Annotated in this window: 47 protein-coding genes, 1 tRNA gene and 2 pseudogenes (1 of these 50 running past the window's edge); 23 read left to right on the plus strand and 27 right to left on the minus strand. The window is 43.3% G+C overall.

Going from position 1 to position 57,671, the window contains the following annotated elements:
* A pseudogene (locus JMX83_RS01765) lies at window positions 1-100 on the plus strand (IS1 family transposase); the annotation flags it as partial.
* 424 nt (window positions 101-524) lie between these two features.
* Here the strand turns inward: JMX83_RS01765 and JMX83_RS01770 are convergent.
* Window positions 525-743, minus strand: a complete 219-nt coding sequence (locus tag JMX83_RS01770; RefSeq protein ID WP_201598546.1) for a hypothetical protein — start codon at window positions 741-743, stop codon at window positions 525-527.
* 79 nt (window positions 744-822) lie between these two features.
* On the minus strand, window positions 823-1,401 hold the full coding sequence (gene rhuM / locus JMX83_RS01775; protein ID WP_227675665.1) for a RhuM family protein: 579 nt from the start codon (window positions 1,399-1,401) through the stop codon (window positions 823-825).
* A 574-nt stretch (window positions 1,402-1,975) separates the two neighbouring features.
* On the opposite strand from rhuM, the gene JMX83_RS01780 reads away from it, so the two are divergent.
* On the plus strand, window positions 1,976-2,863 hold the full coding sequence (locus JMX83_RS01780) for a hypothetical protein (protein ID WP_201598551.1): 888 nt from the start codon (window positions 1,976-1,978) through the stop codon (window positions 2,861-2,863).
* A gap of 15 nt (window positions 2,864-2,878) precedes the next feature.
* Complete coding sequence (locus JMX83_RS01785; protein WP_201598552.1) at window positions 2,879-3,463, plus strand: YqiA/YcfP family alpha/beta fold hydrolase; 585 nt, start codon at window positions 2,879-2,881, stop codon at window positions 3,461-3,463.
* 426 nt (window positions 3,464-3,889) lie between these two features.
* On the opposite strand, the gene JMX83_RS01790 is transcribed toward JMX83_RS01785, so the two are convergent.
* A complete protein-coding gene (locus tag JMX83_RS01790) occupies window positions 3,890-4,357 on the minus strand; it encodes a hypothetical protein (protein WP_227675666.1) in 468 nt (155 codons plus the stop codon).
* A gap of 357 nt (window positions 4,358-4,714) precedes the next feature.
* Here JMX83_RS01790 and JMX83_RS01795 point away from each other — a divergent pair, with 357 nt between their 5' ends.
* Window positions 4,715-5,008 carry an Imm40 family immunity protein gene (locus JMX83_RS01795; RefSeq protein ID WP_198015413.1) on the plus strand — a complete coding sequence of 98 codons (294 nt, stop codon included), beginning with the start codon at window positions 4,715-4,717 and terminating at the stop codon, window positions 5,006-5,008.
* Window positions 5,009-5,210: 202 nt separating this feature from the next.
* Window positions 5,211-5,756 carry a hypothetical protein gene (locus JMX83_RS01800; RefSeq protein ID WP_201598553.1) on the plus strand — a complete coding sequence of 182 codons (546 nt, stop codon included), beginning with the start codon at window positions 5,211-5,213 and terminating at the stop codon, window positions 5,754-5,756.
* A 333-nt stretch (window positions 5,757-6,089) separates the two neighbouring features.
* Here JMX83_RS01800 and JMX83_RS01805 read toward each other — a convergent pair whose 3' ends face one another.
* The 10 genes and pseudogenes from JMX83_RS01805 to JMX83_RS01850 form a co-directional block, all read right to left on the minus strand.
* A complete protein-coding gene (locus tag JMX83_RS01805; protein WP_201598554.1) occupies window positions 6,090-6,314 on the minus strand; it encodes an antitoxin VbhA family protein in 225 nt (74 codons plus the stop codon).
* 492 nt (window positions 6,315-6,806) lie between these two features.
* Window positions 6,807-7,376: pseudogene (locus JMX83_RS01810) on the minus strand (IS256 family transposase); the annotation flags it as partial.
* A 293-nt stretch (window positions 7,377-7,669) separates the two neighbouring features.
* On the minus strand, window positions 7,670-8,095 hold the full coding sequence (locus JMX83_RS01815; RefSeq protein WP_201598556.1) for an Arm DNA-binding domain-containing protein: 426 nt from the start codon (window positions 8,093-8,095) through the stop codon (window positions 7,670-7,672).
* Window positions 8,096-8,245: 150 nt separating this feature from the next.
* Window positions 8,246-8,322: transfer RNA gene (locus JMX83_RS01820), tRNA-Ile, on the minus strand.
* A gap of 93 nt (window positions 8,323-8,415) precedes the next feature.
* Entirely contained in the window at window positions 8,416-9,228 is an 813-nt protein-coding gene (locus JMX83_RS01825; protein WP_201598558.1) for a pteridine reductase, read from the minus strand.
* A 26-nt stretch (window positions 9,229-9,254) separates the two neighbouring features.
* Window positions 9,255-10,433 (minus strand): tRNA nucleotidyltransferase, encoded by a 1,179-nt coding sequence (locus JMX83_RS01830; protein WP_201598560.1) that lies wholly within the window; start codon window positions 10,431-10,433, stop codon window positions 9,255-9,257.
* A gap of 170 nt (window positions 10,434-10,603) precedes the next feature.
* Window positions 10,604-12,922, minus strand: coding sequence for an NADP-dependent malic enzyme (locus tag JMX83_RS01835; protein ID WP_201598562.1), 2,319 nt, complete (start codon window positions 12,920-12,922; stop codon window positions 10,604-10,606).
* Window positions 12,923-13,275: 353 nt separating this feature from the next.
* Window positions 13,276-14,742 carry a protein adenylyltransferase SelO gene (locus JMX83_RS01840; protein ID WP_201598565.1) on the minus strand — a complete coding sequence of 489 codons (1,467 nt, stop codon included), beginning with the start codon at window positions 14,740-14,742 and terminating at the stop codon, window positions 13,276-13,278.
* A 334-nt stretch (window positions 14,743-15,076) separates the two neighbouring features.
* Window positions 15,077-16,255 (minus strand): acyl-CoA desaturase, encoded by a 1,179-nt coding sequence (locus JMX83_RS01845; protein WP_201598791.1) that lies wholly within the window; start codon window positions 16,253-16,255, stop codon window positions 15,077-15,079.
* Between the two features lie 472 nt (window positions 16,256-16,727).
* On the minus strand, window positions 16,728-17,456 hold the full coding sequence (locus JMX83_RS01850; RefSeq protein WP_201598566.1) for a glycerophosphodiester phosphodiesterase: 729 nt from the start codon (window positions 17,454-17,456) through the stop codon (window positions 16,728-16,730).
* A gap of 358 nt (window positions 17,457-17,814) precedes the next feature.
* Here JMX83_RS01850 and JMX83_RS01855 point away from each other — a divergent pair, with 358 nt between their 5' ends.
* Window positions 17,815-18,765: a hypothetical protein gene (locus tag JMX83_RS01855; RefSeq protein ID WP_201598567.1), complete on the plus strand. Its 951-nt coding sequence runs from the start codon at window positions 17,815-17,817 to the stop codon at window positions 18,763-18,765.
* 145 nt (window positions 18,766-18,910) lie between these two features.
* On the opposite strand, the gene JMX83_RS01860 is transcribed toward JMX83_RS01855, so the two are convergent.
* Complete coding sequence (locus JMX83_RS01860) at window positions 18,911-19,507, minus strand: cob(I)yrinic acid a,c-diamide adenosyltransferase (RefSeq protein ID WP_071001732.1); 597 nt, start codon at window positions 19,505-19,507, stop codon at window positions 18,911-18,913.
* Between the two features lie 191 nt (window positions 19,508-19,698).
* Here JMX83_RS01860 and cysS point away from each other — a divergent pair, with 191 nt between their 5' ends.
* The 5 genes from cysS (at window position 19,699) to pdxH (ending at window position 27,356) form a co-directional block, all read left to right on the plus strand.
* Window positions 19,699-21,159, plus strand: a complete 1,461-nt coding sequence (gene cysS / locus JMX83_RS01865) for a cysteine--tRNA ligase (RefSeq protein WP_201598568.1) — start codon at window positions 19,699-19,701, stop codon at window positions 21,157-21,159.
* A gap of 149 nt (window positions 21,160-21,308) precedes the next feature.
* Window positions 21,309-23,288 (plus strand): mechanosensitive ion channel family protein, encoded by a 1,980-nt coding sequence (locus tag JMX83_RS01870; protein ID WP_227675667.1) that lies wholly within the window; start codon window positions 21,309-21,311, stop codon window positions 23,286-23,288.
* Window positions 23,289-23,556: 268 nt separating this feature from the next.
* Window positions 23,557-25,029: an IMP dehydrogenase gene (gene guaB / locus JMX83_RS01875; protein ID WP_058024512.1), complete on the plus strand. Its 1,473-nt coding sequence runs from the start codon at window positions 23,557-23,559 to the stop codon at window positions 25,027-25,029.
* Between the two features lie 197 nt (window positions 25,030-25,226).
* Entirely contained in the window at window positions 25,227-26,594 is a 1,368-nt protein-coding gene (gene glmM, locus JMX83_RS01880; RefSeq protein ID WP_201598569.1) for a phosphoglucosamine mutase, read from the plus strand.
* A gap of 102 nt (window positions 26,595-26,696) precedes the next feature.
* The gene (gene pdxH / locus JMX83_RS01885; protein WP_201598793.1) at window positions 26,697-27,356 is read left to right on the plus strand and encodes a pyridoxamine 5'-phosphate oxidase; all 660 of its coding nucleotides are present in this window, start codon (window positions 26,697-26,699) and stop codon (window positions 27,354-27,356) included.
* Window positions 27,357-27,472: 116 nt separating this feature from the next.
* Here pdxH and JMX83_RS01890 read toward each other — a convergent pair whose 3' ends face one another.
* The 7 genes from JMX83_RS01890 to JMX83_RS01920 form a co-directional block, all read right to left on the minus strand.
* Window positions 27,473-28,789 carry an HlyD family secretion protein gene (locus tag JMX83_RS01890; protein ID WP_201598570.1) on the minus strand — a complete coding sequence of 439 codons (1,317 nt, stop codon included), beginning with the start codon at window positions 28,787-28,789 and terminating at the stop codon, window positions 27,473-27,475.
* 88 nt (window positions 28,790-28,877) lie between these two features.
* On the minus strand, window positions 28,878-30,566 hold the full coding sequence (locus JMX83_RS01895) for an efflux MFS transporter permease (protein WP_201598571.1): 1,689 nt from the start codon (window positions 30,564-30,566) through the stop codon (window positions 28,878-28,880).
* Between the two features lie 372 nt (window positions 30,567-30,938).
* The gene (locus JMX83_RS01900) at window positions 30,939-31,568 is read right to left on the minus strand and encodes a glutathione S-transferase family protein (protein WP_201598572.1); all 630 of its coding nucleotides are present in this window, start codon (window positions 31,566-31,568) and stop codon (window positions 30,939-30,941) included.
* A gap of 4 nt (window positions 31,569-31,572) precedes the next feature.
* Window positions 31,573-32,250 (minus strand): type 1 glutamine amidotransferase domain-containing protein, encoded by a 678-nt coding sequence (locus JMX83_RS01905; RefSeq protein WP_201598573.1) that lies wholly within the window; start codon window positions 32,248-32,250, stop codon window positions 31,573-31,575.
* A 251-nt stretch (window positions 32,251-32,501) separates the two neighbouring features.
* Window positions 32,502-33,551 carry an NADP-dependent oxidoreductase gene (locus JMX83_RS01910; RefSeq protein WP_201598575.1) on the minus strand — a complete coding sequence of 350 codons (1,050 nt, stop codon included), beginning with the start codon at window positions 33,549-33,551 and terminating at the stop codon, window positions 32,502-32,504.
* A gap of 169 nt (window positions 33,552-33,720) precedes the next feature.
* Window positions 33,721-34,932, minus strand: coding sequence for an iron-containing alcohol dehydrogenase (locus tag JMX83_RS01915; RefSeq protein ID WP_201598577.1), 1,212 nt, complete (start codon window positions 34,930-34,932; stop codon window positions 33,721-33,723).
* A gap of 273 nt (window positions 34,933-35,205) precedes the next feature.
* On the minus strand, window positions 35,206-35,811 hold the full coding sequence (locus JMX83_RS01920) for a TetR/AcrR family transcriptional regulator (RefSeq protein ID WP_201598579.1): 606 nt from the start codon (window positions 35,809-35,811) through the stop codon (window positions 35,206-35,208).
* A gap of 338 nt (window positions 35,812-36,149) precedes the next feature.
* Here JMX83_RS01920 and JMX83_RS01925 point away from each other — a divergent pair, with 338 nt between their 5' ends.
* Window positions 36,150-37,634, plus strand: coding sequence for an aldehyde dehydrogenase family protein (locus tag JMX83_RS01925; protein ID WP_201598581.1), 1,485 nt, complete (start codon window positions 36,150-36,152; stop codon window positions 37,632-37,634).
* A 119-nt stretch (window positions 37,635-37,753) separates the two neighbouring features.
* Here the strand turns inward: JMX83_RS01925 and JMX83_RS01930 are convergent, their stop codons facing one another.
* On the minus strand, window positions 37,754-38,002 hold the full coding sequence (locus JMX83_RS01930) for a hypothetical protein (protein WP_010201084.1): 249 nt from the start codon (window positions 38,000-38,002) through the stop codon (window positions 37,754-37,756).
* A gap of 203 nt (window positions 38,003-38,205) precedes the next feature.
* Here JMX83_RS01930 and JMX83_RS01935 point away from each other — a divergent pair, with 203 nt between their 5' ends.
* Window positions 38,206-39,585 carry a DASH family cryptochrome gene (locus JMX83_RS01935; RefSeq protein ID WP_201598584.1) on the plus strand — a complete coding sequence of 460 codons (1,380 nt, stop codon included), beginning with the start codon at window positions 38,206-38,208 and terminating at the stop codon, window positions 39,583-39,585.
* A gap of 60 nt (window positions 39,586-39,645) precedes the next feature.
* Complete coding sequence (locus JMX83_RS01940) at window positions 39,646-40,080, plus strand: DUF3429 domain-containing protein (protein ID WP_201598585.1); 435 nt, start codon at window positions 39,646-39,648, stop codon at window positions 40,078-40,080.
* An 89-nt stretch (window positions 40,081-40,169) separates the two neighbouring features.
* Here the strand turns inward: JMX83_RS01940 and JMX83_RS01945 are convergent, their stop codons facing one another.
* Together JMX83_RS01945 and JMX83_RS01950 are read right to left on the minus strand one after the other, a co-directional pair.
* Window positions 40,170-40,916, minus strand: coding sequence for a hypothetical protein (locus JMX83_RS01945; protein WP_201598587.1), 747 nt, complete (start codon window positions 40,914-40,916; stop codon window positions 40,170-40,172).
* An 88-nt stretch (window positions 40,917-41,004) separates the two neighbouring features.
* Window positions 41,005-41,751 (minus strand): hypothetical protein, encoded by a 747-nt coding sequence (locus JMX83_RS01950; protein WP_201598589.1) that lies wholly within the window; start codon window positions 41,749-41,751, stop codon window positions 41,005-41,007.
* Between the two features lie 434 nt (window positions 41,752-42,185).
* Between JMX83_RS01950 and JMX83_RS01955 the strand changes: the two genes are divergently transcribed.
* The 8 genes from JMX83_RS01955 (at window position 42,186) to mmsB (ending at window position 54,085) form a co-directional block, all read left to right on the plus strand.
* Complete coding sequence (locus JMX83_RS01955; RefSeq protein WP_406947613.1) at window positions 42,186-43,373, plus strand: MFS transporter; 1,188 nt, start codon at window positions 42,186-42,188, stop codon at window positions 43,371-43,373.
* A 310-nt stretch (window positions 43,374-43,683) separates the two neighbouring features.
* Window positions 43,684-45,354 (plus strand): fatty acid--CoA ligase, encoded by a 1,671-nt coding sequence (locus JMX83_RS01960; RefSeq protein WP_201598593.1) that lies wholly within the window; start codon window positions 43,684-43,686, stop codon window positions 45,352-45,354.
* A gap of 314 nt (window positions 45,355-45,668) precedes the next feature.
* On the plus strand, window positions 45,669-47,690 hold the full coding sequence (locus JMX83_RS01965; protein ID WP_201598602.1) for a propionate--CoA ligase: 2,022 nt from the start codon (window positions 45,669-45,671) through the stop codon (window positions 47,688-47,690).
* Between the two features lie 316 nt (window positions 47,691-48,006).
* The gene (locus tag JMX83_RS01970) at window positions 48,007-49,491 is read left to right on the plus strand and encodes a CoA-acylating methylmalonate-semialdehyde dehydrogenase (protein ID WP_201598603.1); all 1,485 of its coding nucleotides are present in this window, start codon (window positions 48,007-48,009) and stop codon (window positions 49,489-49,491) included.
* 186 nt (window positions 49,492-49,677) lie between these two features.
* Window positions 49,678-50,838, plus strand: a complete 1,161-nt coding sequence (locus tag JMX83_RS01975; protein ID WP_201598605.1) for an acyl-CoA dehydrogenase family protein — start codon at window positions 49,678-49,680, stop codon at window positions 50,836-50,838.
* A gap of 32 nt (window positions 50,839-50,870) precedes the next feature.
* Window positions 50,871-51,653, plus strand: a complete 783-nt coding sequence (locus JMX83_RS01980) for an enoyl-CoA hydratase (protein ID WP_201598607.1) — start codon at window positions 50,871-50,873, stop codon at window positions 51,651-51,653.
* A gap of 55 nt (window positions 51,654-51,708) precedes the next feature.
* Window positions 51,709-52,992 (plus strand): enoyl-CoA hydratase/isomerase family protein, encoded by a 1,284-nt coding sequence (locus JMX83_RS01985; RefSeq protein WP_201598609.1) that lies wholly within the window; start codon window positions 51,709-51,711, stop codon window positions 52,990-52,992.
* 151 nt (window positions 52,993-53,143) lie between these two features.
* Window positions 53,144-54,085, plus strand: coding sequence for a 3-hydroxyisobutyrate dehydrogenase (gene mmsB, locus JMX83_RS01990; RefSeq protein WP_227675669.1), 942 nt, complete (start codon window positions 53,144-53,146; stop codon window positions 54,083-54,085).
* A 164-nt stretch (window positions 54,086-54,249) separates the two neighbouring features.
* Here the strand turns inward: mmsB and JMX83_RS01995 are convergent, their stop codons facing one another.
* Window positions 54,250-55,008 (minus strand): IclR family transcriptional regulator, encoded by a 759-nt coding sequence (locus JMX83_RS01995; protein ID WP_201598611.1) that lies wholly within the window; start codon window positions 55,006-55,008, stop codon window positions 54,250-54,252.
* Window positions 55,009-55,601: 593 nt separating this feature from the next.
* On the opposite strand from JMX83_RS01995, the gene JMX83_RS02000 reads away from it, so the two are divergent.
* Entirely contained in the window at window positions 55,602-56,489 is an 888-nt protein-coding gene (locus JMX83_RS02000) for a hypothetical protein (RefSeq protein WP_201598613.1), read from the plus strand.
* Window positions 56,490-56,609: 120 nt separating this feature from the next.
* Here the strand turns inward: JMX83_RS02000 and JMX83_RS02005 are convergent, their stop codons facing one another.
* Together JMX83_RS02005 and pal are read right to left on the minus strand one after the other, a co-directional pair.
* Window positions 56,610-57,413 carry a 4'-phosphopantetheinyl transferase superfamily protein gene (locus JMX83_RS02005; RefSeq protein ID WP_201598617.1) on the minus strand — a complete coding sequence of 268 codons (804 nt, stop codon included), beginning with the start codon at window positions 57,411-57,413 and terminating at the stop codon, window positions 56,610-56,612.
* 185 nt (window positions 57,414-57,598) lie between these two features.
* Window positions 57,599-57,671 carry the end of a peptidoglycan-associated lipoprotein Pal gene (gene pal, locus JMX83_RS02010; RefSeq protein ID WP_201598618.1) on the minus strand. Its footprint extends 446 nt past the window's final position, so the window shows 73 of its 519 coding nt (coding positions 447-519); the start codon falls outside the window, past its right edge — the gene reads right to left on this strand; it ends in the stop codon at window positions 57,599-57,601.

Below are 57,671 nucleotides of genomic sequence, written 5' to 3' on the forward strand. Positions count from 1 at the left end.
ACGAGCCGTTAGAAGAACCTGTTGTTTCTCTAAGAAGCTCGATAATCACTTAAAAGTGTTTGATCTGGTGTTCTTTTATGTCAATTATGGCTACGTCTGATGCCAGCATACTTTTTAGAACACCACCAGCTATTTTTAATTTTTCGTGTTTAATAATATCGAAGTGTGACAAGGTTATAAATAATTCGTTACCGATTTTCTTCTTTGCAGTACTATAGTTGACATCAAATTGGTATTGAGCAAAATCTCGATATAAACTACTAATTTCTGGGGTGTTGTTGTATGTTAGCAACCAGAGTAAAATCATTTTGGCCAATTTGTAGCCATCTTAGCGCAATGCATCACAAAGTCATGTGATTAGCGTACGACTACGCTTGCCACTGGCTACTAGTGCCTTAATATCAGTTTAAGTCTTCGCCATACATTACCACTTTGTGAGCTAGTTTTTTTAACTGCCATTGCTTACAAGTTTGAGTGAGCGCACGGTAAGCAGTATTCAGAGCAAGATGTAGTTAACATGACCCTCAAAAACTTGGAGTCTCAAGGGCGTTTAGCGCGCGCTTTAGAAAATTGGATAGTTCAGAACGAGCGTTTGCATGTAACTTTTCGAGGGAGTCATCAAAAGGAACCCATAAGTCTACCTGGGCGGACTGCAGCGGCATATTTTCACCGAGGTCATCATCTAAATAAACGCTAACTAGTGCCATGCCGTTCTGGGGTTTACCTGAAAATTTAATATCCATTGCTTATATCCTTAATTATAGTCAGTCTCAAGCGTGCTGGCTTTAACGCTAAATTATGTTTTATATTGACCAAATTAGTTCACAATGACTGTAAGGCAAAATGATGCTTACGGAGCTTCTGTATGCTTATTCCATCAATTTGATTGCGATATTCTTCATAAGTCCCTAAGTCATATTCCAATACATCAACTTCGACTCCCAGCATTTCTAATTTTTTGATATCTACAAATCTTTCATACTCTCTTTCGGCATGCTGCATAGCATGGTCTTTAAGATAATCCTTATAGTCGTTAAATACTGGATAACCATTAAGTTTAAGTAAGTCATCCAAATATTCCTGCAGATCATTCATCGTTAAATCTCTTCTCATTAGAGCAGATGATTCAGCGAATAGCAAAAACTGTTCAGAAAGTAGGTACATACGATAAAGCTCATCTTTAGTAAGATAATTTTTTCCCACCTTAGCTTCTTGTTTTGAAGGAAATAATTCTTTAAAGCTGGCTAAGCCCATATTATCTTCTTTATATCCAGCACGATCCATAATCAGCTTAGATGAAGTCATTAAGGTAATTGCATGATGGAACTGAGCTATGCTGAAGAAATTGTACAAGTAAACTAAGTATAAAAATAGATATTTATCGATAAAATAAGAACCCATAACGCAGAATTTAGAGTAGACCTCTAGTTAAGGATGACTATAGATCACTTTTTGAATACTTGCTGTCAGCGTCATGGGCGAATGCTTAACGTATCCTAGCCTTATTAAAACTTCGTTTCACTCATATTTAGCGACAGCAGTTGTCGTATCCTCTAATTAAGGTCTTTTCTGTCATCCATTTTTATACTATAGTTATTGAGTCAGGGCGTTATTAATTTGAAAGAATATAGCAATATAGAGTTAACCTTCGAGGCGCAACGCTTCACCCTATAACTCTGCTATTGCTGGTAAATATCAAGAACTCTGACTGGTATTAATCATTACTCTTATTATCAATAAATCCAAGCACATATCAAATGATAGCCATTATGAAAATGATGGTAAGAGATTTTGTCTTATCAAAATGATAAAACGAGTCAGTCATTAAAAAATCATATTTTACTTAAATATATTGTTTTATAACGTGGATTCAAAAGCTGCGGACAAACGCGGCTGACTTAAATTTGGCTCAAGAATGAAAACAAAAAATTAGAAACGCTACTATCCAAAAAAAATAAAAAATAAGGAAAATTCTATGACAAATACAAAGAGTGCTTTTGAACCAAAACGTATAGATGATATGCACTGGTCAGATATATCTAAAGTCTCTAAATCAATTCAAGATAATGTACAAAGCAAGCAAAAGATCCCGCTGTTTTATCTGCATAACGAGTCTATCAATGACTATGAAGAGGATATTTACTTTGTGAACAATAGCGATGAGATATTGAGCTTTGTTGCTCCTTATGAATTGATGAAGAGAGATTCAGATAACCCTGAGATAGTCATTTCTGTCGAGCCTAGTGAGCGTGATAAAGTTTTTACCTATACTGATGTATTACCTAAGCAAGGCGTGAAAATTGATCGTCAGCATATCATCTACGATAGTGACTATCTTAATCAAATCATCGTTTATACCATGAGTCGTGCTAGCAAAGACATATGGGGTGTATGGCGCTTGAACGTGTGCGAGAAAGGCTTATTTTCATCATCTTATCCCTTGTTATGGGAGGATGGTGCTAAACCCTCATGTGTCGTGAGCGCAGAAAAACTCAATGATTTCAAAGATCGACCTATTTTACCTCGCGTATTGCCAATACGTCAGCAGTTGTATGAGAAATGGGCTAATTATTATGACGACGCTTATGCAAGCCTGATGACAACTATTACAGATGTTATTTATCGTTATGACTTTGGCATTGTGGGATGTTATTACAATGATAATTGGGATGAGTACAGTAGTGAAGCGGAGCTGATCGCCAATCTACTGATTAAGAATAGTGCTGATAGTGTAGAGGAGGTTTTGACAATAATGACTGCGGTCTATGATTCATCGTTTGGTGCTGGATATACCACGGTGCCTAAAGAGGTCGCTGAGCATATCTATGGTCTGTGGTTAAGGTATAAAGATATCGTTAAATAATGAAAGGAGAAGGTTATGATGTTTCCGATTGAAAATAATAATACTTTTTTACTGTTCTTTCATGGTCTTGATTCGAGCAATGAAACCAGTAAGTATACTTGTATTACCCGTGAGCCTAAGTACTGTCAAACCGTCAATTACAGACAGAATTTTAATGAAATTTTTGATGTTTACGACATATTAATACAAGAAAAAATGAAACAGTATCCGCGAGTGGTCTTAGCGGGACATTCGCTTGGCGGTTGGTTTGCCAATCACTTCGCGCATAAATACAATCTACGTGCGCTATTGATAGCACCTTGTATTTATCCTAGTGAGGTCTTAGCCGATCGAATACCTGAGGTGGCTAATATGAAGCTGTCATTTCCCACCTCAAATACTGAAATGATGCGAGTCATGGTTGAGATCGAGGACGAATGCTTGGATGTAGCCGTTGCTAGACGGACGTTGGTCAACCTGCCTGAGAGCTGGGAAGTGGATTACTTTGAGCGCGGTCATCATCGAATTGCTCGCAGTGAAGATATTTGGTATCACTTAGTCCATCTATGCGAAGACCCTATCATTTGGATGGATGAGGCAACGTATCATGGGGAAGATTAACCGACACTATTGATATCATTAAAAAGTATGATCAGGTAGTAATGAGGCTTATCACTCTAAAAGAGTATATAGGAGGTAACAATTAAACTCCGATATTAATAGCGTCACCTAGGAAAATTAGATTTCATATCCCCGCCCTCTACACTATATAAATAATAGCATATAGAGCTTTTCCAGTTTGTCAGAGCAAGATTGTTCCATGGTATATGCAAATATTGATGATATTTTAAAAACCATAATATTGAGGGGTTTACTACCTAATAAGTTATAGCTTCAATCAGAACTTGATCTACTTTAGCGTTAGCTATTTCTAGTATCGATTTGAATGTTGAGCATAGCTCGACTATAAAACTGACTACATCAGTGTATTTATACGGACTCTAATGCTTGCTGGCAAGCTTCAGCTAAATAAGGGTCAACCACATCTTATTTTAGTAGCCACTTCAGATATTCAGCCCCATCTGAATGGGTAGCCAAATCTGCAACAGGCTCACTTTTATGCTTGCCAAAACTTAAATGCGTGGGTACACGTGCCATCTGGTTAAATTCATATAAGCTCTTCACATCACTTATTTCATAACCCTGACTATTAGCCAAGTCAATCAAACTACCAAGCACCAGCTCAGCAAAGTAAATGTCGGCAATGGCAGCATGAGCATCTCTTGCTTGAGCACGTGCTATATCTCGTTGAAAATGATAGAGTAGGGATACTAGCTTATGACTTTTCAGCGTAGGAAGAAGAAAATTAGCCATTGCATTGATGCATATCAACTTAGGTGTATGAGTCATATCTGTATTTTTAAGAAATGTCATATCAAAATCGATATTATGACCAGTTAAGTAATCAACACTATTAGGCAGTCTAAAATCTGTATAAGGTGGTTCACCTGCCATATCCTCATTGCAAACATGTAATATCGCCATAGAGCCAAGCTAATTTCTTTTAAAGAATTGAAGCGCTTAGCTCTCGGCTCCTGCAACACAGTCACCTTGCCATCGATGATATCAACAATAGAGTAGGCGGCCTCGGTCATATGTGGCTAGATTAATCCTGTTGTTTCTGTGTCAAGTATATATGTGGTCATAATTAGTCTTCATAAATATGAGGAACTTAGCAGTCTGTTATAGATGGTTCTATTATATCAGTCTATTTTAAGTGGTCTATTAATGGGTTTGGAGAGTGAGATACTTGGTTCCTTTGGGGTATAGTCAACGCACTCAAAAAATCAGTTTAGATGAGAGGTTAAAATATTGAATAGAATCTTAGATTTATGCTCACATTTGGGCGAAAGCTTGAGGGGTAATGGTATTGAGAATTTCGCTTTCCCTATACATGAAGTGGATAGTGTTTTAGAGGTTTACAGAACTAATAGAGTACTAATTTTAGGTGGTGATATTTATATCAAAAATTCATCTGAAAATTTTGCTCCATTTTATGAAAACTGGTTTTATGAAGGCAGTAGTGTTGAAGATAGTATAATTAAAGCTCAAGACTACCTTAGAATGTTTAAAGGAAAAGATTTATATGTCTGCTTCGTAGCCTAAAGACTAACAGTTCAACAGTTCGAAGCCTGTATAGCGCACCGATCACGATTTATTAGTATTATTAAGGTTTTTCTGGTCCTTAATACTTAATGTCTATTTTCACTAAAGCATCTTACGTGTTTTGCCAAAAATACTGGCATCAGCCAAATTGCCAAATAACATGTATCTTATGTCTAAACATTCTAAACCTTAAGAGGTGTACATGATTGAAGTTTGTCCATATCATATTGGAAGATTACTTAACTTAGTTTTTTCTCAAGATTCAATCGAACATTATCGTGAAAAAGAGGAATTTGAGAGTTTGGATTTTAGTTGTGAACCAGATGCTCGCTACGCTATAAGACGATGGATAGGTCACGGTTCAAAAGATTTGCCAGAAACATCTGAGGATAGTTTTGGAATTGGCTATCACGATGGGCTATGGGATTCGAAACAGAACAAAAAACTTTTTAAAGAAGATCTTAGATATATATTAACTAAGAATCTATTAGTTTCAAGTGCTGAGTTACCAGGAATTGATTTTAATATAAAAGATACGGTAGATAATTATGACGAATGGAGTGCACAACAAATAAAAAACTGGGAAGATCGACACCATAATTTTTTAATGTTGCTTTGGGACGAATGGTTTGATGAACCATTTGAACCAGCCAACTTAGAATTATATCGTGAGAGAGTCGATAGTGGATTTGTTTCATATCCATTTGCACCAAATTCATGGGGAAGTCCTGAATACAAAGAAAATTAACTCTATTCTCAAAAAACCCTTTAAGTACACTGAGAAGTATCCTTCTACTACCGCAATAATTCAAAACCTTGCTACCATTAGCCTATAGCCAGATGTTCGAGTCCTCACTAGGGTACCGAACCAGTGAAAGCACCTGATTGGTTAGCCATAGGTATACTCAATAAAATTCAGAGGAGCAATAGACGCTCTAAAAACAGAGTACGTTCCTGTGTCATTTAGTGTTTTTAACTCTTTTACGCCTGCAGGCTCCGGCTGTAAATCCTCGATTGCAAATTTTTATTAGTAGAGTAAAGACATAACTAATTGAGGCTAAAAGGGTATGTATCTAAACCATCAAGGCTTAGATAGATTCGCTATTTTAGAGTAGTGAGCATGTAAAAGTTGGTTCACTTCCTCAGTAGTAGCAATTCGACCTTCGACGAAATCGTCAAAAAGGTACTGAGTGTCAGGGTTTGCGTGAAGATTATCTACAGCATGACTACCACGAATCCACGCACTAATACGCCGCCGCTCTTCTATTTCCGCTTGACTCACAAGGATAGGGCGATCATCAGACATTTTTCTTTCCATTTCATAAGTTGAGGCAGTTGTCGCAATTTTTGCGATAACTGCATTTTAGAAAATGATGTAACTGTCGCAAAATTTGCGATAGTTGCCCATTAACTATTTCTCACTGTTTTTTGGGCTCTCGATTTCTGCGTCATTTAGTGTGATAGCGTGCAAATGGTACTTAAACGTTGGATATACATAGAAAGCTCACAAGATTTTAAAAGTCATTGAATAGAATAAAATATAGCCGTGATCAAATTCCTACCAGACTGAGATTTTCCTAAACTTTGCGTAAATATTAGTGCCGTAGGTAAAGGTTTTCGATGACTTCTACACGGTAAATATATGGCAGCAGTTACCAAATATACTAAAATCTAGAAGAGTAATACACGCTCTGAACCGTCCTGGGATTATCGAAAACTTAACGAATGAATATTAATATTTTTAGTTATTTCGTACCCTACATAAGAGAGCCCATCCCAGATTCTGTGTAACTGCCCTTTAGATTAAATGCTTACTAATACGGTCATCAAACATAATCATAAAACGATTAAGAGCAGCCGTCCAGTTACGAATCGGCATCGACCACCTTTTGGATGCCTGCTGGATTGCTAAGTACATCACTTTGAATGCGGCCTGATCAGACGGAAACACCTTACGCTTATTCTCCGCCGTTCGAATCACGCTGTTTAAAGATTCGATAGCATTGGTGGTATAAATCGCTTTTCTGATGTCTATAGAATACTCGAAGAACATCGTTAAGCCCTCCCAGTTATTGCGCCAAGACTTAACCACGTGCGGATACTTATCACCCCAAATCTCATCAAAGTGCTCAAGATTGGCCTCTGCCATCTCAAGCGTATCAGCGCCATAGATAGCCTTTAAATCAGCCGCTATGGTCTTCTGATCCGTCCATGGCACAAATTTCATGGAATAACGCACCATGTGTACGATACACAGCTGAACCTGAGCGTTGGGGTAAGCCGTATTGATAGCATCAGGAAAACCTTTTAAACCATCGACACAGGCAATGAGGATACCTTGTACTCCACGGTTTTGTATTTGCATCAGTGATAGATGAATACTGTCTTGACGCGCTGAACGATATTTTTAGCTATAGCGTACCGTGGCAGGGTAGTCAGTCTGTTGTCGAACGTTTTACCAAGCTAAATGGTTTGGTAGTGCTTAGACGTGATGATGAGGGCTTGTCAGACAGGCTGATGCGGATTATCTATGCTAATTGGCACGTGCTGGCAAGTGAGCGCGGGCTGGGATTTTTGCAGTTTGTTCTTGATACGCTATACCCCAAACAAAATGAAATTATGAGGCTTTGGCACTCTAAATCCTTAGCGCACAAATATCTCTCATATCTGACCGATAACTGGTTTTACATCGCGAGTATATGCTGAATAGTTACGACTAAACGTACTAGAAGCTAAAAATGTTTTACGATCTGCATACCAAGTTTGTGCGATAGTATCAAAAAGCCTCGAACCATCTTGCTCAGCGAGTTTTTCTTTTTTCTTATCTTTTGGGTTAATACCTTCGTGAATCAGTTGCTTTATTTCTAGGTTACGCTGGCGTGCTTGTTGTAATGTGATTACTGGATACTTACCCAAGGTTAGTGATTGCTGTTTACCTTGCCAGCGATAAGCACTGATCCAGACTTTGTTTCCGGTGTGTCTTACCCACAGTTGAAGGCCATCGCCATCACTATGCTTGTCAGGGCGGCTAGGGGTGCATTTTTCACTTGGGGTTAGTTTGTTGATAATAGTATGAGTTAATGACATGTTGGTATATCTCCGCGTTGGTATAATCTATACCAACAAATATACCAATATTCTATATAGTTCGCCATATACCTATACTGTTCAGAATATTTATAAAACCCCATAAAAAAAGGCTTGCCGCATCGCTGCGAACAAGCCTGATTCAAAATGTGGTGGGCCCAGTAGGACTTGAACCTACGACCAAAGGATTATGAGTCCTCTGCTCTAACCAACTGAGCTATGGGCCCTAACGTTAGACGCACAATGATACCTGATTTTTTGAATTTTTCAAGTAAAAGATAACAAGTAATCAAGAAATTTTTTATCAGTTTTGATGGTGGTCAAACGCTACCACCAGATAGGGTCAAACTACGACCACCATCCACTGTGATAATCTCGCCTGTGACATAACTTGCTTGTACCAAGTACAGTACACTATGAGCAATATCCTCAGGTTTGCCGATTCTTTGCATAGGAACGGAGGCAATAATATCTTGCTGTTTTACATTATCAAGTGCTTGATCACTATCAGACTCAGGTAAGATATTGACGCCAGGAGCGACACCATTGACGCGTATGTCTGGTGCCAGCTCTAACGCTAGCGACTGCACCATCATTCGATGCGCAGCCTTTGCCATGTTGTAGACCGTATAATTGCTGAAGGGTTTATCATGCGCGTGAATATCCAATAAGCTGATAATACAGCCTTGCTGATGTTTGAGATAGGGCACTAGCGCTTGGCTCAATAGTAAAGGCGCCTTGGCATTGGTTAGAAGTAACTCATCCCACTGGGTATAATCAATGTTACCAAGCGGGCTTGGGTAGAACCGTGACGCATTATGTACCAGTACATCTAGCTGCCCAAACGCTTCTATGATATTTTTAACAAAATCCTCTAACGCTGCACCATGATTGACTACTGCCAAGTCCGCAACAATAACCACTGCGCTGTTAGCACGGCTTTTGTTAAGTTGGTCAGCTAAGCTATTAGCTTCTTTTTCGCTACGATGACAATGAATAATGACGCGGTAGCCTTGACTGTGTGCTGCTCTGATAATGGCCGCACCGATGCGCTTCGCGCTACCGGTTACCAGCATCACCGGAGGTTGGGTGTCAGTATTCTTTGATGGCAGAGTGTTAGGTTCTTGGTTCATAGTGACAATGCTTTTTAAAATGCTGTTCAATAGGTGTCATGCGCTTGTAAGTGATCAATTCTGCTTTGGCGTAAGGCTGCACCAATAGCGGGGCCTTTAAGGTCTGGCGCAATGTCAGTCATGCCGACAGCGTGAAAGCTATTCAGTGCCAGCATCATCTGACGGTGCTGTGTTGCCAGCTGTAAGACGTGATTGCATACAAGGAGCTGTGACAGCTTATCTGGCTCTTTATGAGCACTACAAGCTTGTATAAGGTCAATCTTTTTGGCAGCGCTCAGACTGTTTATCATGCTCAGAGTTTCGGCTTGCTGAGCGAATATGGTAGCGAACTGCGTATGCGCTTTGGGGACTTTAGCTTTATTACCGATATCATTGATATCTCTTAGCGCTTTTGATTGGTCATGCGTATGTTCATTATTAAATAGTGACGGGGTCAGGCTGACCATTAACAGTGCCCAACGCTGTGACAAGTTTAGGCGCATTTGGCCTGCAAAATATAATGCTGTCTGAACCGTCTCTCGTATATGAGTGTCCTCCCAAGCATCATGCAATGGGTCAAAATACTCTGTGAGCGCACCAATCTCAAACAATTGCTGCCAGTATACTTGCGGTGATAGCTGCATCGTTGCACGGCTTGATTCTTGCCAGATACGTTCCGCACTCAAATGAGCAAGCTCTCCTGAGTTGACCAGTTGACGCATTAGGGTCAAGGTGTCTTCCGCAATGGTAAAGCCCAAATCATAATAACGCCCATAAAATCGAGCTGTCCTCAGCACCCGTAAAGGGTCCTCGCTAAAAGCGTCAGATACATGACGTAGCGTTTTGTTCTCTAAATCTTGTAACCCACCATAATAGTCAATGACTTCATCACTGATGGGGGTGTCATCAGCGAGACTAGTGACTTCGATAGCCATCGCATTGATAGTCAAATCACGACGTTGTAAATCGTCCTTTAAGCTCACATCAGGGCTGGCATGTACGCTAAAGCCTTTATACCCTGAGCCTTGCTTACGCTCTGTACGTGCAAGGGCGTATTCTTCGTGAGTGGCGGGATGCAAAAACACAGGAAAGTCGGCACCTACCTGCTGAAACCCGGCATCAAGCATCTCTGCGACGGTGGCACCAACCACAACGAAGTCTTTATCTTTAATGGGTCGTTTTAGTAGTCGATCACGGACAGCGCCGCCCACAAGGTAAATTTGCATAGTAGCCTCTTTTTGTTGAGCTATACGTCACCAGCTCAATTTTTATTCATCAAAAAAAACAGCCAATGCTTTATAAGTTACATTGACTGGTTTTAGTATAGCAGAAGGGCTCTGTCAATGGATGACAGAGCCCTTTTGAACCACATATTCATACAGCGTATGACGTGTAATTACTTCTCGTTTTCTAGGTCTTGAGCTTCCGTGACCGTAAGCGCAGTCATATTGACAATACCACGTGCGGTCGCTGATGGCGTCAAGATATGTACTGGCTTACTAGTACCTAATAAGATAGGCCCAATAGAAGCGCTACCAGTCGCTGTCTTAAGTAGGTTAAAGGCAATGTTTGATGCATCAAGGGTTGGCAAGATTAGCAAGTTTGCTGCACCTTTCAATGGGCTTGATGGCATATCATTTAGGCGGATATGTTCATTGAGTGCTGCATCCCCTTGCATTTCGCCTTCAAACTCAAAGTCTACATTCATATTGGTAAGCAGTTCATGAACCTTACGCATTTTGACAGCGCTGGCACGATTTGAAGCACCGAAGTTAGAATGAGAGACCAACGCCACACGTGGCGTGATACCAAAACGGCGTATTTGATCAGCAGCCAAAACAGTCATTTCTGCCAACTGTTCAGCGGTTGGATCTTCATGCACATAAGTATCAGCGATAAAGATATTACGATCTTGCATCAGTACAGCATTCATCGCATAAAAATCATTGACGCCTTCTTTTTTGCCAATGACGTTTTCAACATATTTTAGGTGCATCTGATAGTCACTAAACGTACCACAAACCATACCATCAGCATCACCGTTGTCGACCAGTAAAGAACCAATCAAAGTGGTTTTGCGACGAACATCACGACGAGCAAGCTCAATACTGACACCGCGACGTTTGTTTTTCTCGTAATAACCCTGCCAGTAGTCTTTATAGCGAGGATCATCATCAACGTTGACGATGGTAATATTCTCGCCAGCTTTTAGACGTAGGCCTAGCTTTTGGATATTGGCTTCGATAACTGAAGGGCGACCAACCAGGATAGGTTGCGCTAGCTTCTCATCAACGACAACTTGCACAGCGAGCAAGATATTGTTGTCTTCACCTTCACAGTAAACGATACGTTTCGGTTCGGCTTTGGCACGAGCAAAGATTGGCTTCATCACAAACGCTGAGTTATAAACAAACTCAGACAGACGCTGACGGTAGGCTTGCATGTCATCGATCGGTAGCGTGGCAACGCCTGAATCCATCGCGGCTTTCGCAACAGCAGATGCGATCTCAATGATTAGGTTTGGCTCTAGAGGGCCTGGAATTAAGTAGTCACGACCAAAGCTCTGCATCTTTTCGATGTTTCTAGCGCTGGTAGTTGGAGTGGCTTCGACATGTGCCATCGCAGCGATTGCTTTTACGCAAGCCACTTTCATCTCTTCGTTGACGGTTGTCGCACCAACATCCAATGCACCGCGGAAGATGTATGGGAAGCATAGCGCGTTGTTTACTTGGTTTGGATAGTCTGAGCGACCGGTTGCCATGATGACGTCTGGACGTACCGCATGTGCCAATTCTGGCATGATTTCAGGTGTTGGGTTGGCAAGTGCAAAGACGATAGGGTCTTTTGCCATACGGCGAACCATATCTTCTGATAGTGTACCTGGCATTGATAGGCCTAGGAACATATCGACATCGTCCATGACTTCTTCAATAGAAGTCGCCGTGGTATCACGAGCATAACGCTGTTTGGTTTCATCAAGGTTTTCACGGCTAGTGCTGATGATACCGCGTGAATCTGAAACAATAATGTTGTTTTTATTAACACCAAGTGCGCAAATGATATCTAAGCAAGAAATGGCTGCTGCGCCGGCGCCTGAACAAACAATTTTGATCTCTTCGATTTTTTTGCCAGTAATCAACAAAGCGTTTAGCATCGCTGCGGCAACAATGATTGAGGTACCATGTTGATCATCATGGAACACAGGAATGTTCATACGCTCACGTAATACACGCTCGATTTTAAAACATTCTGGTGCTTTGATATCTTCTAAGTTGATACCACCAAAGGTAGGCTCAAGAGAAGCAACGGCTTCGATGAACTTATCTGGATCATTTTGATCAATTTCAATATCAAAAACATCGATACCTGCGAACTTTTTGAATAGAACGCCTTTACCTTCCATCACTGGTTTTGATGCCAGTGGACCGATATTACCCAGACCTAGTACGGCAGTACCGTTAGTGATGACACCAACTAAGTTGTTACGTGCCGTATATTTAGAAGCGAGCTTTGGATCTTTTTGGATCTCAAGACACGGTACAGCCACACCCGGAGAATAGGCAAGTGCTAGATCGCGTTGGTTGGCCAGCTGCTTAGTTGGAGTTACCGAAATTTTACCTGGGCGTGGAAACTCATGGTAATGTAAGGCAGCTTGTTCAAACTGCTCTTTTTCTGTACTGAGGTTATCCGTATTCGAAGTGGTATCGTCATTCATAATAATTGCCATGGTTGGAATAAATTGGAATAAATTAAACGGTGATAAAAAAACGTCTAACCCTCAGAAATAATTGAATGATTGTAATCATCAGCAAAGGGCTTTGAACGTTAAATGACTAACGACCATCAGAATCACGGTCGTTGATCAAAAATCAGGTCAAAAAAGCAATCTAGCAAAAATAGTCATTCTACCATTATTGGCAATTCACTGCCTAGTCAACCGTATGGAAGCGTGCGAATAATATAATAAAATGATATTCGTTATTTATCTGGTTGATAATGCCAAAAAACACAGACAAATATCAACCTTAATTTGATAATATATTCAAAATATTACAGTATACATCCATATTAAGATGAGCAGCTAATAGGCATTTGCGGTACGTTCGGCGCCGGTGCACTCGTATCGAGATCAGTCGCGATCTCTTGGATGTGATAAGGGTTAGCCAGCAAGCGATAGACACGATCGACTTCTTCAAACTGACCTTGCTCTGCGGCAGTAATGGCACGCTGCGCCATACTATTGCGCAAAACGTACACAGGGTTATTGGTCCGCATATCGTTGATTGCTTGTTCAATTGGTAATTGCTCAACCTGCGCCAGATAACGTATAGACCAATCTTGCCATACTTGCTGTGCCTCAAGGCTTAATTCAGTAGTCATGGTAGTCAGTAATTTTTGCTCATATGGGTGATCGTTTGGCGCGACCAAACCGAGGAGCGCGCGGAAACTATTGGTATAATCGAGCAAGTTGTCTTCTAACAGCGTTAACCATTCAAAAGCCAAGCTCAGGCTGTCGCTTTGGTGTGGTAGTCCAAGCTTGCGACATAGACCTTGCTGGTAATGCTGCATAAAGGTCGATTCGTAAGGTGCCAAGCACTCAGAGAGTGTCTCACGGCTGATACCTTGCAAGCGCATAAAATGCGGCAGCCAAACGTTTAGATTCCAATGACCGATAGCGGGTTGGTTTTGGTAGGCGTAGCGACCAGTATGGTCAGAGTGATTGTTAATCCATGCAGGATTGAAGCGCTCCATAAAGCCAAACGGCCCGAAATCCAAAGTGCTACCTGTAATAGATAAGTTATCCGTGTTCATCACGCCATGTGCAAAGCCAATCAGTTGCCAGTCAGCAATCATGCGTGCAGTGCGCTCAACGACTGAGGTCAAAAAAGCTGCTATGGGCGCATCGCTATCGCGGCACTCTGGATAATAAGTATCAATCATATAGTCGGTAAACTCACCGAGTAAGTCAGGTGCAAAGCTGGCAATCCATTCGGCATGACCGAGGCGAATATGGCTATCAGCGACACGCATTAATGCCGCACCCGCTTCGATACGCTCACGGCGCACTCTCGTATCAGAGACAACAAACCCCAAGGCATTAGAAGAGGAGATATCAAGCTGCGTCAACGCGTGACCGCATAAGTACTCTCGAATCGTACTACGTAAGACCGCACGTCCGTCACCCATGCGTGAGTAAGGCGTCAGGCCAGCTCCTTTGAGGTGCAAGTCTTGAGGTTGTCCATTGCTATCGAGCACTTGCGCCATCAGCAAACCGCGTCCGTCACCCAGTTGCCCAGCCCATTGTCCGAACTGATGACCTGCATAGGCCATTGCCAATGGTTTAAAGTCAGATGGCACATATTGGCCACCCAATATCTCAACCCAATTGGTCATTAGGTCTTCATTGTCTGTCCAACCTAACTGCTGTGCGACTTGGGCATTGAAGTGTCCAGCACGTGGAGCGTCCAGTGGCGTGGGCGGCTGCTCATGATAAAGGCGCGTGTCGAGGTTGACATAAGTATTTTGATAACGCATACAGGCCGTTTCCATTAAAATATAAAAGTGAGAATGTCACTATAACATAGCACTCATATGGCATCGTTGCACTCTGTCCATCTCTTGTAATATCTAGCCAAAAAATAAAACTAGCTACTTTGGATGAGCTGAATTTAGTAGACTAGATGGTTACTGTCTCTAGGTTGGAGATCGCAACGATTCAGCCTATATATTTCACTATTTACTACGATGATAAGATTATTAAAAGTAGAGGCATTGACATAAACCATAAATTATAAACAAAAAAATCCCCCTATCTAGGACGGATAGGGGGAAGGAGAAACGTTACGATTACAGTAGCTGATTATGCTATTTAAGCGGCTTTTTGGCTGACACCAATAGAACGAAAAGCATTTTTCAAGTTATTGTTATGCTCAAGAATTTTTTGCTCAATCTTGGCATAATCATGCTTCAACTTATCATCAGCTTCATGCAAGCGATCAGCGAACTCTGTCTTTTTGAGTTCAATCGTTTTTGCTTTTAGCGCCTGCCACTCTGCAACAGTCTGTGTAAAGGCATCGTATTCAAACTTAATACGATCTTGGAAGCTCTTCATCGCGTGAGGAAGATCAATGCCACTGTTTGTAGCCGTATCAATTTGCTGCTGTGCGGTTTTGAACTGCATTTGAACTTCAGCATGTTTGATCGTCGTATCATCCACGGTACGCAGATCAGAAGCCAAACCAATCTTTGATAAACCAGCGATTAACCATTTGGTTGGATCATACTGCCACCATTTTACGCCATTACGATAGTCGTATTGGAAGAAGTGATGGTAGTTGTGATAACCCTCACCCCACGTAAAGATAGCCAAGAAAAAATTATCACGTGCAGTATTGGTATCGGTATAAGGACGATTACCAAGCATATGGCATAAAGAGTTGATAAAGAACGTAAAATGATGCGTCAGTACTAAGCGTAGTAGCCCTGCAATAACCAATGTACCCCAGACATCACCAAGCAACCAGCCAATAGCGGCAACCATACCAACGTTCATGGCAACGACCCACAGACCATAATACTTATGTTGTATCTGTAGTACTCTGTCTTTGGTCAAGTCAGGAATGTTTTTATAGTCGAACTTGCCACTAGGATAATTACGCAGCATCCAGCCGATATGACTGAACCAGAACCCGCGTTTTGCTGAATACGGATCTTCTAAACGATCATCGACATGACGATGATGGACACGGTGACCAGAGACCCAGTCAAACGCAGAGCCCTGTACCGCTAGGGTAGAACCAAGCAATAAAAAGTTTTTAACGACTGGGTGCGCTTTATAAGCACGGTGCGCCAATAGACGATGGTAACCAGCTGTAATGCTCATACCTGTCCATACCATGAAGGCACCAAATACGCCCCAAACAGGTGCGCTCACTTCATGAGTAAATAAGTACCATGGTGTAATGATAGCAGCAGCGATTGGCGTCGCTACCAAAATAGTCGCTGGAATCCAGTTGATAGGCGCTTTTGTAAATTCAAACTCGCGCATATCAATGCTTTGCTCTTTTGTCAGAACATCAGTTTGCTCAGAAGCGTTAGCGTAGTTGCGTTTTGCGGTAGGCTGCTCGTCAAGCGCCATTTGCGCTTTCTTTTCATCAAAACGAGTCTTGAAACGCGTGACTTGAGTGCTGGCGTTCTTTACAAACGTATCGCCAGATTTGATAGCGAAACGTAAGCCTTTAAGCGGTAAGCCAAGTGCTTTTTTTGCAATCATATAATATCCCTAACGGTATTAATTTAAGTCCCCATAGTACCTGAAAAAACGTATAAAGTGAACACTTATACACTATAAAAATATTGCTAAATAACAATAACTTGTATGAATTATAGGCTGTATGAGTCAAAAATGCCGATGACTTGTCAGGCATTAAGGGGAAGTGTAAGTAACGCTATAGATATGTAGGGACTATGAGGGTGAAAAAAGAGATTTATCCAAAAGTGAAAAAATATGGATAGACGGTTCAAGGTAGTAATAAATGACGTGGAAAGTCAGTAATAATCACGTCGGTATTCCAGCTTATAAGCTGCTCGATCGTATGGATATCATTGACCGTCCAAGCGCTCACAGGCAACCCATAACGGTGACTGTGTTTGATAACGTCTTGGGTCAAAAGCGGATAATGAATACCTAACTGAATACAACCAAGCTGCAAAGCGGTGTTTGTCGCTCCTGCCAAGGCATCTGGCGTGCGAATCAACAATCCTCGTGGTATGCGAGATAATAGTTTGTGGCGTTGCAACCGATTATGCAACTCCACATCAAAGCTGGTCAGCACCACTGGCAAGCTGGCAAGCGGTGTATCGATAAGCTCTTGCACCAGTGCATTAACCAATACTGCATAATTGGTTCGATTGTGAGTTTTAATCTCAAGCTCAATCACCTTAAATCCGCTCAATACAGGTGCTATATTGGCTAAAGTCATGATTGGCTGCCCAAATTGTAAGCGGCACTGAATCTCTGTGAGCCCGAGTTGATCAACACGCGACTGTTGACCACACATACGCTCCAAATCATCGTCATGGAACACAATCAAGTGACCATCCGCATTCAGTTGAATATCAAATTCAACCCCTGCCAAGCCTTGTGAAGTTAGATTTTGAGAATACTTAAAGCCTGAAAAGGTATTCTCTAAACTCTCTCCGCGAGCGCCACGATGACCTAATAAACGCGTGTTTTTAAAATTTACCATATCACATGACTACTGACTGATTTTACGACTCATCATATATCGTCATGACATCAACGTCTAATAGAATTTGTGGCGTGAACCACTGCACTTTGTCTCTGATGTTTCAGAAGATGATTCTCTAGTATTTGTTATGTTTTTGCAACCAAACACGGGTTTTACCCATAATGAGGGGCGCTATTTGTATATCCATGGGCTACACTAATGACCATTTCAACCAAACACCGTATAATGATGTGGTTTTCAAGTCTATCGCAGACCGTTAATGACACCATTGTTTTATAAGTCTGCAATGCAGTTTGAGTGTTAAATACTGTCCATCAGTGGCGGTAAGAACCAGTAAATTGGGAGTAAAGTAAATATGAGCGTAGCAAATATAAGTTTGAGCAAGTGGCATAAAGTGGCTGGAATCGGAATAGTATGTGGTTTGGCGCTTGCAGGCTGTGATCGCTCAGAGAAAGAAGATACTGCCGATACGGCAGAGATGACGGAACAAGAGCCAGTAGCGACCGAAAGTGCCGTCGCTCCTGCGATCAATTGTGATGACCCGATGGTACAAGACCGTCTCAAATCTGCTTTAAAAAATACGCTCAACCAACAAGCACAAGCACTGGCTGCTAATTATGCAAATGATGCCGAGATTAGCCTAGAAAGCGGCGTTATTACTGAAAAAATCAATGGCGTGGTTATCGATGTGCAAAACGCTGCCATACTACAAAAAGCCAATGACAATGGTATGACAACGTGCCAAGCAAGTGTCAGCATGACACTGCCAAGTGAAGATTTGTATCAAGCCAGTCAAGTGCAAGCGGCTAACAATCAGCCAAGTCTGCAATCTCGTTTGGCGCAAGACAATATCCGTATCAATAACAACATGCTCGTTGATGACGCCTTTACTTATGTTGTCGGCACTCAAGGCGGGCAAGTGCGCACGCGTATTGCTGGACAGCCAGCATTGATTACTGTAGTTTCAGATGTGATGGCAGGCTCTGTGTTGAAATCTGCGATGGATGAGGAGCGTGCTGAGCGCCGTGCAGCGGCCCAAAGCAGTAGTAACAACACCCAAGCAGCACCCGCTCGTCAGCAGCCTAGAACCATCACGCCAGTTGAGCCAATTCGTCCTACTGAACCTGCGACGCCGCCAACCATCAATAAACCGACCAGCAGCCAAAACAGCTCGACAGACAACAACCAAGCAGTGGCTACTACTACTGAGACCAAAAAACCAGTAACGCCAGCGACGCCAAAAGCAGTGCCGAAAGATGAAACCATCGATATGGTCATCATTGAAGATGACAGTGCTACTTATTAATTTTGCAGTTTTATGAATAATTAGCAACTGGTAGTTAATAAATACTGCTAGGTTAAAAAACCCCGCAACATGAGTGCTGCGGGGTTTTTTATAATCGAAAAATTAACCTGGTTTAAAGGATGCTAGCAAGATTAGGTTTGATTCACTAGCGATTGTCAGCGAAGTTTTGCAAGACTTGACTGTCCCATAGTACTTCAGAGACTTGTTCGGGATCCGTACAAAAGCGCGCGGCGACAAATAACCAATCAGATAGGCGATTGATAAAGCTGATGGCAGTGCGGCGTATGGCTGCTGGGCGTTGCTCTTGCAATAATACAGCTTGGCGCTCAGCTCGGCGACACACACTACGTGCGACATGCAACTGGCTCACCAGTACAGAACCTGTGGGTAAAATAAAGTCTTTTAGTGGTGGCAGCGTGGTATTCATCATATCGATTTGTTGCTCTAGCCACTCGATATGAGTAGCATTGACGCCCTCATATTCTGGCATGGCAAGCTCACCGCCGATATTGAACAATAGATGCTGAATAATAACTAAGGCTTGAGAAAAATCCTTGCTGATAGACTGGCCTTTGTTTCTTTGTAGTTGAGCACGCACCAGTCCGATATGTGAGTTGAGCTCGTCGATATCACCCATGACACCGAACAGATTATCAGCTTTACTGAGTCGACTGCCATCAGCCATACCAGTGCTGCCATCATCTCCAGTACGCGTGTATATTTTGCTTAATCGATTGCCCATCTTTACATCCTTAATGGTTTTTATGATTGAATGGTGGTAGTTGCTTGCTCATTGTAGTATTTTACGCCTGTTTTCGCTAAGATAATGGGTTACGTTAAAATTATAATCATATCATCGGTACGACTTGCTTATTTGCTGCGGCTGATATTTTCAATCTATTTATTTTATTTATGCTAAAAGGCTCTTTTATTATGACCACACCACTTGCAGATGCGATGTCTCAACTTGCTATTTATGACTCACTGACTGGCGGCAAGCGTCCGTTTGAACCACTCAAAGCAGGGAAAGTGGGTATGTATGTGTGTGGTATGACCGTCTATGATTATTGTCATATCGGGCACGCTCGAATGATGATTGGGTTTGATATGGTGGTACGTTGGCTCACCCAATTGGGTTATGACGTCAATTACGTGCGCAATATCACTGATATTGATGACAAAATTATCGCGCGCGCCGCCGAGAATGGCGAAGAGATTGGAGCGTTGACCCAGCGCTTTATTACAGCGATGCATGAGGATTTTGCAGCCCTTGGCTGCTTGGCACCTGATGCGGAGCCGCGCGCGACTGATCATATCGATGATATGCAAACCATGATTGAGACGCTGGTCACAGGTGACTATGCGTATGCAGGCGACAATGGCGATGTCTACTATGCAGTCGATAGTTTTGCGGATTATGGCAAATTGTCTAAGCGCAATCTTGATGAGATGCAGGCAGGCTCACGTGTCGATGTCGAAAATGATAAACGCAATCCATTTGACTTTGTGCTCTGGAAAGCGGCGAAACCGGATGAGCCGCAGTGGGCGTCACCTTGGGGACAGGGGCGTCCGGGTTGGCATATTGAATGCTCGGCCATGTCGACCAAGTGCTTGGGCAATACCTTTGATATTCATGGCGGCGGTCACGACTTGCAGTTTCCGCATCATGAGAACGAAATTGCCCAGTCCGAAGCAGCGACGGGTTGTGAGTACGCGCGTAACTGGATGCATGTTGGATTTATCAATGTTGATGGCGAAAAAATGTCCAAGTCATTGGCTAACTTTTCAACCATTCGTGATGTGATAGCAAAATACCTGCCCGAAACCGTGCGTTTTTTCTTGCTATCTAGCCATTATCGTAGCCAAGTTAATTTCTCTGATAGCGCATTAGATGAAGCTCATAATAGCCTAAGCAGGTTATATAATGCATTAAAATTGGCTGAACAGCAGAAAGGACAAGCAATCGTAATTGATAAAAACTTGACCACCGAAGCTTATCGTACGGCTGCTGGACAAGATTTTATCAAAGCCATGAATGATGACTTCAATAGCTCAACGGCAATTAGTGTTTTATTTGGTCTAGCACGCGACATCAACAAAGCCATCAAGGCTGAAGAAGTCGAGACAGCATGGCAGTTGGCACAGCAATTAAAAGCATTGGCTCAGGTATTGAATATATTACAACAACCCGTGCAGCAGTTTTTGCAAGCGGTGATTGGTGATAAAGCAGAAGATGGTTTGACTGATTCGGCTATTGACGGGTTAATCGTCGAGCGTGCAGATGCCAAAACCAACAAAAACTTTGCGCGTGCTGATGAAATACGCGAGCAGCTAAAAGAGGCTGGTATTGAGCTTGAAGACAGTCGCGCTGGTACAACATGGCGCCGTGCATAGATATACAGACGCTGTGCATCAGATTACATACGCATGCTAATAAATTAAGTCAGCTCACGCTGGCTTTTTTTTGCAGAGTGCTTTAGGTTAAAGCATACCGAATGCACTTTTTATATCCGTTCCTTTTGTAGACCAGTGGCTTTGAAAATATGAATACTCTTAAAAATAATAATGCTGATGATCGTGGCATAGCAATGGATATTGACGGTGGTCACCGCCGCGATGTAGAGCGTAATAATTTCCGCTACAATGCACTGCAGGTGGTTTTAGGGTTTCTTATTATAGCCATTAGCGCTATCTATGTACCCGCCAGTGCGGCAAATGAGCAAGTCTCAAATGAGGAAGGCCGCTCACAAGTCGCTAGCAAACCTGAAAATTTGGCTGAGTACGCTGTCCAACAAATAAATACAATCAAAGACGAAAATATTAGCGTCTCTGGTATTACTGAAGAGATATTTGATCCCACTGAGCGTAGCGCGGTACAGCAAGCAGGGACGTTGCAAGGTGATGTGGGACTGACAGGGGAGTATAGCGAGAATTATTACTTACTCAATAAACTCAATGTCGGGTTACCACCATTAGCTGAGCCACCAAATTTGGCGACGCCGCTTGCGACCTTAGAGTTTTTTCAATCTGCGGTGATGAAGCAGCAGTATGATTTGGCCGCTTATGCACTCAATATGAATCTGATTGATGAGCAAAACCAGCGTACCCGTTCGCTTGATTTGACCAAGCAGCTTGATTTTTTACTATCTGAAAAAGAGCTATACGTATTTGATGATATGCCCGATCGTCCTGATGGTCTTATCGAACCACCACTGGGTAACGATAGTAGTGTTATGGGTATTCCTAGACGCTCTATCCAGCTGGGTTATATCGAGTACCGAGAACGCCGTGTTCCTGTTTATTTGGAGCGGGTAAGGGTAGGTGATCAGGCGCCAGTTTGGATGTTCTCTGCGCAGACAGTGGGTAATATTGAAAACTTATATAAACAATATCATCCATCAGAGTTTGAGCGTTATTTACCTACTTGGTTGAAATTCCAGTTTTTTGGTATTGCCTTATGGGAGTTTTCAGCGCTCATCCTGTTTTTCTTATTTACCATGGGCGTCGGTTGGATATTAAGTAAAAGCACGGAAAAACTCATCAGCCGTTATGTTGATAATGAAAAATACAACATCTCTGCTAGCAGTGCCAATGGTGTGGCAGATTTGGTCAGCAAACTGACCGTGCCACTAACCTTTACTATCAGTTTTTCGCTCGTTTTTACCTTAGTCTCTGGTGGTTTTCCTTATCTAGATGCAGTGGCTTCATCAACTCGTCCGCTGATTTGGACGGGGTTGGTATTCAGTGCGATGTGGCTAGGCATTCGTGCCATCAATTTCTTTGCCAACCGTTACCAAGACATGCAGATTGAAAACCTAGGAGAGGAGCATTTTGATAAAGTGCGCCGTCGTCGCACTTATGTGTCGATATTCCGCCGCGTTTTCATTTTTGTCATGATATTGGGTAGTATCTGGATAGGACTGAGTGAGTTTGCCAATATGGAAGGTCTTGGCAAAACCTTACTGACTTCAGCTGGTATTGCTGGCGTGGTCATTGGTATCGCCGCTCAGCCCATATTGGGTAACATCATTGCTGGAGTGCAGGTGGCAGTGACGCAGCCTGTACGGATTGGCGATAGCGTGATAATGGATGGCAATTTCAGTACTGTGGAAGACTTGCGTTACACTTATGCCGTACTCAAAACATGGGATGAACGCCGACTAATCGTGCCGATGCGTGAGTTGATTACCGAAAAAGTTGAGAACTGGTCTCATACCGAAGTGCACCAGACCTGTCCTGTGTTTTTATACATCGACTATGGTGCAGATATTGAGGCCATTCGCCAACAGTTCATATCAGTGACAAAGGATAATGAGCTATGGGACAATAAAACTGAGCCTGTAGTCTTTGTGGTTGAAGTGACAGAAAACACCATTCAGCTGCGCGGCGCTGTTGCCTCAGTAGGCCCCATTGAAGCATGGACGCTCGCTTGTGAAGTACGAGAGCAGATGCTTGGCTACTTGCATGAGCAGCAGAATAAGTATTTACCGACAGAACGTTTTACGTTAACAGAAAATCCTTAACGCTCAGAGAGAGTTAGTCGCTATAAAAAAGCGTCATTAACTATACAGTGCATGTTTGTCATCGGCAAAGATATAGAAGATGTATTTGTGTAAAATAATCTGACAAATATAGTATGTCAGAGGGGTGCTTATTTGTTATAATGTGGCGTTATTTTTATAGGATAACTGAGTGGTTAGCCATGAGTCAGCACTGTGTATGCAGTTGCAATGATTGATATGCCTAACTCTGAGCTCCTACCCATCAAAATAACCACCACTAGGGGTCTGTATGTTGCGAATTGTCGATGAAGCCTTAACCTTTGATGACGTTTTATTATTGCCAGCCTATTCTGAAGTTCTGCCAAAAACTGCCGATCTGTCTACCCGTTTGACCAAAAACATCACGCTAAACCTTCCGCTGATCTCTGCGGCTATGGATACAGTAACCGAGTCTGAGATGGCCATTACTATGGCACAGCTGGGCGGAATGGGTATCTTGCACAAGAGTATGGATATCGAAAAGCAAGCAACACAAGTACGCCGCGTCAAAAAATTTGAAGCGGGTACGGTTGTTGACCCAATCACCGTACATCCAGAGATGACGATTGGTGAATTGCTACGCTTGACGCAAGACAATAATATCTCAGGCGTACCTGTGGTCGAAAAGGGTACAGATAACGTAGTAGGTATCGTTACTCACAGAGATTGGCGTTTTGAGACCAACTTGTCATTGCCAGTTAGTCAGATCATGACACCAAAAGAGCAGTTGGTCACCGTACATGAAGGTGAGAGCAACGAGAATATCAAAAGATTGCTACATGAGCATCGCATCGAAAAAGTCATCGTTATCGACGACAACTTCCGCTTACGCGGCTTAATTACGGTCAATGACTTTGCCAAAGCCGAAAACAATCCAAATGCGTGTAAAGACGAGAAAGGTCGTCTGCGTGTCGGTGCAGCGGTTGGTACAGGTGCAGACACGCAAGCACGCGTCGAAGCATTAATCGCTGCTGATGTTGATGTGATCGTAGTGGATACGGCGCATGGTCACTCAAAAGGCGTGATTGATAAAGTCTCTTGGATCAAGAAAAACTATCCGCATGTTCAAGTTATCGGTGGCAACATCGCAACAGGCGAAGCGGCACTTGCACTACGTGATGCTGGCGCTGATGCGGTAAAAGTTGGTATCGGCCCTGGATCTATCTGTACCACGCGTATCATTGCCGGTATCGGTGTACCACAAATATCAGCTATTGATAATGTTGCTAGTGCATTAAAAGACAGTATCCCATTGATCGCTGACGGCGGTATCCGCTACTCAGGTGATATGGCAAAAGCGATTGCTGCTGGTGCATCGTGCATCATGGTAGGCTCATTGATGGCTGGTACAGAAGAGGCACCAGGTGAAGTTGAGCTGTTCCAAGGCCGTTATTACAAAGCTTACCGCGGTATGGGTAGTCTGGGTGCGATGTCTGGATCAAACGGCTCATCAGACCGTTATTTCCAAGATGCCAAAGATGGCGTAGAGAAACTCGTACCAGAAGGTATTGAAGGCCGCGTTCCTTATAAAGGACCTGTCGCTGGTATTGTCAACCAATTGGTTGGTGGCTTACGCTCATCAATGGGCTATACAGGCTCTGCGACTATCGAAGATATGCGCACCAACCCACAGTTTATCAAAGTCACATCAGCAGGCATGAAAGAGTCACATGTTCATGATGTACAGATCACTAAAGAAGCGCCGAATTACCGTGTAAACTAATCGGTATTTTATAGCTCTGTATTGTTTGAGAACTGGCTCAGTTGCAGAGCTGTAGTGACGTTGAGATACAAACAGCCAACAATGCTCTGTTATTGTTGGCTGTTTTTTTTGTAGAATATAAAAGCATATTATTACAATAGCAGTATTGCCTGCGTATACGCTTGGCCTTTTATTTTTAGACTTGAGGAACATACATAATGAGTTACTTTGGCACTGATGGTATCCGTGGAAAATTTGGTGAATTGCCTATTACCCCTGACTTTATTTTAAAACTGGGTTACGTAACTGGACAGGTGCTCATAGAAGCCAACGACAACCCTGCACGCAAACCAAGCGTGGTCATCGGCAAAGATACTCGTCTCTCAGGTTATGTCATTGAAGGTGCTCTGCAAGCAGGTTTTAATGCGGCTGGTGTCGATGTTTATATGCTTGGTCCACTGCCAACGCCAGCGATTGCACATTTGACTCGCAGTTTTAATGCCGATGCTGGTGTGGTTATCTCAGCGTCACATAACCCTTACTATGATAACGGCATCAAGTTCTTTTCAGGTAGTGGCAAAAAAATCAGTGATGAGATGCAGGTAGCTATCAATGATAGATTAACGGCAATCATGAGTGACGCTAATAACAACAATGCCACGATGCCTATCCTTGACCCTGCAAACCTAGGAAAAAACAACCGGATTGACGATGCAAAAGGTCGATACATTGAATTTTGCAAAGGCAGCTTTCCATATCAGTATGATCTAAGCCATCTGACCGTCGTGGTTGATTGTGCCAATGGTGCAGGCTATAGCGTCGCACCTAGAGTCATGCGGGAGCTTGGTGCTAATGTTATCGCTATCAATAATACTCCAGACGGCATCAATATCAATGCTGAGTGTGGCTCTACCCATCCTGAAGGTCTACAAAAGGCTGTGCTTGAGCATGAAGCAGATGTCGGTATCGCGCTTGACGGTGATGGCGATCGCATTGTGATGGTTGATGAGACAGGTAAGCTGGTTGATGGTGACGGTATCTTATATGTGCTCGCGACCCAAGGACTCACCAAAGCGAAAGGCGTCGTTGGTACGCTCATGAGTAATATGGGATTAGAGTTGGCACTAAAAGCAGCAGATATTGATTTCACTCGCGCAAAAGTAGGCGACCGATATGTCATGCAAGATCTGGAAGCCAATGGCTGGATACTAGGTGGCGAGCCGTCTGGACATATTCTGTGTCTAGACAAAAGCCGTACAGGCGATGCGATCATAGCAGGATTGCAAGTATTGGCTGTGATGCAAGCGCAAGGACGTGCACTGAGTGAGCTGGTCGAAGGGTTTGACGTACTACCACAGAAGCTGGTCAATGTACGCTTGTCTCAGATGCAAGACCCATACAAGCATGAAGAACTGGTCGCCGCTTTTGACAAAGCACAGACGACTTTAGAAGGTCGTGGTCGTCTTCTTATTCGCCAATCAGGTACAGAGCCTATGATTCGAGTCATGGTTGAGTCTGATGATGAAATAGAGTGTGATGTAATGGCAAATGATTTGGCCGATCTTATCAAGTCAGTGCTAGGCTAATAGTATTCAAGACTTAATACTCAAAACTTAGTATTCAAAGCTTAACACTCAAGATCACAATGGTGAAATGTCATAATTTTATAATAAGGAATGACCATGAGCATGGACTTTACCGACCAACGCCTTTCATATGAAAAAGGCGAGCTTGATCAACAGTCAGTACCAGCATCACCATTTGAGCTATTTAAGGCTTGGATGGATGAGGCGATAGCGCAAAAAGTGCAAGAACCTTATGCTATGAGTTTGGCAACCTGCGGTGCAGACAACAAACCTAGCGTCCGTATCGTGTTACTACGTGAAATTACGGATACAGGTATTGTTTTTTATACCAATTATGATAGCGCGAAAGGACAGGATATTGTAGAAAACCCCAATGCTGAAGCACTATTTTTTTGGCATGAGCTGGAGCGCCAAGTTCGTATCAGCGGTCGTATTGCTAAAATTGATGCTGAAAAATCTGCTAACTATTTTCAAAAACGTCCACATGATAGCCAGATAGGTGCTTGGGTCAGCCAACCGCAAAGCGGCGAAGTGGCGAATCGCGACATAATGGAGCAAACATTCGAGCAACTGCAAGCAGAATATGCAGATGGTACTAGCGTACCAACACCAGCGTTTTGGGGTGGATATGAGATCACGGTCGAAAAGATTGAGTTTTGGCAAGGTCGCGCCAACCGTATGCATGACCGCATCGTATATACGCAAAATAATGATGATAGTGAGAGCGTTGAACGCTGGACGACCAAGCGTCTACTACCATAGTGTTTGGCTGATTTTGAAATCCTAGATCATTTAAAAATATGAAAAAGCCACTCTATATCCAGTTTTTCGGGTATTTAGAGTGGCTTTTTTATATCAGTGATTTGCTTTATTTGGCATTATTTAGCATTGGTATCGACATCCACAGAAACGGACATGCCAGGACGCAAGCGTGCAAGCTCAGGTTGATTTGGATCCAAGTCGATACGTACTGGGATGCGCTGAGCAATTTTTATGTAGTTACCTGTCGCAGGATTGGCGGCACCTGCACTAAACTCACTGCCAGTGGCTGGTGAGATGTTGCTCACATGACCCGTAAACTTGGCACCGCCAAGCGCATCCACATGAATAGTAGCTGGTTCGCCGATTGCCATACTGGCTATTTGGGTTTCCTTAAAGTTTGCGATAATCCAGATACCTTTTGGTACGATATACATGAGCTGGGTGCCCGCACTAACGTACTGGCCTTCTTTGACACTGACTTGGCTCAGCTGACCGGACTCAGGTGCTGTGATGATCGTATTATCGAGATTAATTTGTGCTTGCTTTACACCTGCCTCAGCACTTTTGATATTTGCATCTAGCGAGGGTTGGGTGCCACTGGTTTTGGCGCGGTTTTGTTGCGCGGCTTGTAAATTGGCTTCAGCCTGTTGCACACTTGCCTGTGCTTGAGCAAGTTGCGCCTTGATATGAGCCACTTCTGCTTTTGATACCGCACCGATAGCATCTAAGCCTTGATAGCGATTGACGTCTTCACGAGCGCTCTCGACATTGATTTTGGCACTATATAAGTCTGCTTTTCGTGCTTCGATTTGTGCTTGACTGGATTGCGTGTCTTGATCATTGGTAGAGCGACTGGTGATCGCCACTTCAGTATTGGCCTCTGCTTGTTCAAGTTGCTGCTGAAACGTTCGATCATCTATTTTTATCAGTAGATCGCCCGCTTTTACATCAGCAAAATCCTGCACCGCCACTTCGGTGACATAGCCGGAGACTTGCGGACTAATAATAGTGGTTTGACCTTTGACAAAGGCGTTATTGGTTTGTTGCACCGTAGGCGTAAATGGTGGCAGCTTCCAAGCGTATAAAATCAAGGCCACACCAATGACAATCAACACAATCAATAATCCTAAATTCAGGTAGGATTTTTTCTTGGGAGACCAGCCAGCCGTATTTGAGATCGGCTCTTTTGGCGGCATAGGCGTTTCATTATTATCGTCTTGATTTGCTACAGAGCTCTCTACGGAGTTATCCTCACGCACGCTATCAGGCGTATCAGTAGCTGATTTTATCTCAGATGTATCGGCTTTCTTTTGCGTAGCGCTTGCAGCGGTATCTACTGGAGCCGTAGCAGACTCTGTACGTGTGTCTGTTGCTGGAGCATCAGTTGACGTCTGAGGTATTTTATTAAGCTCATTTGGTTTTTCTTGGCTCATGACATGCTCCTAAATGTTAATAATCAAATATCTGAATATTCTGACTATAAATGAATATGATAAAAAATTACTAATATAATAAGTTTAATTATTTTGTTTCGCGCATCTTGGCGATGACAGCGAGCTCTTTGGCCAGTGGATTGCGCTTGTGGTAACGGTTATAAAGATAATTGAGCAGCAAAATAATCGTAACAGCAGTAGCAAGACAAGCCATCAGAAAAAACAGATCGCTGTATGCTGAAACCGTTGCTTGGCGCTGAATACCTTGCAGTACTTGGCTAACTGCACCGGCATTTGCTTGAGCCGCGTCAGTGGTCTGATTCGACAGCATATTACGAGTACCTGCCACTTGAGCTCTAAATGCAGGGTCGCCCAAATTCAATGAGTTGACCATATCTGCATAATGCATTTGTGTACGAATGGTCGTAAATGCCTGAATGGCTGCCGCACCTGCCAGTCCGCCAACTGTTTGGGAGATGCCAAAAATCACTGAAAAACTAATAATATACGCAGGACCACTGCCAATAGCTCGCAAAAACCCTTCAAAAACCAAAGGCCCCATGAAATACACCGCGGCAAAGGCAATCAAAAACTGGCTAAGATAAAACATATAGGGTGCTGAATTAATAGACACACCAACATCCATCCAAGACCCTAAGGCAATCAATGCCACTGCAAAAATAACAGGTCGGCGCAAATCCATCGCGTTGGTACTAAAAATACTAATAATCAAAGCCAGTGCACTGGCGGCTATAATAACAGCATAAAAAGTAACCAGCTGATCGTTACCGTAGCCAAGGTTGGCGAGCAAGCCTGCCGCGCCGACGTTTTGCTCAGATAGCAAAATCCGCATGACAGCGCCCGTCACCATAAAGGCAATAATATTGCGGCTACGCATCCAGCGCACTTGTAGCATCGGATTTTTGCGATGTGTCTCAATCCATAACGCGATGCTAATCCCGACGATAGCAATCATCAGTGGATAGACGAGCCAAGGTGTCGTCCACCATAAAATCCTACCTTGTACTAAAACGACAGCCAATGCAGCCAGACCACTAGCAAAAAAACCAAAGCTTACAAAATCCAATTTCTCAAATACTTTTTCTGTATTCCCTGGTGGTAGCTCTAATATATTGATCAGCCCAAAACAAATCAGCGCCAGACCAAATTGAAATAAAAATAAGTTTTCAAGCTGACCGTCGATGGCGAGGTAGGGCGAGATGACACGTGATAATGGAATACCAAACTGTACCAGACCAAAACCCAATATGAGGCCACTAGTACGTTTGACGGTTGGCATACCTTGCAGACAATAAAATAAGCCCAATACGGTCATACCACTTGCCACCATACCACTAAGACCCCTAGCGACAATCTCTAAATAATAGGGCTCAATGCTAATATTAGGTGTGTCTAACAAGTGACTACTGATCAGCCACTGTAGACTGGTGGCGGCTAACAAAAATGACAGAGTGATTTTGCTAAAAAGCGACATGCCAAATTGCTGACGAATTTTGTATAGCAGAACGGTGATACAGGCATTGGTCATATTGTAACTGACCGATATCCAACCACCTTCAGCTGGCGTCAAACCCAGCTGACCCTGAATTTGCGTCAGGTTGGCGACAAGTAGACCATTTTGGAAGCTGGCTGTGAGACCCACAAAAATCCCAATAAGCAAATAAAATACTTTACGGCGTGCCGGATGGTCAGGATTGGCTGGAGAGCCCACCATTATTGGCTGTTCGTGGGGCTTAAACTGGTATTCGTTACTCATGGGCGTACCACAATCTGTATAAGGAAATAGAGTGACATAGGACAGATGCCAGACGGGGAGTCAGGTCAGTGCAGTTGGTATTTATAGCGTGAAAAGCCAGTCAACTCACTGATGGTATCTGAAAGATAACCCAAAAAATTCAGAAAGGATTTTATCATAACTTTTATCGTGCTTTTGTCATTGACGCGTAATTCACGGATGGTGCTGAGCAATTTGTTTGGTTGCTCTATAGCTTAATGCTCTCACATGACATTGATGACTATAATGCGATGGCTATTCATGCAAGCATAAAATAAAGCACGCATAAAAAACAGCTCTATACAGAGCTGTTTTTGTGTATCAGAAAATGGATCTGTCAGTTATGATGAAATGCTAAACAGATTGATCGTACTTAGCCTCTAGCTGCATAGCGCGCTGATAGCTATCGAGACTGGCAAGCGCTTCAGCATACTGCCTGATATGCGGATAAGCGTCGAGTTTTTGACGCTTAGCAAGAATGATTAAGTCAAATGACAACATAAAGTCAGCACCACTTAGCTTATCACCCACAATGAACGACTTACCTTCAACCGAAGCATCCAGATATTCAAACAATCTGGTTTTTTCTGTATCGATATAGCCGTTCAAAAACTCATTGTCATCAATGCCTGCTTTTTTGGTAAATAGCTCAAGCATTAATGGCAACATCAATGAGCTTTCTGCAAAGTCAATCCACTGCAGATAGTATCCATAGTCCGAGCTATCTGTAGCAGGACGTAGACGCTCTGGCGCGAATCGTTCAATCAATAACTCAGTAATCGCACCGGACTCAGCGTAAATCTGTCCATCCATCTCGATAACCGGAGATTTACCGAGTGGATGTACTGCCTTTAGTGACTCTGGTGCCAAATGAGTCTTGGCATCACGCTGATGACTGACCACTTCATAAGGCACGCCTAGCTCTTCTAAGAGCCAAAGCGTACGCAACGAGCGTGATTGATTAAGATGATGTAGGCGAATCATGATATTAACCTTTGAGCTTGTTGATCAAACGCTTAGCCGCTTCTTCTGATGACGCTGGGTTTTGACCTGTGATCAATAAACCATCTTCAACCACAAACTCTTCCCAATCAGCGGCTTTTTCATAGTTACCGCCATTGGCTTTCAAGGCATCTTCTACTAAGAAAGGCACCACGTCTGTTAAGCCAGCAGCTTCTTCTTCTGAATTAGTAAAGCCAGTAACGGTTTTACCTTTTACTAAGTACTCGCCATCCACTTTGACGTTTTTAAGCGCGGCAGGTGCATGACAAACAAAAGCAACAGGCTTGTCTTGCTTAACGAAATTCTCGATCAATTCGATAGAGTTTTTGTCCACTGCCAAATCCCACAATGGACCATGACCACCTGGATAAAAGACTGAATCAAAATCTTCTACTTTCATGTCAGCAAGTTTTTTGGTATTAGCCAAGTGCTCTTGCGCATCTTTGTCGTCTTTAAAACGCTTGGTATCTTTGGTTTGCGTGTCTTCGGTATCGCTACTAGGATCTAGGGGTGGTTGACCACCAGCAGGAGACGCTAAAGTGACATTAGCACCCGCATCGAGAAACGCATAGTAAGGGGCTGCAAATTCTTCTAGCCAAAAGCCAGTTTTTTTACCAGTATCGCCTAGGCGGTCGTGTGAGGTTAGTACCATTAAAATATTCATAATTATCCTTATTTATTGTTTATATGTGAGTAAAGTAAATCATTAACAGCCACGTTTTTATTGATAGAGGATTCATTCAAATGGCGAGCCAAATAACTAAAAAATTATCAATATAAGTCGTGACCGCTAATATTATTCCTGCTTCGGACGTAACTTTCAGTAGTGATCTTAGCGAGTTGTGTTGTTAAGTGGTTATTAATAAAAAATCGTTACCTATCGCTTATTGCTTAACAAAACTTACCTAACATCAATTAATGAACGTCAGAGACTTTGACCACTGTTTTACCAAAGTTATCACCGTTTAACATACCGACGAAGGCATCTGGTGCATTGTTTAGACCATCAGCGATGTATTCTTTGGTTTTGACGTCGCCTGATTCTACCCATTTGCTCATCGTTTCTAAGAACTCTGGGAAGTGGTCGCCATATTCTTCAAAGATAATAAAGCCTTTGATGGTGAGGCGGCGGCTTAAGATAAGGCCAGTCAATACGCTCAAACGATCCTTACCTTCAGGCAGTTCGGTCGCATTGTACTGGGCAACAAGGCCACAGACAGGAATGCGAGCATGAGCATTTAGTAAAGGCATGACCGCGTCAAACACATGGCCACCGACGTTTTCGTAATAGATGTCGATACCATCTGGGCATGCCGCTTTTAATTGCTTAGCGAAGTCATCGGCTCTGTGGTCGATACAGACATCAAAGCCAAGCTCGTTGACCGCGAAGTCGCATTTCTCTTTACCGCCTGCTACACCAACGGTGCGCAGACCATATTGATTACCCACTTGACCGACCGTAGCGCCAACAGGTCCCGTGGCTGCAGCGACAACCAACGTTTCACCTTTTTGTGGTTTACCGATATCAGTCAGACCCATGTAGCCGGTGAAGCCGGGCATACCTAATACACCCAAACCATAAGAAGGGTTTGCCATGTTTTTATCAAGCTTAAGAACACCTTCGCCATCGCTGACGCTGTAGTCCTGCCAGCCGGAATTTGATACCACCAAATCACCGACAGCAAATTTATCGATATTAGACTCGACGACTTGAGCAACTGTGCCGCCCATGATGACGTCACCGACTGCTAATGGGTCAGCGTAGCTTTTGGCATCGCTCATACGTCCACGCATGTATGGGTCTAATGACAGATATACCGTGCGCAATAACATCTCGTTATCGTTTGGTGTTGGGATGTCGCTAGTTGTCATGTCAAAGTTGTCAGCGGTTGGTTCGCCGTTCGGGCGGCTGGCAAGTTTGATTTGACGGTTGGTTTGTTGATTCTGTTGTTTGTCGAAGCTCATGGTAGGACTCCTTTATATTTATTCATTGTCATTATTATAGAGGTATTAGATGTAGTAACTACTCAGCATTGAACTGAATAGCTACTATAAATAGCATAACGATATGTAGTTATTGTTACTGTCGCGATTTTTCTTATAATTCTTCTGACAGTTCTTGCTATATCGCTTATTAAGACGCTTTGCTAGTCACAGCACGCTGTAAGATACGACGTGAGACGTCTAAATCATTTTTGCCGTGTTCACCAAGTTTGACCATGTTATGTGCATCAAGCTGCTTAATGATTGGATCAATTGCTGACTCAGTCAAATCGACGTCTTCTAAGCTCACTGGCAAGCCAAGCTCGCGGAAGAAGTTTTCAGTATAGACAATGGCCGTTTCGATGATTGCATCGTCGTCTTGATCAGTATCAGTGATGTTCCATACGTTACGTGCATACTGCAGCAGTTTTTCTTTTTTGCTTTCTTTTAGCTCACGCATCACTGATGGCAATACGATGGTTAGTGTACGTGCATGATCGATAGCGTGTAGTGATGTGAGCTCATGACCGACCATATGGGTTGTCCAGTCTTGTGGTACACCAGTACCGATCAGACCATTCAATGCCATCGTCGCTGTCCACATAATGTTCTTACGTGTTTCTAGATTGTCTGGATCTTGCTTGACCACTAGGCCTTCATCGATAAGAATTTTAAGCAAGCTTTCAGCAAAGGCATCTTGGACTTTAGCATTGACTGGGTAAGTCAGATACTGTTCCATCACATGGACGAATGCATCAGCAACACCATTCATAACTTGACGTTCAGGCAAGGTAAGCGTTTTGACTGGATCTAGGATTGAGAATTTAGGGAAGGCTAGTGGGTTACCAAACGGTAGTTTTGCTTGACGTTCGCTATAGTTAATCACGCCGCCTGAGTTCATCTCAGAACCCGTTGCTGGGATGGTCAATACCGCACCTAGGTCAACAGCAGAATCAATGTTTTTGCAATAACCCGTTAGCGCGTCCCAAGCTTGGTCACGTGAGACAGTACCGTCTTCTTCAGTTAATGAAGAAACGAGTGCGACAAATTTGCTGCCGTCAATCACAGAACCACCGCCAACTGCTAACAAGAAGTCGATGTTGTGCTCATTCACCATGTCGGCTGCTTTTAATAGTGTAGTGAACTCTGGGTTAGCCTCGATACCACCAAATTCAAATACAGTACGGTTACCGCTTGCCGCTAATGCAGTTTTTACTTCATCCAAAGTACCGGTACGCTGTGCTGAACCACCACCGTAAGTAATAAGAACGCGTGCATCAGTAGGGACTAGGTCTGATAATTGTTCGATTTGACCTTCACCAAAAACGATGCGGACTGGATTATAGTATTGAAAGTTATTCATAAAATTCCTAATGTTGATAAAAATGGTTCCGTCAAATATGTTGACGTTAAACAATGAATGGTAAGCAATGCTTATTTTGCATTTGCTCTAAAGCTTGGTGCGCATTGTACACCAATTAGACCAGTCGTCTAGTGGTTGTTTGTAAATGATTACAAAACTCTCATACAACGTTTTTATCAAGCATTGGGTTTCTAAATAACAATATGAGGTGTGGACGCAAACATAAGCCCCCAATTTAGGGGGCTGCAATATCAAGAACATTACTGTTTATTATCAACGCCCCATCTGAGTCGTCGTCATTTGCCAAATCTCCGCTAGGGGCGTATTCGTTTGGCTGATCTTAGCCATTAGGCTGGCACCAAGCCACGCGAAATACCAACGTTTGGCCATACTCTCAGCTGATATATTATCGTGGCGAGGTACAGACCCATCTGTCCATCCTGCCTTGATCTGCTCGGCAAGCCACATGGTCGTTTGTTGATAGCCAGCATCAAGTGCTTTACGCATGGTTTCTGACATATCAGCCACTTCTGCGCTTAGTTTGACTACCAAGCATTTCTCGTGATCACAGCCGTTCTGCTGGGTGTCGTACCAGTTTTGAAAATAATCATATAGCTTTTGCTGTGCGCTCACATTTTGTGCATCGATGATATTAAGACGAGCTTTATATAAGCTGAAGTAATGATTGATAATGGCCTCACCAAAGGCTTCTTTTGAGGCAAAATAATGATAAAAAGAGCCTTTAGGCACGCCAGCTGTGTCTAAAATTTGTTTTAGGCCGACAGCGGTAAAGCCTTTTTTGGCTATTAATTGGTAGCCAGTGGCAAGTAAATGAGCTTTGGTATCGGGTGTGGTGCTAGTGTCTGTGATATTAGACATAAATAGAATTTTCTCCCTTGATAGTCATAGTAATAGGGTCGTCAGGTTTCATTTGAGCGTCATGTTGATGGCATATTCTAATGATATATATTTATATGTGTTACGTTTTATCAACAATATTGCCTGAAAGAATAGTCTTGTTTTATTAGTAGCTATGGTAGCATTAGACCAGTCGTCTATCAAGGTGGGTTTTGTTCTTATCAGTTACCATAAAGTTTTCATTTCAATTTATGATTTAACCGTGATTATGAATCTCCCACCTACAAGACAGCTCCAACTATTTTATTCAGAGTACTGAAAATAAATTTTTATATAACAAAGCAAACATGAGGATAATTATGTCAACCAACGATAATAATAGTAATGCCTATAGCGACTTTCATTTGCAATTCATCGGCGGTGAATGGCAAAAAGGTAAAGATGATAGCATTAATACCAACACTAATCCCTACAATGGCGATATGCTTGTAGAGATTCAGCAAGCGACTAAAGATCAACTAAATGAAGCATACGACGCTGCTAGCCAAGCTCAAGCTGAATGGGCGAAAACGACCCCAGCTGAACGTGCAGCTATTATGTATAAGGTAGTCAGTATTTTAGATCAACGCCAAGACGAAATCGTCGACTGGCTGATCAAAGAATCAGGTAGTACGCGCATTAAGGCCATGGTTGAATTTAGTGCGACGCGTGCGATTACCCTTGAAGCAGCAACATTCCCTAACCGTGTACATGGTGAAATTCGCCCATCGAACACTCCTGGCAAAGAGAACTTTATTTATCGCGAGCCCATCGGAGTGGTAGCAGTCATTAGCCCATGGAACTTTCCGCTGCATTTAACCCAGCGTTCTATCGCACCAGCGTTAGCACTTGGTAATGCCGTCGTGCTCAAGCCTGCGAGCGATACGCCAGTGACAGGCGGTCTATTACTTGCAAAAATATTTGAAGAAGCAGGTCTGCCAAAAGGTTTGCTAAATGTCGTGGTCGGTTCAGGTAGTGAGATAGGCGATGCCATCGTCGAGCACAAAGCGCCAAGCTTAGTATCATTTACAGGCTCAACCTCAGTGGGTAAGCATATTGGTGAGTTGGCAAATGGTGGTGAATACATTAAACAAGTGGCACTTGAGCTGGGTGGTAATAGTCCGTTTGTGGTATTAAAAGACGCTGATATCGAGCAAGCAGTAAAAGCGGCTGCTTTTGGTAAATTCTTGCATCAAGGTCAAATCTGTATCGCGATTAACAGAGTGATTGTAGAAGACGAGATATATGATGATTTCGTAGAGCGTTTCTTGGCGCACGTTAAAACACTGAATGTCGGTGACCCAAGTAAGCAAGATACCGCTGTTGGCCCTATCATCAATGAAAAACAGGTCAAATCGCTCAAAGAAAAAATCGCTAAAGCGCAGGAAGAAGGCGCGAAAATGATACTCAGTGGCGAGATCGAAGGCCAAGTAGTACCGCCTCATATCTTCACTGAAGTCACTCGCGAGATGGATTTATCATGTAATGAAGTGTTTGGACCATTGGTTGGTATCATTCGTGCTAAAGACGAAGACGATGCATTATCAATCGCCAATGACTCTATGTATGGCCTATCTAGTGCTGTATTCACTGCTGATATGCAAAAAGGTCTGCGTTTCGCTCGTGGTATCAGAGCAGGTATGACCCATATCAATGACATCTCAGTGAACGACGAAAGTAATACGCCGTTCGGTGGTGAGAAAAACTCAGGTATCGGTCGTTTCAACGGTGAGTGGGTACTAGAAGAATTCACCAGAACACACTGGATATCAATGCAAAACGAACCACGTCAGTATCCGTTCTAATAGCATTGCACTAGAATAAATAATAAAAAAAGACCGCTTCGATAGCGGTCTTTTTTTTGTGATGTTCGATGGTTGTGCTTGAACCTACTTAGAGGACAATTAGCTTATAGTCTAGTCATCTATCTAGCATGGAAGCCCAGTAACCCTTCAATTTCTTCGATAGTCATACGTCTGACCAGCGCTTGCTCTTCTACCGACAAGCGATTGGTATGTTCTTTTATCATGGTATGAATACTCCGAGATATCTCAGAGGTGGTGGCATAATACATTTGTGGCTGCTCTTTCGTCAGTCTCATCAAAAAACGATTAATAAGTTTACGTTTCTCGTCTGATTTATTTTCTTCAGTCGTAGTATTATTTTGAGTCATGGTATTCTCCTAGAGGTAAGCCATTTAAGCAGTCGAGCTTATGAGAGTCAATGGTTATAAGTGGTTTTTGGGGCTGAGCGCATCACCTTACAAGTACTAGGCTCGCCTCATGGTTGAATGCTGGGTGTGTTTTACATCGTATATGATATTTTGAGTGTAAAGATTAAAAATAAATAAGCGCTAAATGGCCGGAAGGATAGGGTATGTCAAATGAAACAGCGAATAATTCAGAGAACAACTCAAAGAATAATAATGTCACATTGGTGCTATTCCACAACGATCTGCGAGTAGCGGATAATGCCGCATTGTCAAAAGCCGCTGAGATAAGCAGTAATGGACGACTGCTGCTTGTTTATGCGTCATTGTTGACGAATATAGTAGAGAGTCAAGATTCTGCTTATCATTATGACACCATGGGTGTCGCCCGCCAGCAGTTTTTACAAGAGAGCTTGATTGACCTAAATGCATCACTGGAGCAGCTTGGTAATAGATTGCTATATTTGCAACAAACGCCCGCAGTGTCAGATACCTTTGCGCAGTTGAATGAGCTCATTAAGGCGCAGCAGGTTACCGATATCTGTGTCAGTAAAACAGACGACTATTATCAAAACCAAGTCTATGCGCTACTACAGAATAAACATCCACAGATATGTTGGCATATCGAGACAACGGCTACTTTGTTTGACGAGTTACCGCTAGAGAGCTTACCCAAAAGCTTTACGCAATTTCGCAAAAAAATTGAAGCAGATTATGATTTGCTGCATGCCGAGAAAGATATAGTGATTTATCCAACGCCAGAATCACTTGCTCCATTGCCTGACAATATGCAGAGTAGGGACGAGTACTTTTTTGAATCGCAGTTGTCTAATGAGATAGAAATTGATAAGACATTAAATCAAGCATCTAACTTTACAGGTGGAGAGTCAAATGGCCTCAAGCACTTAGATACCTATTTTGATTCTGATGCGCCGAGCACTTATAAGGCCACACGAAACGCGCTTGATGAGTGGACACATTCCACTAAGTTCTCCGCTTGGCTGGCGAACGGCTCGTTGTCTGTCAATACCGTATTGAATCGACTGCGCCGTTATGAGCGTGATGTCATCGCAAATGACTCAACTTATTGGATATGGTTCGAGTTACTTTGGCGCGAGTATTTTTATTGGTACGCTGTCACCCATCAGCAAAAGTTGTTTTGGTTCAAAGGTATTGGTGAGCACACGCCATCAACTCAATTTGATCAAAAGCCTTTGGAGAAATGGAAAAGTGGAAAAACGGCGTATCCTATCGTCAACGCCTGTATGCATCAACTTAAGGCAACAGGATATATGTCAAACCGTGGACGACAACTGGTGGCAAGCTGCTTTATCCATGAGCTAGGTCTTGATTGGCGTTATGGGGCGGCTTACTTTGAGCAGCATCTTATCGATTATGACGTCGCCAGTAACTGGGGGAATTGGCAATATCTAGCAGGCGTGGGGGCGGATCCAAGAGGATGTCGGCAGTTCAATCTTGATAAACAAACCCAGCAATACGATCCAAACGGTGAGTTTATCCGTCAATGGCAAGGTGAGTTAGAATAAGATGTCCCATTCATATATGCTAGAAATATCGATAGACTAAATACGAGGTAGATTCATATCATGAAAAAACCCAGTCCTTATCTCACCTTTGCAGGTGCTATTCCGTTTATTGCTTGTGCGCTCTTGCTTGTTATAGGCATTAGTGACATACCTATATTGGGCGCAACGGCTGATATATTAAGCGCTTATGGTTTGGTAATTGCGTCGTTTATGGCCGGATCGCAGTGGGGTAATCATTTAAGCTTGGCGGATGATGATAAATGGGCTATCCGGTTGCCTTTAGTCAGTAATGTGATTGCAATTGTTCTGTGGCTCGGGTTTTTGATGTTACCAGTGGTCGGTTTTATCTGGTTACTGGTCATTGGATTTACCAGCATGTGGATGATTGATTATGGGCTCAATCGCGCGCACATTATCACGCCAGATTATTTCAAAGTGAGAACCTATGTGACGGCGATAGTGATTGTGTCTCTGATAGTGGCTGCTCTGCAATGATAAATAATGTAATCAGTTATATTCAATGAAAAGGGTCGCTATATTAGCGACCCTTTTATATTAGTAAAGTATATCTGTTAATGTAAAAACTATGCTTTTTCTAGCTTAGGACGGGCTTTCTCAATGGCTTTAACCAATGCTGTTTCAAACTCGCCATCTTTGAACCTCACAAGATAAGAGTGTGCTGCGCAAAAATTGCGAACGTCGCGCCATTCATGTGCTAGATGGGTCGCCCAGTCGCAATATTGTGCGCCCGCATTTGGCTCATTTTTGAGTGCTTTTTTGGTGGTAGGATGCAATATCAGCTCAGGTAAGACGGCCTCTAGTAATTTCATTGGCGGACTCATAAACGTATCATCAACGTGTAAGCTTTGGCTGGCAGGATGATAGGCCAATAGGGAGCCTGCATGAATCATCTCATTGGGTGCGATATAATGGATACCTTCTGATATTGAAAATTTGAGCTCAGGATAGCGCTCAGCAACCGCGTCACTTTCTACCAAATCATCTGCCCAATTTACTTCTGGTACTTTCTTTGGATGACGTTTACTGCCATAAAATGTGGCTTGCGGAAAGTCTTTTGCCATCTGGTCACAGTGTACGGTATGGAATGGATGAACGTTTAGGACAGCTTCGACATCTCTACCATTATTGGTGAGCGCCATTACCTCGTCTCGAACGTCACCTGTTAAGGCGTAGCTGTCCAAAAATATAAAGCGTCCTGAGGATAGCTTGACTAGTGAGCACTGGGTACCAATGTTTATCACACCGCCGATACGGAATGACCCGCGTATGTTCCAAAATCCTGCTCCTAAATCATGAATTTCATCTGACATTTATCGTTTTCCTTATTTAATATATTGAATCGACAAGTGATTATTTTTCTTGTCGCAATTTTTATGTTTTAGGTTTTTCTTAGAGTCGTTATTTTGCCTCAAGCTCACTACGAGCATTATCAATGGTAGACAAAAGCGCCGCTTCAAACTGACCTTCTTCAAACACCACTAATCCTGAATGCGCGCCGCAAAAATGACGGACATTACGCCACTGGTGCGCCAGCTCTACCGCCCAATCACAATAGTGCTTGCCAGCGTCTGTCTCATCTTTTAGGGCTTTTTTAGTAGTTGGATGTAAGCCTAGGTTGGGCTGTACCGCATCAAATAGCTTAGAAGGTGGTATCTCAAACGTATCATCGACATATATACTTTGGCTAGCAGGATGATAGACCAATAGTGAGCTTGCATGGACTGATTCATCAGGTGCGATGTAGTAAATGCCCTGAGGTAGGGAGAATTGGAGTTCAGGATAACGCTCAGCGACCGCATCGCTTTCGACCAAATCATCTGCCCAGCTTACTTCTGGCACTTGTTTTGGATGTCGACTACTACCGTAAAATGTGGCTTGCGGAAAGTCTTTAGCCATTTGCGCACAGTATACGGTATGAAACGGATGAACATTAAGCACTGCTTCGACATCTTGGCCGTCATTGGTCAGTGCCATCACTTGCTGACGAACCTCGTCTTTTAAAGTATAGCTGTCTAAAAAAATAAATCGCCCTGATGATAGCTTTATAAGCGCACATTGGACGCCGATATCTATGATGCCATTTTTTATAAATGACCCTCGAATGCTCCAAAATCCTGCACCTAAATCGTAAATCTCATCATTCATTGAAATGACTCCTTAATGGTTTAGTTGTTCAATTATTTTACTTATTGATACGTAGCACCCTATGATTATTGATTTTTGAGCGCGTAAAGTCTGTAATAGAAAAGATATAAGCAATGTAGATGTGTAAAAATAAAAAAGAGTTGTTAGGTAAATGTCATTATTGAGGGTATAGATCCGATTTTTTTATTCTAAATGGAGGGTCTAATCAAGCGCCAATAACACATTTAAACCTGAGCATATCGGTTGGTGTGCTAACATGATTTCTTATCACTATGATAAGTCTTTATCATTTATGGTCATGATCTTCATTTATAAATTTGCGTTATATTCCTCTATCACCTAAGCCAATGACGCCTCCTTGTCATAGCATAATCAATATAGTCAGCTCCCTTGTGAATAATTCTACAGATAAAAATCAAAATTTAGCACCAAAGATAGCAGCCGCATCCAGTCACTCTACGTCGTGGATATTAAAGCTCACGATAGGCCTGATTGGTATGTTTGCCTTTTTGCAAGTGTACTCTATCCAAGCCGTGCTGCCAGTCATGATGGTGGATTTTTCTGCGACGGAAGTGCAAGCGGGTATGATCGTTGGCGCTACTGTATTGGCCATTGCCATCATGTCACCATTTTTGGGCATGCTCTCAGATGCAGTCGGGCGCAAATCCTTTATCGTCGGTGCTTTGTTATTTTTGGCCATACCCACCGCGCTGGTTGCCCAAAGCTCTAGCATTGAATGGGTCGGTATTTGGCGTTTTATGCAAGGATTGTCTGTACCCGGTATTACGGTGGTGACGATTGCTTATATCGGTGAGGAGTTTGAGGGCCGGGCAATGACTGAGCTGATGTCCTTTTATGTGTCAGGATGCGTGCTTGGCGGCTTTATGGGTCGGTTCTTGTTAGGGCATTTGCATGAGTTGATTGGCTGGCGTAATGGCTATTATGTGATGACAGCGATGACGCTACTGGGGGCAATATGGGTCGGCAAGATGCTACCATCGTCTCGTCACTTTGAGGCCAACCCCAATTTTCGCTCAGCGATACAGACGTTGGGTGAGCATATCACCAATCGTTATGTGGTGACCGCTTGTCTGCTTGGCGCTTGTGTGCTGTTCTCCCTTGTAGGCTGCTTCACTTTTATCAATTTACATTTGGCGGACAAGCCTTATGAGCTTGGCACGGGTGCGCTCGCCAATATTTTTGCTGTATATTTGCTTGGTGTTATTATCACGCCACTATCGACGACATTGCTGCGCCGGTTTGGTTCAGCACGTACGGTTCGGGTAGCCATTATTATCTCCATGATTGGGGTACTGTTGACCTTGGTGACTCCACTATGGGGGGTAATCATAGGACTTGCTGTTATGTCATCTGGTGTGTTTATTACGCAGTCAGCGACCATCAGCTATATTGCTGTCAATGTCAAAAAAGGACGATCATTGGCATCAGGCTTATATTACATGGGCTATTACACAGGCGGTACACTTGGGGCGTGGCTGGGTGGTATAGCTTATGCGCGAGGGCAGTGGTCTCTTACCGTATGGTTGTTATTGTTTGTGCAGGTATTGGCGTTATTGATAGCCAGTTTTGGGATGATTAAAACCACGAGACGCGCTACTTAATGGTATGTAAGGCATCGTCTTTGTTTGGTTGCTCGCATTATGATACTTAATGTAAGGTTGCTTTACATGGTACTGCTTTTTTCTTACTATCAAAGAGGTCTTTAATCTTATTGCGGTCAGTGAAGCTTGTTTCTTTTACTGCGCCAAAGCCGATCGGTATTTAGCAGGACGCTATCAATAGTAATCAGAATGACTCTACATTATAAAAATAGTGTGGTTATAGCGGTTCATTCTGTATTAGTATGTCTTATTGCTACTTATTTATTACTATCTATAACTTATAAGCGCGACAAACAAGGAAGTTAGGTCTATGTCAAATATGTACCATGGTGCTCCCTCTGCCTATGATTATCCACTACTGGTCAAGCAGCTCTTAAACCGTGCAAAAACAGTGTCACAAGACCAAGAGATCATCTATGCGGACAAAAAGCGACTCACTTATAAGGATTTGTTTGAGCGTATCAATCGCTTGGCTAACGTACTCGCAGACTTGAATCTTGATGCAGGTGATATCGTTGCCGTTATGGACTGGGACAGCAATCGCTATCTTGAGTCTTATTTTGCGGTACCGATGTCAGAGTACGTTCTACAAACCGTCAATATCCGTCTATCACCAGAAAAAGTCCTCTACACCATCAACCATGCCAAGCCTAAAGTGCTGATGCTCAACTCTGAGTTTGCGCCATTGGTCAAAGATTATCAGTTTGAAAACTCTAGTATTGAGCACATCATTTGGCTGGACGATAAAGGTGTGACCGCTGAAGGGGTTTTTGGTAGTAATCAAAGCCGCGTGACAGGCGAATACGAAGCATTGCTAGAAGCTGCTGATAGCCATTTCGATTTCCCAGACTTTGATGAAAATACCATCGCGACAACCTTTTACACCTCAGGTACGACAGGTAATCCAAAAGGCGTCTTCTTTAGTCACCGTCAGTTGGTACTGCACAGTCTGGCAGAAGCGGCAACATTGGGTATGTTGCCGAACAAGCAAGGTGTTAGCTACGGTGATGTTTATATGCCAATGACGCCGATGTTTCACGTACATGCATGGGGTTTCCCATTTACAGCAACGATGGTAGGGCTAAAGCAAGTCTATCCGGGACGTTATGCACCTGATAGCTTGCTGGATTTGATTATCAATGAAAAGGTGAGTATCACACATTGTGTGCCAACGATTTTGCAAATGGTACTTAAAGAAGCACAAGATCGCGATGCCAGTTTTAATGGGCTAAAAATGATCATTGGCGGTTCAAGGTTGACCGAAGGTTTGGCAAAAACAGCAATGGCCCAAGGCATCGAAGTTTATACTGGCTACGGTATGTCAGAGACGGCACCGCTTATCAGCCTGACTGAATTTAGTCTCAATGAGCCTGAAATGACGGAAGATGAAGACATTGCCCGTCGCTGTATGACAGGTAAGCCAGTGCTCATGGTCGATGCGCAAGTATGGGGTGAGGGCAACAAACCAGTAGGTAAGGGTCAAGAAAATACGGGTGAGCTGGTGCTACGGGCACCTTGGTTGACCCAAAGCTATCTCAAAAATGACGACGCTGGTAAGGAGCTGTGGGAGAGTGGCTATATGCACACTCAAGACATCGCTTACATACGTCCTGATGGTTATATTAAAATCACGGATCGCCTAAAAGATGTGATCAAATCAGGTGGTGAGTGGATCTCATCGCTAGAGATTGAGACTATTTTATCATTGCATCCATCTGTAGCGGATGTTTCAGTGATTGGCGTTCGGGATAAGCAATGGGGCGAGCGTCCGCTGGCTTTGGTGGTATTAAAACCAAATGCTCAAGAAACCAGTGCTGACGACATCAAAGCCATTGCAGAAAAAGCGGTAGAGCGCGGTATCATTCCTAAATATGGCGTACCAAGTCAGTTTAAGTTCGTTGATGAACTGCCAAAAACCTCTGTTGGCAAGCATGACAAAAAAGTCATGCGTGAGATGTATGCCAATCAAACTCAAGTATAATATTATCTATCGATTGAATGTCGAAACGCTTGTGCTCATCAAAATGTCATGCGTGTTGCACGCTTAATAGTTGACCTTTGTGATGGGGTCTGCTACATTTTAAACCGATACATAACGTATCGGTTTTTTAATTCTGGCAAGGATGACCAGTATTTATCAGGACATTGTCTACCACACTCAAAACAGTGTAGCGTTGATAAAGCCAATCGCGTACAAAGATCATATCACGCGATGCAAGTGCGATAACAACTTAATAATGCGCCGATTATAAAACAATCTTATCCCATTTCTCGTTTATGCTAAGGACAGCTATTATGAGCGACCACGCCCAACACCCAGTCTCCACTCAAGCGGTAGACATGCCCACGTTCGCGGATATCTATCACGACTCCATTATGGATCGAGAGAAGTTTTGGGCTGAGCAAGCAAAGCGCATCTACTGGCATAAAGAGCCTAAGCAAATTCTCGATGACAGCAATCTGCCTTTTGCGAAATGGTTTGTTGGCGGTGAAACCAATCTTTGCTATAACTGTGTCGATCGTCATCTAGCAGACCGTGCAGAGCAAGATGCCTTTGTGTGGGTGTCATCAGAGATCAATCAAGAGTTAATAGAAACCTTTCCAGCGGTCGTTGATTCGTTTAAAGATCTGGGCAATAACGTTGAGTTTTATACAGATTATGCCAAGCGCCGCCTGACTTATAATGATTTATACAAAGAAGTCAATTACTTCGCAGACGTGCTACAGCGTCATGGTATTGGCAAAGGCGACCGTGTCATTATCTATATGCCAATGATTCTAGAAGCGGCATATGCCATGCTGGCTTGTACTCGTATTGGTGCTATACACTCAGTCGTATTTGGCGGATTTGCCGCGCATAACTTGGCGATCCGCATGGATGATGCTGAGGCAAAAATGGTCATTACAGTGGATGCAGGTCTGCGTGATGGTAAGGTTATTAATTATAAAAACCTTGTCAACCAAGGCGTTGAGCAGGCAACAACCAAGCCTGAGCATGTGTTAGTCGTCAATCGTGGTATTTTACCGTTTGAGCCGAGAAATGTTGACGTCGATTATGCCACTGAACGACGTCACAGCTGCGAGGCCCATGCAGTCGTGGAGCCCGTCTGGCTTGAATCCAATACACCTTCCTATCTGCTTTATACCTCTGGTACGACTGGTACACCGAAAGGGGTGCAACGTGATACTGGTGGTCATGCAGTCGCGCTGACGACATCGATGGATTATGTCTATGATGGTAAGGCAGGCGAGACGTTTTGGGCGATATCAGATATTGGTTGGGCAGTCGGACATTCTTATACGATTTATGCGCCACTGCTAGCGGGTATGACCAGTGTCATGTATGAAGGCTTACCACATCTACCGAACCCAGGTATCTGGTGGCGTATTGTTGAAGCCAATAAAGTTAATATCCTATTCACGGCGCCTACAGGCGTACGCATGCTCAAAAAGCAAGATGAAAGCTGGATGACGCGCTATGATGTGTCTAGTGTCAAGTCGTTCTTTTTGGCAGGTGAGCCGCTTGACGAGTCAACAGCTAATTGGTTGTCTCAGCATTTAGGCGTACCGATTTTAGATCACTATTGGCAGACAGAGTCTGGCTGGCCGATCTTGAGCCATACACCAAAATTCAATCATAAACTGCACAAGCAGGGCTCGCCCGGTTATCCTATGTATGGCTATGAAGCACAGGTCCTCAATGAGGAAACAGGTGAACCTTGTAAGGCGGGTGAAAAAGGACTGCTTGCGATTAAAGCGCCGCTGCCACCTGGCTGTCTCACCACGGTATGGCGTAACGATGAGCGCTTTGTCAGCAGTTACTTTGGTCTGTTTGATGGCCAGCAGTATTCTACTTCAGACTATGCAGTGACAGATGAAGACGGTTACTTTTACATCTTGGGGCGTACCGATGACGTGATAAACGTCGCAGGTCATCGAATAGGCACGCAAGAGATTGAAGAAGCAATCAGTACCCATCCAGAGATGGCGGAATGCGCTGTGGTCGGCATCCAAGATGAGCTAAAAGGCGAGCTACCGATTGCGTTCTGCGTCCTAAAAGATCAATCGCAAGTCGAAACCACCGAAAACCGTTTCCGTATTGAGCAGCAAGTGATAGGTGCTGTGGTCAAATCCTTAGGTGGTATTGCAAGGCCGGCGGCCATTTATTTCCCGCAGGCATTGCCAAAGACGCGTTCTGGCAAAATCCTACGCCGATCCATTCGTGCTCTAGCAGAGGATAGGCCTACAGGCGACATGTCGACGCTTGATAATCCAGCTGCTATTGATGCGATTAAGCAATCGATGAAGGATTATTGATTGGTATAGGCTAGCAACTATGTTGATGGCGCCTAAAAGCTAGGCTGATTTTTTAAAGCTCATGAGCAATCATGGGCTTTTTTGTTTCTGTTATTTGGGCAAATACCCTTTAACAAAACAAACTTAGTGAAAATTGTGATAAAGCGCTTGACCGTAAAATTGATTTATTGTTATAGTCAATAACGATACAAAATAAATCATTTTAGAATTTAGTTTTCTATAAATATTTTACAAATAGTTATTTATAGCTCTTAACTTTTAATGAATACTCAGATGCCGTCACACGGTAGTCTCGCAAAAAAGATAAGGATATCTTATGCACCACGTTCAGCAGCTCATCAATGGTCAGTTCGTACAATCAAACACCGACGAATGGATTGATATCACCGATCCAGCGACCCAAGAAGTCATCGCAAAAGTCCCGCAAACCACCAATGATGAGATTAACCAAGCGGTTGCCGCCGCAAAGAAAGCGTTTGAAACATGGCGCAAAACGCCAATCACCACGCGTGCTCGAATATTCTTGACCTATCAAGCACTTATTCGCGAGCATATGGATGAGTTGGCAGAAATCTTGACCGCAGAGCAAGGTAAAACGATTGCTGATGCGCGTGGCGATGTGTTCCGTGGCCTAGAAGTGGTCGAGCATGCAGCAGGTATCGCCAATTTGCAAATCGGCGACTTTGTAGAAAACGTCGCATCAGGTGTCGATACTTATAGCATCTGGCAGCCACTGGGTGTTTGCGCTGGTATCACGCCATTTAACTTCCCCGCGATGATTCCGCTATGGATGTTCCCAATGGCGATTGCGACGGGCAATACTTTTATCCTTAAACCGTCTGAACAAGATCCGATGGTGACTATGCGCCTCGTGGAGCTGGCGATTGAAGCGGGCGTACCAGAAGGCGTGCTGAACGTGGTGCACGGTGGCAAAGCGACCGTCGACGCTATCTGTGACCATCCCGATATCAAAGCGGTGTCTTTTGTGGGTTCTACCAACGTTGGTAAACACGTCTATGAGCGTGCCAGCCAATCAGGTAAGCGTGCCCAATGCATGATGGGTGCAAAAAACCACGGTGTTATCTTGCCTGATGCCAATAAAGAGCAAACGCTCAATCAGCTAGCGGGCGCGGCATTTGGCGCAGCGGGTCAACGCTGTATGGCGCTGTCAGTGGTCGTGCTAGTAGGCGCAGCTGGTGAGTGGATTGATGAAATCAAAGCCAAAGCAGAAAGTTTAGTTGTCTCAGCAGGTAAAAATGATAAAGATTTGGGACCACTGATTTCGCCTGCTGCAAAAGCCCGTGTCGAGCATTTGATTGGAACTGGGGTAGAAGAGGGCGCAAGCTTAATACTTGACGGTCGCGGAATTACCGTTGAAGGGTTTGAGAACGGTAACTTTGTTGGCCCAACTATCTTTGATAATGTCACAAGCGACATGCAAATTTATAAAGAAGAAATATTCGGACCAGTACTGTGCATTATGCGCGCTGATAGTTTGGACGAAGCAATTGCACTGCTCAATGCCAATCCACACGGTAATGGTACCGCGATATTCACCCAGTCAGGAGCGGCAGCCCACAAATTCCAACAAGACATTCAAGTCGGTCAAATTGGTATCAACTTGCCGATTCCAGTGCCACTACCAATGTTCTCTTTCTCAGGGTCACGTGCCAGTAAACTTGGCGACCTAGGTCCTTATGGCAAGCAAGCCGTACAGTTCTATACTCAGACGAAGACAGTGACGGCACGTTGGTTCGATGATGAAGCGAGCCGCGGTGTTAATACGACCATTTCGATTTAATCGTCGGATTACTGTATTTTCGGTATAACGTTAATACGACTTGCGGTACTATTGAACGCAATTTTATTATCGTTATGCCATTATCATATAGCGCTAATGTCTTATAAAATCTCTCACCAACATTTTTATTGACGTTTATTTGAGATTTAAGCCCTCTATTTGATCTATAAGAACAAGGATGACCCTATGGATTTTTCATTGACCGATGACCAAGTTGCCTTTCGCCAAACGGCTCGTCAGTTTGCGCAAAAAGAGCTCAAGCCGAACGCCGCTGAATGGGATCGCACCTCGCATTTTCCAGTGGACATCATCAAAAAATCTGGTGAGCTTGGCTTTTTGGGGCTATACACCAATCCAGAATATGATGGCTTGGGCCTACCAAGACTTGACTCAGCAATGGTATTCGAAGAGCTGGCATGGGGTGATACGTCCGTGGCGGCTTATATGAGCATCCATAATATGGCCGCATGGATGATCGGTGAATATGGTAGCGATAGCCTATGCAAAAAATATTTGCCTAATATGGTCAGCGGTGAGTGGCTTGGTAGCTATTGCCTAACAGAGCCCAATGCAGGCTCTGATGCGGCCTCACTCCGTACCAAAGCGGATAAACAAGGCGACTATTACGTACTGAACGGCGAAAAAACCTTTATCTCTGGCGCAGGCTCAACTGATGTATTGGTGGTAATGGCGCGTACTGGTGGTGCTGGGCCAAAAGGTGTATCTGCGTTTGTTGTAGATGCCAATAGTGCGGGTATCGAATATGGCAAAAACGAGCATAAAATGGGCTGGAAAGCACAGCCGACACGGACGATTAGCTTTAAAGATGTCAAAGTCCCAGCAGAAAACCTGATAGGTGAGGAAGGCCAAGGTTTTCGTATCGCGATGAAAGGTCTAGACGGTGGTCGTATTAATATCGGTATTTGCGCAGTAGGAACGGCACAATCTGCATTAGAGACGGCAACCAGTTACGTGCAAGAGCGAAGCCAATTTGGCAGTCCAATTGCTAGCTTACAATCCGTACAGTTTAAACTTGCTGATATGTTGACTCAGACCATCGCCGCGCGTCAAATGCTCTATCTTGCGGCAAGTAAAGTTGATAACAACGATGGGCAAGCGTCTACCTACTGCGCAATGGCAAAGCGCCTCTCTACGGATCTTTGTTTTGATGTTGCTAATGAAGCCCTACAGTTGCATGGCGGCTATGGTTATCTAAACGAATATCCACTTGAGCGCCACGTACGCGATTTGCGTGTCCATCAAATCCTAGAAGGCACCAATGAGATCATGCGCGTGATTATTTCGCGTCAAGTCTTGCAAGATGAAGGGTTAAGCCAACTGCGCTAATTTATCTCGCTTTACTAAAACAAGGATGTTTTATGACAGATTATACCAATATACAGCTATCTATTGATGGTCATACCGCAACATTGACGTTGAATAACCCACCTGCACATACGTGGACGATGGACAGTCTGCATGCGCTCAAACAACTCATCACAGATCTCAATGCCAATGACGATGTCTACGCATTAATTGTGCATGGAGATGGCGAAAAATTCTTCTCAGCTGGTGCAGATTTAAACAATTTTTCAGATGGTGATAAAGGCCGTGCGATAAGCATGGCGATTGCATTTGGCGAAGCGTTCGAAGCCCTGTCTGCCTATCGCGGTGTCAGTATCGCCGTCATTAACGGCTATGCGATGGGCGGTGGACTGGAGTGTGCGCTCGCATGTGATATCCGTATTGCAGAAGCGCACGCTCAGATGGCACTGCCAGAGACAGGTGTGGGGTTACTGCCCTGTGCAGGTGGTACCCAAAACCTACCTTGGCTAGTCGGTGAAGGTTGGGCCAAGCGCATGATACTGTGCGGCGAGCGCGTCGATGCAGATACGGCTTTGCGTATCGGTCTGGTTGAAGAGGTCACTGCAAAAGGCGAGGGGTTGCAAGCCGCGCAAAATTTGGCAAAAAAAGTCGCTAAACAATCACCCGTCGCTGTCAGTTATTCCAAAGCACTTATTCAGGCGGCTAGAGACACGCCGCCTGCACAAAATCTTATTCATGAGCGTGAGGCCTTTGTTAAATTATTTGATACCCAAGACCAGCGCGAAGGGGTGCAAGCCTTTTTAGAAAAGCGTCAACCCAGTTGGCAAAACAAATAAGCAGCGGTCAAAACGCTTGAGCCATCTTTATTATTTAATTTTGTAGGTCACTTTTATGACAGCAGCTACGACATCGACTAACGATACCAACAGCACTAACGCGCAAACATCAGCCAATAATACAGCACCAGAAGCGTCTGTATTGTTCAATATTGAACCGACAGATTGTGGGCACTTGATTGGAGTCATGACACTCAATACACCAAAATCGCTTAATGCGCTCAGTGTTGATATGTGCCAACTGCTAGCAGCGCAGTTAGAGGAGTGGCAAGCGGATGACCAAGTAGTGGCGATTGTGTTAAAAGGTGCAGGCGATAAGGCCTTTTGTGCGGGCGGTGATATCCGTAAACTTTATGACAGTATGTCTACTAGTGCGCCGATGCCAAACCCTTATGCCACTGAGTTTTTCAGTCACGAGTATCGTCTATATCGACAAATGCACTTTTACTCAAAACCTCTAATATTATGGGGTGATGGCATCATTATGGGCGGCGGTATGGGGCTGATGGCAGGATGCAGTCACCGTGTCGTCACTGAGCGTACGCGTTTTGCTATGCCTGAGATTACTATTGGCCTATTTCCTGATGCCTCAGGCAGTTGGTTCTTGCAGCGAATGCCCGCCAAAACAGGTTTGTTCTTAGGCTTGACTGGCGCGATGTGTAATGGCAATGACGCGCTGTTGGCCAACCTAGCAGAGTATGCTGTTGCTAGTCATGATTATGATGCTGTCATACAAAGTCTTAAGCAGAGCGACTGGCAAAAGTTAGATAGTGCCAGTAGTTCAAACAAGTTCCATCATAATAGTGCGCATAGTATCGTCAGCCGTGCACTTGCTGAGCTGCCAGTAGCCGAGTTGCCTGATAGCAAGCTTGCGACGTATTGCCAGCCTATCCAGAAACTGATGAACAGTGGTGGCTTGGCAGATATCGATGCGCTGCTACAAAATGATGAAGCCCTAGCACAGTTAAATAAAGATTTTGCAGAGGACAGTTGGACTCAGCGAGCAGTTGCAACCTATCGGCATGGTTGCCCAGTGACAGCAGCGTTAACCTACGCGCTGTATCAAAAAGTCGCTGATTTATCGATCGAACAAGTACTTTATTTAGAAACCAACGTGGCAGTACATTGTGCAGCCAATCCTGATTTCAAAGAAGGCGTGCGGGCATTATTGATTGATAAGGATAAAGATCCGCAGTGGTCGCGCTCATTGGCAGACTGTCTAAGTGTAGAAGGCCAAGCGTATATCGATAAGCACTTTGGAAATCCTTATCCAGAAGGTGAGCATCCTCTAGAAGGTTGGTTGGGTGAGGAAGCTTTGGGTAGTCAGCATGTGCGCTAATTATTTACAGACAACTCAAAAAGTAAGACAGATAATGTTTTTTAAAACTTTTAAAAAAGCATCATAAAACATGACGTAAATATATCACTAACAAATATTGTCAAATGGTATGTAGCAATGGCTACATCATAAATCATCAAGGAGTGATGAGATGGGTACAAAAGATACAGTTATGATGGATAATAACTCTAAACCAAATATTGCCTTTATTGGGCTTGGTAATATGGGTGCGCCTATGGCAGAAAACTTATTAAAGGCAGGCTATACACTTTCTGTCTTCGATCTGTCTGACGCAGCAACCCAGCGCTTAGAAAAAGCAGGTGCTCGCGTGGCACAGAGTCCTAAAGATGCGGCGAGCAATGCTCAAGTTGTCATTAGTATGTTGCCGGCGGGTCAGCATGTGCATTCTGTGTATCTGGGTGATAGTGGCGCTGATGGGTTATTGGCAGAATTACTAAAAGGTACGCTTGTGATTGACAGTAGTACGATAGCGGCTGCTGATGCTAGAACAGTGGCAGACGCTGCAAGCCAGCTTGGCATCGACTTTTTGGACGCCCCAGTATCTGGCGGGACAGGCGGGGCGATTGCTGGTAGCTTGACCTTTATTGTTGGTGGTGATGACGACGCTTTTGCCAAAGCTGAGCCGATACTCGCTGTAATGGGGAAAAATATTTTTCATGCAGGCGAGCATGGCGCAGGACAAGTTGCGAAGATTTGCAACAACATGCTGTTAGGTATCCTAATGGCAGGCACGGCAGAGGCGATTAATTTAGGGGTTAAGAACGGTCTAGATCCCAAAGTGTTATCAGACATTATGCTACAAAGCTCAGGTCGTAACTGGACGTTAGAAGTCTATAACCCTTATCCGCAAGTTATGGAAAACGTCCCATCTAGTAATGGCTACCAAGGTGGTTTTATGAGTAAGCTGATGCAAAAAGATCTAAATCTTGCCATGCAAACAGCTCAAGATACTCATGTAGACACGCCAATGGGTGCCAAGGCAACAGAGTTATATGCCACGCATGCGCTCGAGAACGGTGATAAAGACTTCTCTAGTATTATGGGCCGTCATGATGCCTCGGTATTGTTTTAGAATTATCTTAGAAATAAAGACTCATATACTTAATCACTCTTGCTATCGTGAATAGTGAGGACTGATTAGAGATAGCTTGTTAGATGAAAAAAGGTTCAAGCTATAAACATAGCTTGAACCTTTTTTTATTATTTGATCGTAGTAATGAATGAGCAATGACTCTATTAGCTTTGCAGGTCATACACGAGAGCTTGGATATCTTGCGCTGCTTGCTGTAGCCGAGGCACATGAGTCAGTAACTCGTCGAGCGATACGCGTATCGTCGGTGCATGCAGGTACAATGAGGCCAGATAGCGCGACTTTTTATCTAATATAGGCACCGCCACCGCCACCATCTCAGAGATAAACTCCTCGTTATCAATACCAATGCCAGTGGTAGCGATACGATCGAGCTCGGCATTCAAAGCGTCAATATCAGTGATGGTGTTTTTGGTAAATTTATCTAATGGTAGACCTTGCAGTATTTTATTGCGACTGGTGGTAGACAATTGGCTCAAATACAATTTACCAGTTGCCGTACACCACATGGGCGACTTCGCTCCTACAGGGAGGTATATCTGCAATGGTAAGGTCGTTTGTGCGCGGTTGGTATAAATCATATTCATATGATAAGGAACACCGATACCGCAAGTTTCTTTAAGCTCATCAACCAGTTTTTGCAAAATCATCTGGCGCTCATTAAAGAATAAGCGCTGCTGCCAAAGCTCAACGCTTAGATTGCGTACCCGTTTACCAGGAACAATACCGCCACCGATATCAACGGTCAAAAAACCATCGTCGACCAAATTCTGAATCAAACGGTGTATGGTTGGCTTAGGAATATCCAACTCTTGCGATAGCTCAAGTGGAGAGAGAGGTTTAGAAGCATATGACACGGCTTCTATGATCTCTAACACACGGGTAATCGAGGATACTTTAGGCATATAAAAGGCTCAGTAGTAATAAAAGGGGTGAGGCTGACGAGACTATAACGTTTTCATAACGAAGACAAATAGTAATAAATCTGCATTCCCACAATAGATCTATCGTTATGTCTAATTTAGCACAATATAAAGCTCAGACAAGGCTTAGTGACACTATATAAGAACATTTGTACTGTTAGCTTCAATATTTACAATTTTTTCTAAGCGAAACAGTAGATACCTCAACTCACATACTGCAACATTCTGTAGTAATAAGCTATATAACTGGTGTTGAGTTGAACCGCTTACTCAGACATTATGATGAAACATTTTGTAATACTCTCACATGAACATTAAGCAAATCGAGATTCATGTCTACGCTGATTAATTGCTTTGAGAGGGTTTTGTAACAGGAATTCAAAGTTTTGCAGGTTGGTGTAGCAATTATTACAGTAACTATGCAATCTTTACATAACGGCAAATAAAAAGCGCATCCTTGGGGGTGACTTTTTGAGTCAAAATTGTTTTAATCTCTTCAACAAAATGGTGGTTTAAAAAAGAGCAAAATTACCATTTTTTACGGGCGAGTTACTTTACACTTTAGGAGAATAATTATGAAACTTATTAAACTTACAGCTATCTCTGCTGCTGTTCTAGCATCAACTGCTGCATTAGCAGCTGATCCAGTTATCGTTGTTGATGACAACGATGCAGTAGTATACGAAGCTGAGCCAGTAGCTGTTGCCTATCAAGCAGAACCTGCTTATGCATACAATGCTGATGCTGGTATCGTAAGCAACACAGCTGGTGCTGTAGTTGGTGGTACTAAAACTTTCTTCCAAACAGCTGTTAACCCAGCATCTGTTAGTGCTGAAGTTGGTACACTAGGTTATGGTGCTAACATTGCTTGGGCAATGAATGACAAAACTGAATTACAAGCTGGTTGGGCAGGTGGCGATGTTGCTGACTTGTTCGGTGGTGATTTTGATGCAAACGACATTAACTATGATGTCGATACTGATTTTAGCAACCCATACCTAGGTGTTCAGTACCGTCCTGCAGCCAACTGGTTTACAATGGGTGCTGGTATTATCGTTCCTGATAACGATATCGATGTAAGAGCTAATGCTGAAGGCGACGGTTATTACAGCATCGATGGCAACAAATATTATGCTGGCACGGCAACTGCGGAGCAACTTCTTGAAGACGATTTTGGTGGCCAAAATGTAGGTAACCTAGAAGGCTCTTTAGAACATCGCAATAAACTAGCCCCTTACTTAACTGTTGGCTTCCGCCCTAATATCACGAATAACTTCGGTGTATTTGGTGAAGTTGGTGCAGCATACTTGGGTAAAGTAGACGCAGATGTCCGCTATACTGGTGAAGGTGGTAACACTGTCGCAGCAAATCAAGCTGCTCGTGATGCAGAAAATGATTTAGAAGACAAAAACTGGCTAGAGTGGATGCCAATCGTTAAACTTGGTGCAACTTACCGTTTCTAATCTGATCACAGTGTAAATACTGTCATTAGAAGAGAACAAAAAAACGACCCTAAAAAGGGTCGTTTTTTTATGTCTAGAAGAAAGTGAAGATAATAAATATAAGAGCATTGCTAAGGATTATCAAAAAACGACTACTGTCTGATCTGCTTGTAATACTGCAATCTGGTGATTGGATTGATCGTTAGTATGACCGATGATAATAAAGTCTTTATTTATATCCTCAGTCAAGGCAGGGATGATATCAGAGTAATCTACACCTAAACCTTGTGCCAAAGTATACTGATGAATCTTGATAAAGCTTTCTTTGATTTGCCATAGTAACTTTGCAATATAATCACGCTGATTTTTTGGTAATGTCTGTAAGATAGTAATTTCATTATCTGAGTAAAAACGCTTGACGATATGCCAAGCGACATCATTGTGCTCGATGTCGATTCCAGCAGGGCGACGATGGCTGATGACCGCTGCTATTTTGCTGTATGAAATAACAGCGATATTTTGATTAGGTTTTTTATTGAATTCATTTTTGTTATGAGCAGCTGTATGGCTAAAACAGACGTAATACTTGCTTTGGCGAAGACGATAGGGAAAGCTCGACTCATCTAAGGTATCGCTGATTTCTAGCTTATTAAGTAGCGCTTGTAGTAACTGTCTCACACCTTGGCGCTGTTGTTGACGTTGCCTATGAGCAATACTACGTTTCGATATTGGTTTTTGTACTGCATGATAATGCCATTTGAAATGACGAAGCTCATTAAAGACTATATGTGATGATAGATATGCTGATAACCAGTATGAGTCGTTCCACAAGTTGCTAATTCCTACAGGACTGGATAAATCACTTACTTGAGCAGTCACGCACCAAGTTTCATGGTCGAGTTGAGTAAGTTGGACGTTAGTGATATTTAGTACTGGTATTATCATGAGTGGTCATTAATATTTTTAATTCAAAACGAAGTTTTTTTAGGAATATAAATAATATAATTGAAATTAGGTATCTTACATTTGACTCTGAAATATTTATATCTTACTCAGCTCAATAGAATATAAAAAGCCCAGTAATATAACATTACTGGGCTTTTTTAAAGCAAATGATTTTTTAATGCCTCTTAGTAAGACAGCTCAGCACGGCGGTTTTGGGCATAGGCGTCTTCGGTGTTGCCAGCCGCTGCAGGACGTTCT

It is taken from the genome of Psychrobacter piscatorii (assembly GCF_904846415.1).
Classification (GTDB): domain Bacteria; phylum Pseudomonadota; class Gammaproteobacteria; order Pseudomonadales; family Moraxellaceae; genus Psychrobacter; species Psychrobacter piscatorii.

Excerpts from the sequence above, each read along its gene's own strand:
- JMX83_RS01770 (WP_201598546.1), bottom strand. The coding sequence starts at position 743 with ATGGATATTAAATTTTCAGGTAAACCCCAGAACGGCATGGCACTAGTT.
- rhuM (WP_227675665.1), bottom strand. The coding sequence starts at position 1,401 with ATGGGTTCTTATTTTATCGATAAATATCTATTTTTATACTTAGTTTAC.
- JMX83_RS01780 (WP_201598551.1), top strand. The coding sequence starts at position 1,976 with ATGACAAATACAAAGAGTGCTTTTGAACCAAAACGTATAGATGATATG.
- JMX83_RS01785 (WP_201598552.1), top strand. The coding sequence starts at position 2,879 with ATGATGTTTCCGATTGAAAATAATAATACTTTTTTACTGTTCTTTCAT.
- JMX83_RS01790 (WP_227675666.1), bottom strand. The coding sequence starts at position 4,357 with ATGGCAGGTGAACCACCTTATACAGATTTTAGACTGCCTAATAGTGTT.
- JMX83_RS01800 (WP_201598553.1), top strand. The coding sequence starts at position 5,211 with ATGATTGAAGTTTGTCCATATCATATTGGAAGATTACTTAACTTAGTT.
- JMX83_RS01805 (WP_201598554.1), bottom strand. The coding sequence starts at position 6,314 with ATGTCTGATGATCGCCCTATCCTTGTGAGTCAAGCGGAAATAGAAGAG.
- JMX83_RS01815 (WP_201598556.1), bottom strand. The coding sequence starts at position 8,095 with ATGTCATTAACTCATACTATTATCAACAAACTAACCCCAAGTGAAAAA.
- JMX83_RS01825 (WP_201598558.1), bottom strand. The coding sequence starts at position 9,228 with ATGAACCAAGAACCTAACACTCTGCCATCAAAGAATACTGACACCCAA.
- JMX83_RS01830 (WP_201598560.1), bottom strand. The coding sequence starts at position 10,433 with ATGCAAATTTACCTTGTGGGCGGCGCTGTCCGTGATCGACTACTAAAA.
- JMX83_RS01835 (WP_201598562.1), bottom strand. The coding sequence starts at position 12,922 with ATGAATGACGATACCACTTCGAATACGGATAACCTCAGTACAGAAAAA.
- JMX83_RS01840 (WP_201598565.1), bottom strand. The coding sequence starts at position 14,742 with ATGCGTTATCAAAATACTTATGTCAACCTCGACACGCGCCTTTATCAT.
- JMX83_RS01845 (WP_201598791.1), bottom strand. The coding sequence starts at position 16,255 with ATGCGCGAGTTTGAATTTACAAAAGCGCCTATCAACTGGATTCCAGCG.
- JMX83_RS01850 (WP_201598566.1), bottom strand. The coding sequence starts at position 17,456 with ATGGTAAATTTTAAAAACACGCGTTTATTAGGTCATCGTGGCGCTCGC.
- JMX83_RS01855 (WP_201598567.1), top strand. The coding sequence starts at position 17,815 with ATGAGCGTAGCAAATATAAGTTTGAGCAAGTGGCATAAAGTGGCTGGA.
- JMX83_RS01860 (WP_071001732.1), bottom strand. The coding sequence starts at position 19,507 with ATGGGCAATCGATTAAGCAAAATATACACGCGTACTGGAGATGATGGC.
- cysS (WP_201598568.1), top strand. The coding sequence starts at position 19,699 with ATGACCACACCACTTGCAGATGCGATGTCTCAACTTGCTATTTATGAC.
- JMX83_RS01870 (WP_227675667.1), top strand. The coding sequence starts at position 21,309 with ATGAATACTCTTAAAAATAATAATGCTGATGATCGTGGCATAGCAATG.
- guaB (WP_058024512.1), top strand. The coding sequence starts at position 23,557 with ATGTTGCGAATTGTCGATGAAGCCTTAACCTTTGATGACGTTTTATTA.
- glmM (WP_201598569.1), top strand. The coding sequence starts at position 25,227 with ATGAGTTACTTTGGCACTGATGGTATCCGTGGAAAATTTGGTGAATTG.
- pdxH (WP_201598793.1), top strand. The coding sequence starts at position 26,697 with ATGGACTTTACCGACCAACGCCTTTCATATGAAAAAGGCGAGCTTGAT.
- JMX83_RS01890 (WP_201598570.1), bottom strand. The coding sequence starts at position 28,789 with ATGAGCCAAGAAAAACCAAATGAGCTTAATAAAATACCTCAGACGTCA.
- JMX83_RS01895 (WP_201598571.1), bottom strand. The coding sequence starts at position 30,566 with ATGAGTAACGAATACCAGTTTAAGCCCCACGAACAGCCAATAATGGTG.
- JMX83_RS01900 (WP_201598572.1), bottom strand. The coding sequence starts at position 31,568 with ATGATTCGCCTACATCATCTTAATCAATCACGCTCGTTGCGTACGCTT.
- JMX83_RS01905 (WP_201598573.1), bottom strand. The coding sequence starts at position 32,250 with ATGAATATTTTAATGGTACTAACCTCACACGACCGCCTAGGCGATACT.
- JMX83_RS01910 (WP_201598575.1), bottom strand. The coding sequence starts at position 33,551 with ATGAGCTTCGACAAACAACAGAATCAACAAACCAACCGTCAAATCAAA.
- JMX83_RS01915 (WP_201598577.1), bottom strand. The coding sequence starts at position 34,932 with ATGAATAACTTTCAATACTATAATCCAGTCCGCATCGTTTTTGGTGAA.
- JMX83_RS01920 (WP_201598579.1), bottom strand. The coding sequence starts at position 35,811 with ATGTCTAATATCACAGACACTAGCACCACACCCGATACCAAAGCTCAT.
- JMX83_RS01925 (WP_201598581.1), top strand. The coding sequence starts at position 36,150 with ATGTCAACCAACGATAATAATAGTAATGCCTATAGCGACTTTCATTTG.
- JMX83_RS01930 (WP_010201084.1), bottom strand. The coding sequence starts at position 38,002 with ATGACTCAAAATAATACTACGACTGAAGAAAATAAATCAGACGAGAAA.
- JMX83_RS01935 (WP_201598584.1), top strand. The coding sequence starts at position 38,206 with ATGTCAAATGAAACAGCGAATAATTCAGAGAACAACTCAAAGAATAAT.
- JMX83_RS01940 (WP_201598585.1), top strand. The coding sequence starts at position 39,646 with ATGAAAAAACCCAGTCCTTATCTCACCTTTGCAGGTGCTATTCCGTTT.
- JMX83_RS01945 (WP_201598587.1), bottom strand. The coding sequence starts at position 40,916 with ATGTCAGATGAAATTCATGATTTAGGAGCAGGATTTTGGAACATACGC.
- JMX83_RS01950 (WP_201598589.1), bottom strand. The coding sequence starts at position 41,751 with ATGAATGATGAGATTTACGATTTAGGTGCAGGATTTTGGAGCATTCGA.
- JMX83_RS01960 (WP_201598593.1), top strand. The coding sequence starts at position 43,684 with ATGTCAAATATGTACCATGGTGCTCCCTCTGCCTATGATTATCCACTA.
- JMX83_RS01965 (WP_201598602.1), top strand. The coding sequence starts at position 45,669 with ATGAGCGACCACGCCCAACACCCAGTCTCCACTCAAGCGGTAGACATG.
- JMX83_RS01970 (WP_201598603.1), top strand. The coding sequence starts at position 48,007 with ATGCACCACGTTCAGCAGCTCATCAATGGTCAGTTCGTACAATCAAAC.
- JMX83_RS01975 (WP_201598605.1), top strand. The coding sequence starts at position 49,678 with ATGGATTTTTCATTGACCGATGACCAAGTTGCCTTTCGCCAAACGGCT.
- JMX83_RS01980 (WP_201598607.1), top strand. The coding sequence starts at position 50,871 with ATGACAGATTATACCAATATACAGCTATCTATTGATGGTCATACCGCA.
- JMX83_RS01985 (WP_201598609.1), top strand. The coding sequence starts at position 51,709 with ATGACAGCAGCTACGACATCGACTAACGATACCAACAGCACTAACGCG.
- mmsB (WP_227675669.1), top strand. The coding sequence starts at position 53,144 with ATGGGTACAAAAGATACAGTTATGATGGATAATAACTCTAAACCAAAT.
- JMX83_RS01995 (WP_201598611.1), bottom strand. The coding sequence starts at position 55,008 with ATGCCTAAAGTATCCTCGATTACCCGTGTGTTAGAGATCATAGAAGCC.
- JMX83_RS02000 (WP_201598613.1), top strand. The coding sequence starts at position 55,602 with ATGAAACTTATTAAACTTACAGCTATCTCTGCTGCTGTTCTAGCATCA.
- JMX83_RS02005 (WP_201598617.1), bottom strand. The coding sequence starts at position 57,413 with ATGATAATACCAGTACTAAATATCACTAACGTCCAACTTACTCAACTC.